Source organism: Sphingomonas sandaracina (assembly GCF_036663695.1).
Taxonomy (GTDB): Bacteria; Pseudomonadota; Alphaproteobacteria; order Sphingomonadales; family Sphingomonadaceae; genus Sphingomonas.
This window is the reverse complement of the sequence record NZ_JAXOJK010000003.1, coordinates 563,190-620,860: the sequence shown is the minus strand read 5'-3', so window position 1 is coordinate 620,860 and position 57,671 is coordinate 563,190. Positions and strand designations below refer to the sequence as shown.

At 65.5% G+C, this 57,671-nt stretch carries 48 protein-coding genes and 1 tRNA gene (2 of these 49 cut by a window edge); 18 read left to right on the top strand and 31 right to left on the bottom strand.

Annotated features, from left to right (window positions below; translation table 11 throughout):
- The 4 genes from U1707_RS12330 to xseA form a co-directional block, all read right to left on the bottom strand.
- On the bottom strand, positions 1-1,155 hold the beginning of the coding sequence (locus U1707_RS12330; protein ID WP_332800350.1) for a TonB-dependent receptor plug domain-containing protein. The gene continues 1,890 nt to the left of window position 1, outside the view; 1,155 of the gene's 3,045 nt are visible here — the first part of the coding sequence; the start codon lies at positions 1,153-1,155; the stop codon falls past the left edge of the window.
- Positions 1,156-1,413: 258 nt separating this feature from the next.
- Positions 1,414-2,337 carry a M23 family metallopeptidase gene (locus U1707_RS12325; protein ID WP_332800349.1) on the bottom strand — a complete coding sequence of 308 codons (924 nt, stop codon included), beginning with the start codon at positions 2,335-2,337 and terminating at the stop codon, positions 1,414-1,416.
- Complete coding sequence (locus tag U1707_RS12320; RefSeq protein WP_332800348.1) at positions 2,334-2,534, bottom strand: DUF2093 domain-containing protein; 201 nt, start codon at positions 2,532-2,534, stop codon at positions 2,334-2,336. The genes U1707_RS12325 and U1707_RS12320 overlap by 4 nt, the downstream gene beginning before the upstream one ends.
- Before the next feature lie 13 nt (positions 2,535-2,547).
- Complete coding sequence (xseA, locus tag U1707_RS12315) at positions 2,548-3,972, bottom strand: exodeoxyribonuclease VII large subunit (protein ID WP_332800347.1); 1,425 nt, start codon at positions 3,970-3,972, stop codon at positions 2,548-2,550.
- Here xseA and purD point away from each other — a divergent pair.
- Positions 3,971-5,236, top strand: coding sequence for a phosphoribosylamine--glycine ligase (purD, locus tag U1707_RS12310; RefSeq protein WP_332800346.1), 1,266 nt, complete (start codon positions 3,971-3,973; stop codon positions 5,234-5,236). The genes xseA and purD overlap by 2 nt on opposite strands.
- Positions 5,237-5,429: 193 nt before the next feature.
- Entirely contained in the window at positions 5,430-6,200 is a 771-nt protein-coding gene (locus U1707_RS12305) for a helix-hairpin-helix domain-containing protein (RefSeq protein ID WP_332800345.1), read from the top strand.
- Between the two features lie 25 nt (positions 6,201-6,225).
- Here the strand turns inward: U1707_RS12305 and U1707_RS12300 are convergent, their stop codons facing one another.
- Positions 6,226-7,743, bottom strand: a complete 1,518-nt coding sequence (locus tag U1707_RS12300; protein ID WP_332800344.1) for a hypothetical protein — start codon at positions 7,741-7,743, stop codon at positions 6,226-6,228.
- A 67-nt stretch (positions 7,744-7,810) separates the two neighbouring features.
- Complete coding sequence (locus U1707_RS12295; RefSeq protein WP_332800343.1) at positions 7,811-9,112, bottom strand: hemolysin family protein; 1,302 nt, start codon at positions 9,110-9,112, stop codon at positions 7,811-7,813.
- A gap of 216 nt (positions 9,113-9,328) precedes the next feature.
- On the opposite strand from U1707_RS12295, the gene U1707_RS12290 reads away from it, so the two are divergent.
- On the top strand, positions 9,329-10,003 hold the full coding sequence (locus U1707_RS12290; protein ID WP_332800342.1) for a YiaD family glycine zipper/OmpA-like lipoprotein: 675 nt from the start codon (positions 9,329-9,331) through the stop codon (positions 10,001-10,003).
- 142 nt (positions 10,004-10,145) lie between these two features.
- On the opposite strand, the gene U1707_RS12285 is transcribed toward U1707_RS12290, so the two are convergent.
- The 7 genes from U1707_RS12285 to U1707_RS12255 form a co-directional block, all read right to left on the bottom strand.
- Positions 10,146-10,505, bottom strand: coding sequence for a tRNA-binding protein (locus tag U1707_RS12285; protein WP_332800341.1), 360 nt, complete (start codon positions 10,503-10,505; stop codon positions 10,146-10,148).
- Positions 10,492-11,166, bottom strand: a complete 675-nt coding sequence (locus U1707_RS12280; RefSeq protein ID WP_332800340.1) for a glutathione S-transferase family protein — start codon at positions 11,164-11,166, stop codon at positions 10,492-10,494. The genes U1707_RS12285 and U1707_RS12280 overlap by 14 nt, the downstream gene beginning before the upstream one ends.
- Positions 11,167-11,512: 346 nt before the next feature.
- The gene (gene gltB / locus U1707_RS12275; protein ID WP_332800339.1) at positions 11,513-16,027 is read right to left on the bottom strand and encodes a glutamate synthase large subunit; all 4,515 of its coding nucleotides are present in this window, start codon (positions 16,025-16,027) and stop codon (positions 11,513-11,515) included.
- Between the two features lie 2 nt (positions 16,028-16,029).
- Positions 16,030-16,611 (bottom strand): DUF2059 domain-containing protein, encoded by a 582-nt coding sequence (locus U1707_RS12270; protein WP_332800338.1) that lies wholly within the window; start codon positions 16,609-16,611, stop codon positions 16,030-16,032.
- On the bottom strand, positions 16,608-18,050 hold the full coding sequence (locus tag U1707_RS12265) for an NAD(P)-dependent oxidoreductase (protein WP_332800337.1): 1,443 nt from the start codon (positions 18,048-18,050) through the stop codon (positions 16,608-16,610). Before U1707_RS12265 ends, U1707_RS12270 begins: the two co-directional genes overlap by 4 nt.
- 152 nt (positions 18,051-18,202) lie before the next feature.
- Positions 18,203-19,012: an undecaprenyl-diphosphate phosphatase gene (locus tag U1707_RS12260; protein WP_332800336.1), complete on the bottom strand. Its 810-nt coding sequence runs from the start codon at positions 19,010-19,012 to the stop codon at positions 18,203-18,205.
- Between the two features lie 48 nt (positions 19,013-19,060).
- Positions 19,061-20,014, bottom strand: coding sequence for a complex I NDUFA9 subunit family protein (locus U1707_RS12255; RefSeq protein WP_332800335.1), 954 nt, complete (start codon positions 20,012-20,014; stop codon positions 19,061-19,063).
- Between the two features lie 113 nt (positions 20,015-20,127).
- Here U1707_RS12255 and U1707_RS12250 point away from each other — a divergent pair.
- Positions 20,128-20,214: transfer RNA gene (locus U1707_RS12250), tRNA-Leu, on the top strand.
- 312 nt (positions 20,215-20,526) lie between these two features.
- Here the strand turns inward: U1707_RS12250 and U1707_RS12245 are convergent.
- Entirely contained in the window at positions 20,527-21,114 is a 588-nt protein-coding gene (locus tag U1707_RS12245; protein WP_332800334.1) for a DUF4142 domain-containing protein, read from the bottom strand.
- Positions 21,115-21,267: 153 nt separating this feature from the next.
- On the opposite strand from U1707_RS12245, the gene U1707_RS12240 reads away from it, so the two are divergent.
- On the top strand, positions 21,268-21,675 hold the full coding sequence (locus tag U1707_RS12240; RefSeq protein WP_332800333.1) for a DUF3597 family protein: 408 nt from the start codon (positions 21,268-21,270) through the stop codon (positions 21,673-21,675).
- A 105-nt stretch (positions 21,676-21,780) separates the two neighbouring features.
- On the opposite strand, the gene U1707_RS12235 is transcribed toward U1707_RS12240, so the two are convergent.
- The 4 genes from U1707_RS12235 to U1707_RS12220 form a co-directional block, all read right to left on the bottom strand.
- Positions 21,781-22,794 carry a sensor histidine kinase gene (locus U1707_RS12235; protein WP_332800332.1) on the bottom strand — a complete coding sequence of 338 codons (1,014 nt, stop codon included), beginning with the start codon at positions 22,792-22,794 and terminating at the stop codon, positions 21,781-21,783.
- A 79-nt stretch (positions 22,795-22,873) separates the two neighbouring features.
- Positions 22,874-23,929: a patatin-like phospholipase family protein gene (locus U1707_RS12230; RefSeq protein WP_332800331.1), complete on the bottom strand. Its 1,056-nt coding sequence runs from the start codon at positions 23,927-23,929 to the stop codon at positions 22,874-22,876.
- Positions 23,926-24,951 carry an SDR family oxidoreductase gene (locus tag U1707_RS12225; RefSeq protein ID WP_332800330.1) on the bottom strand — a complete coding sequence of 342 codons (1,026 nt, stop codon included), beginning with the start codon at positions 24,949-24,951 and terminating at the stop codon, positions 23,926-23,928. The genes U1707_RS12230 and U1707_RS12225 overlap by 4 nt, the downstream gene beginning before the upstream one ends.
- Position 24,952: 1 nt before the next feature.
- Positions 24,953-25,618, bottom strand: coding sequence for an HAD family hydrolase (locus tag U1707_RS12220; protein ID WP_332800329.1), 666 nt, complete (start codon positions 25,616-25,618; stop codon positions 24,953-24,955).
- A 416-nt stretch (positions 25,619-26,034) separates the two neighbouring features.
- On the opposite strand from U1707_RS12220, the gene U1707_RS12215 reads away from it, so the two are divergent.
- Entirely contained in the window at positions 26,035-26,982 is a 948-nt protein-coding gene (locus tag U1707_RS12215) for a manganese catalase family protein (protein ID WP_332800328.1), read from the top strand.
- Between the two features lie 80 nt (positions 26,983-27,062).
- Here U1707_RS12215 and U1707_RS12210 read toward each other — a convergent pair whose 3' ends face one another.
- The 6 genes from U1707_RS12210 to U1707_RS12185 all read right to left on the bottom strand — a co-directional run bounded on the left by U1707_RS12210 (position 27,063) and on the right by U1707_RS12185 (position 34,003).
- Positions 27,063-28,502, bottom strand: coding sequence for a TolC family protein (locus U1707_RS12210; protein ID WP_332800327.1), 1,440 nt, complete (start codon positions 28,500-28,502; stop codon positions 27,063-27,065).
- Positions 28,499-29,593, bottom strand: coding sequence for an efflux RND transporter periplasmic adaptor subunit (locus U1707_RS12205; protein ID WP_332800326.1), 1,095 nt, complete (start codon positions 29,591-29,593; stop codon positions 28,499-28,501). Before U1707_RS12205 ends, U1707_RS12210 begins: the two co-directional genes overlap by 4 nt.
- The gene (locus tag U1707_RS12200; RefSeq protein ID WP_332800503.1) at positions 29,577-31,268 is read right to left on the bottom strand and encodes an ABC transporter transmembrane domain-containing protein; all 1,692 of its coding nucleotides are present in this window, start codon (positions 31,266-31,268) and stop codon (positions 29,577-29,579) included. Before U1707_RS12200 ends, U1707_RS12205 begins: the two co-directional genes overlap by 17 nt.
- A gap of 94 nt (positions 31,269-31,362) precedes the next feature.
- On the bottom strand, positions 31,363-32,262 hold the full coding sequence (locus U1707_RS12195; RefSeq protein ID WP_332800325.1) for a hydrogen peroxide-inducible genes activator: 900 nt from the start codon (positions 32,260-32,262) through the stop codon (positions 31,363-31,365).
- 103 nt (positions 32,263-32,365) lie between these two features.
- Positions 32,366-33,166 carry a hypothetical protein gene (locus U1707_RS12190; RefSeq protein ID WP_332800324.1) on the bottom strand — a complete coding sequence of 267 codons (801 nt, stop codon included), beginning with the start codon at positions 33,164-33,166 and terminating at the stop codon, positions 32,366-32,368.
- Between the two features lie 57 nt (positions 33,167-33,223).
- Complete coding sequence (locus U1707_RS12185; RefSeq protein WP_332800323.1) at positions 33,224-34,003, bottom strand: class I SAM-dependent methyltransferase; 780 nt, start codon at positions 34,001-34,003, stop codon at positions 33,224-33,226.
- Positions 34,004-34,090: 87 nt separating this feature from the next.
- On the opposite strand from U1707_RS12185, the gene U1707_RS12180 reads away from it, so the two are divergent.
- A complete protein-coding gene (locus U1707_RS12180) occupies positions 34,091-34,522 on the top strand; it encodes an Rrf2 family transcriptional regulator (protein ID WP_332800322.1) in 432 nt (143 codons plus the stop codon).
- A gap of 208 nt (positions 34,523-34,730) precedes the next feature.
- Positions 34,731-37,046: an adenosylcobalamin-dependent ribonucleoside-diphosphate reductase gene (locus U1707_RS12175; RefSeq protein WP_332800321.1), complete on the top strand. Its 2,316-nt coding sequence runs from the start codon at positions 34,731-34,733 to the stop codon at positions 37,044-37,046.
- A gap of 163 nt (positions 37,047-37,209) precedes the next feature.
- On the opposite strand, the gene U1707_RS12170 is transcribed toward U1707_RS12175, so the two are convergent.
- The gene (locus tag U1707_RS12170) at positions 37,210-37,419 is read right to left on the bottom strand and encodes a hypothetical protein (protein ID WP_332800320.1); all 210 of its coding nucleotides are present in this window, start codon (positions 37,417-37,419) and stop codon (positions 37,210-37,212) included.
- 239 nt (positions 37,420-37,658) lie between these two features.
- Positions 37,659-38,414: a DeoR/GlpR family DNA-binding transcription regulator gene (locus tag U1707_RS12165; RefSeq protein WP_332800319.1), complete on the bottom strand. Its 756-nt coding sequence runs from the start codon at positions 38,412-38,414 to the stop codon at positions 37,659-37,661.
- Positions 38,415-38,527: 113 nt separating this feature from the next.
- On the opposite strand from U1707_RS12165, the gene U1707_RS12160 reads away from it, so the two are divergent.
- Both U1707_RS12160 and U1707_RS12155 read left to right on the top strand, forming a co-directional pair.
- Positions 38,528-39,148: an NUDIX domain-containing protein gene (locus U1707_RS12160; protein WP_332800318.1), complete on the top strand. Its 621-nt coding sequence runs from the start codon at positions 38,528-38,530 to the stop codon at positions 39,146-39,148.
- 76 nt (positions 39,149-39,224) lie between these two features.
- Entirely contained in the window at positions 39,225-39,878 is a 654-nt protein-coding gene (locus U1707_RS12155; RefSeq protein WP_332800317.1) for a pyridoxine/pyridoxamine 5'-phosphate oxidase, read from the top strand.
- On the opposite strand, the gene U1707_RS12150 is transcribed toward U1707_RS12155, so the two are convergent.
- Positions 39,867-40,238 carry a hypothetical protein gene (locus U1707_RS12150; RefSeq protein ID WP_332800316.1) on the bottom strand — a complete coding sequence of 124 codons (372 nt, stop codon included), beginning with the start codon at positions 40,236-40,238 and terminating at the stop codon, positions 39,867-39,869. The genes U1707_RS12155 and U1707_RS12150 overlap by 12 nt on opposite strands.
- A gap of 150 nt (positions 40,239-40,388) precedes the next feature.
- Positions 40,389-41,048: a UPF0149 family protein gene (locus U1707_RS12145; protein ID WP_332800315.1), complete on the bottom strand. Its 660-nt coding sequence runs from the start codon at positions 41,046-41,048 to the stop codon at positions 40,389-40,391.
- A 287-nt stretch (positions 41,049-41,335) separates the two neighbouring features.
- On the opposite strand from U1707_RS12145, the gene U1707_RS12140 reads away from it, so the two are divergent.
- The 4 genes from U1707_RS12140 to U1707_RS12125 all read left to right on the top strand — a co-directional run bounded on the left by U1707_RS12140 (position 41,336) and on the right by U1707_RS12125 (position 48,317).
- Entirely contained in the window at positions 41,336-42,364 is a 1,029-nt protein-coding gene (locus U1707_RS12140) for a LacI family DNA-binding transcriptional regulator (protein ID WP_332800314.1), read from the top strand.
- A 97-nt stretch (positions 42,365-42,461) separates the two neighbouring features.
- Complete coding sequence (locus tag U1707_RS12135; RefSeq protein WP_332800313.1) at positions 42,462-44,999, top strand: TonB-dependent receptor domain-containing protein; 2,538 nt, start codon at positions 42,462-42,464, stop codon at positions 44,997-44,999.
- Between the two features lie 14 nt (positions 45,000-45,013).
- A complete protein-coding gene (locus U1707_RS12130) occupies positions 45,014-46,813 on the top strand; it encodes an alpha-amylase family glycosyl hydrolase (protein WP_332800312.1) in 1,800 nt (599 codons plus the stop codon).
- Between the two features lie 160 nt (positions 46,814-46,973).
- Positions 46,974-48,317, top strand: a complete 1,344-nt coding sequence (locus tag U1707_RS12125) for an MFS transporter (RefSeq protein ID WP_332800311.1) — start codon at positions 46,974-46,976, stop codon at positions 48,315-48,317.
- Between the two features lie 46 nt (positions 48,318-48,363).
- Here the strand turns inward: U1707_RS12125 and U1707_RS12120 are convergent, their stop codons facing one another.
- Together U1707_RS12120 and U1707_RS12115 are read right to left on the bottom strand one after the other, a co-directional pair.
- Complete coding sequence (locus tag U1707_RS12120) at positions 48,364-49,008, bottom strand: TetR/AcrR family transcriptional regulator (protein ID WP_332800310.1); 645 nt, start codon at positions 49,006-49,008, stop codon at positions 48,364-48,366.
- A 68-nt stretch (positions 49,009-49,076) separates the two neighbouring features.
- Positions 49,077-49,508, bottom strand: coding sequence for a hypothetical protein (locus U1707_RS12115; protein ID WP_332800309.1), 432 nt, complete (start codon positions 49,506-49,508; stop codon positions 49,077-49,079).
- Positions 49,509-49,869: 361 nt separating this feature from the next.
- Here U1707_RS12115 and U1707_RS12110 point away from each other — a divergent pair, with 361 nt between their 5' ends.
- From U1707_RS12110 to U1707_RS12095, 4 genes are all read left to right on the top strand, one after another.
- Positions 49,870-50,388, top strand: coding sequence for an OmpA family protein (locus tag U1707_RS12110; protein WP_332800308.1), 519 nt, complete (start codon positions 49,870-49,872; stop codon positions 50,386-50,388).
- 253 nt (positions 50,389-50,641) lie between these two features.
- Positions 50,642-53,020, top strand: coding sequence for a TonB-dependent receptor plug domain-containing protein (locus U1707_RS12105; protein WP_332800307.1), 2,379 nt, complete (start codon positions 50,642-50,644; stop codon positions 53,018-53,020).
- Entirely contained in the window at positions 53,020-54,273 is a 1,254-nt protein-coding gene (locus tag U1707_RS12100; RefSeq protein WP_332800306.1) for an aminotransferase class V-fold PLP-dependent enzyme, read from the top strand. The genes U1707_RS12105 and U1707_RS12100 overlap by 1 nt, the downstream gene beginning before the upstream one ends.
- A 368-nt stretch (positions 54,274-54,641) precedes the next feature.
- A complete protein-coding gene (locus U1707_RS12095; protein ID WP_332800305.1) occupies positions 54,642-57,314 on the top strand; it encodes a TonB-dependent receptor plug domain-containing protein in 2,673 nt (890 codons plus the stop codon).
- 311 nt (positions 57,315-57,625) lie between these two features.
- Here the strand turns inward: U1707_RS12095 and U1707_RS12090 are convergent, their stop codons facing one another.
- Positions 57,626-57,671, bottom strand: the final stretch of a protein-coding gene (locus tag U1707_RS12090) for a penicillin acylase family protein (RefSeq protein ID WP_332800304.1). It continues 2,249 nt past the right edge of the window; 46 of the gene's 2,295 nt are visible here — the last part of the coding sequence; its start codon lies off the right edge, out of view; the stop codon is at positions 57,626-57,628.

The window sequence follows — 57,671 nt, the reverse complement described above, 5'->3', positions numbered from 1 at the left end:
CTCTGCCGCGTCGCCGACCTTGGCGGTAAATCGTGCGGAACCACCGAAGCGCTCGATATTCGGCGCTACGACACCGTACTGGTTGACCAAGTCCTGCTGGCAAACGACGTTTGCGATCGCCGCGTTGTTGGCCTGCCCGCGATCGGCCGCCGTCGTCGAATACGGCGTGCCGTTGAGGCAGCCCGGCGTCAGCAACTGGAAGCGCGAGCCACCGACGGCAGTCGCACCGTTGGCAGGGCGCACGAAGAAGTTAGAACCAGCGACCGAGCCATTGTTCGGAAGCAGCCCATCGGCGCCGATCCCGTTGACGATGTTGTTCGGCCCCCCGGTGCCGACTCCGCGCTGATCCGCCGAATTGAACGGATAGGGCAGGTCGCGATTGTAGACCGCCTCGCTGCGGAAATAGAAGCCGCTGATATACGCGTTATACCCCTTCGCATCGAGATCGCCGGTGCCGGCAGTCAGCGTCAGACGCTGGTTTGCAGCGGATCCGCGCTGGCTTATCCCGGCTTCGGCACGGCCGCTCACGCCGTTGAACGAACGCTTGGTAATGACGTTGACGACACCTGCGATCGCGTCTGCGCCATAGCTCGACGAAGCACCGTCACGGAGAACTTCGACGCGCTCGACGATGTCGTCGGGAATGGTGTTGAGATCGACGAAGTTACGCGTCGCATCGTCCGCCAGCGGGTAATATGCCGCGCGCAGGCCATCGAAAAGGACTAGGGTCGAGTTTGTCGAAAGGCCACGCAGCGACACGGCCGATGCGCCGCCGGCGAATGCGCCGTTGGCAGTGAAGGAATTGGTCAGCGCCGGGCCATTATTCGATGCGAGCGACTGGATAGCGCCCTGGACCGTATTGATGCCGCGTGCGTCAAGATTGGCGGTGGTCAGCGTCGTGACTGGCGACGGCGTTGCATTTTCGGTCTGGCGGAACAGCGAGCCGGTGACCACGATCTCCTGGCCATTCGCCTCGTCGTCCGCTGTAGGTGCAACCGTCTGTGCGGGCTGAGCAACCGGTGCGGGGGCTGGCGCGTCGCTGATCGCCGTCGTCGCATCCTGAGCGAAGCCCTGAGCGGTCGACAGGACCAGTGCCAAAGGCGTCGCTGCGGCAAGCAGAAGTGCCTTCGAAGTGAAACGTGACGTGGTAATCAAGTGAACATCCCCTTGTTATGTCTGCTGCGTTCGCCCTGACGATCCGCTGCAGAAAACACCTCGGCTGCCGTTTTCAGCTGCCGAGGACATGGGCAAGGAATGAAGCGCCGCCTTTGACGTGTAAAGACACGTCCTGACTACTCGCGCGATTTACAGTAGCCTAGTGTCCGAAATGACACAAAACATGTCCCTTTCTCCGCGATCTGCAACATTTCTAATCAGCACGAGGGTTGCAGGTAATAAAATCAGGCAGTGTCGTTATCGCATTGCGCCCGCAATCAATATCGGATCCAGCTTTGCACTGTCCCATCTCAGGCTCCAGTGCAGATGGGGCCCGGTGGCGCGGCCGGTCATGCCGGAGGCGCCGATGGGTTGGCCTTGGCGGACGTGGTCGCCGGGTTTTACGTCGATGCGCGACAGGTGCAGGAACGCGCTGTTGAGGCCCATGCCGTGGTCGAGCATCAGCAAATTCCCTTCCAGCGTGAAGGGGTGGTCGACGGCGAGGATCACGACGCCGTCGGCAGGCGCGGTGACGATCGTGCCGGTCGGGATGGCGACGTCGGTGCCCGAATGATAACTGCCGGGTTCACCCTTGTAGACGCGTTGCGATCCGAACAGGCCTGAAATCCGGCCGGTCGCGGGCCATGTGAACGCCTGTCGCCAGCCTTGTGCATCGGTAATGCGGGCGCGGGCAGCGACGATCTGAGCCTGTTCGGGCGGACGGAGTCTGGCGAAGACCGGGTCGGGCGCGGGGAACTTCGGGAGCGTGTTGAGGCGCTCGATCCGCCAGGCTCTGGGCGCGATCGTGAGACTTTGCGTAACAGTGCGACCGTCGACGAGTGTCGCCGTCAGTGAGGCTTGCGGCCCCGCATCGCGGTCGAAACCGGCAATGAAGCGGCCGTCGGGGGCGAGCGCGATCGGCCGGCCGTTCAGCGTCACGGTGCGCGTGTCGGCGGGGGCGGTGCCGAGGATCAGACCGCCCTGGCTGAGCGTGCCTTTCCAGCGGAACGCGGACGTGATCGAAGCGGTCGGCGTGCTCGAAGCGGTCGGCGTGCTCGAAGCGGTCGGCGTGCTCGAAGCGGTCGGCGTGCTCGGCGGCGGCGCGATCTGCGCGGTGGCGGCCGGTGCTACCAGCAGCACGAGCGCTGCTGCCCGGATCGCCGCAGCAGCGCCAAAATTCATTGCGGGGCCATCGCTTCGCTGGCGGCGGCAGCGGTGGCATAGGCTTCCTGGCGGGCGACGCTCCAGTAGCGCAGGTCTTCGAGCGCGATGCGGTGGCCGGTGGCGGCGCAGGCGACATGATCGCCGGGGCTGAGCACGCGGAAGCCGTTGGCCATGTAGTGCAGGCGCGCGGCGCGGTCGGAGTTGGACATCAGCATTGCGAGACTCTTTTCAAAACAGATTAGGCTGGCGCGGCGCCGGATCGGGCGCGGCCTTTGCCTTGGGCGCAGCATAGGTTTTGGCGACGGGACGCTCAAGGCCGGTGTCCGTCACCGCGTCGACCACGCCGTCGCGGAAGTGCAGCGTGAGCGTCTCGGCACCGCGCGCCGCCTTGGCCGACGCGAGCGTCTCGCCGCCGGGGCGGGCAGTGACACGAGCATAGCCTCGGTCGAGGATCGCGTCGGGATTGAGCGACTGGACGAGACGCCACGTCGCATCGAGCTGCGCGCGTTTCGCCTCGAGCTTGCGGTCGAGCGTGGCGGGACGAAGCGCGGCCCCCGAGCGATCGAGACTGCCCCGCGCCAGCGTCAGCCGACGCTCCAGCCCGCGATCGAGCCGCTGGCCGAAATCGTCCGCGCGCTGGCGCTGCGGCCCGAGCAACTGGTCCCGCTTGGGCAGCAGCCGCGACAGGGCGTCAAGCCGTTCGCGGCCGCGCTCGACGTAACGCCGCGCGCAGCGTTCGGTGCGGTTGCGGTGGCTGTCGATCGTCAGGCGGAGGTCGGCGAGCACCGGCACCGCGATCTCGGCCGCCGCGGTCGGCGTCGGCGCGCGCAGATCGGCGGCGAAATCGCATAAGGTCGTGTCGGTCTCGTGGCCCACGGCGGAGATGATCGGGATCGTGCAGTCGGCGACCGCGCGGACCACGACCTCTTCGTTGAACGACCACAGATCCTCGACCGAGCCGCCGCCGCGCGCGACGATGACGAGGTCCGGGCGCGGCACCGGGCCGCCGGGGGCGATCGCATCGAAGCCGCGGACGGCGGCCGCGATCTCCGCGGCAGATCCTTCACCTTGCACCTTGACCGGCCAGACGATGACGTGGGTCGGACAGCGATCCTCCAGCCGGTGGAGGATGTCGCGGATGACCGCGCCGGTGCCCGAGGTGACGACGCCGATCACCTTCGGCATGAACGGCAGCGGTTTCTTGCGCGCGCCCTCGAACAGCCCCTCGCCTGCCAGTGTGGCCTTGAGCTTTTCCAGCAGCGCCATCAGCGCGCCGGCACCGGCGAGTTCCATCCGCTCGATGACGATCTGGTATTTGGAGCGGCCGGGATAGGTGGTGAGCTTGCCGGTCGCGATCACCTCGATACCGTCCTGCGGCACGAAGGCCAGGCTGGAGGCGTTGCCCTTCCAGATAACGCCGTCGATCACCGCCTGGTCGTCCTTGAGCGACATGTAGCAATGCCCGGACGCGACGCGCTTCCAGCCCGATATCTCGCCGCGCAGGCGGACATGGCCGAATTCGCCCTCGACCATCCGCTTCAGCTTGAAGGCAAGTTCGCCGACCGACATCGCCAGCGCGTTGTCGCCGGCGACGGGCTCGGCTACCAGCCGCCCCATGTCACTGGACACGTCATCGGAAAAGGGATCGGGCATGAACGTCCTGCTGCTGGGCTCGGGAGGGCGCGAACATGCGCTCGCGTGGAAGCTGGTGCAATCTCGCGGCCTCGATACGCTGTATGCGGCGCCGGGCAACCCCGGGATCGCGCGGGTTGCGACGCTCGTGCCGCTGGATGCGACGGATCATGCGGCGGTTGTGGCGTTCGTGCGCGAGCATGACGTGGGGCTGGTCGTGATCGGGCCGGAAGCGCCGCTGGTCGACGGGTTGGCGGATACGTTGCGCGATGCGGACATCCCAGTGTTCGGGCCTTCGAAGGCGGCGGCGCAACTGGAGGGGTCGAAGGGCTTCACCAAGGATCTGTGCGCGCGGGCGGGGATTCCGACCGCCGGGTATGTCCGCGTGAAGAGCCGGGACGAGGCGGATATCGCGCTCGCCCGCACCTTCTCGCTGCCCGTGGTCATCAAGGCGGACGGTCTGGCGGCGGGCAAGGGCGTGGTCATCGCGTTCAGCACGGCCGAAGCCGAGGCCGCGCTCGACGCGCTGTTCGCGGACGGCGAAGCCGAGGCGGTGATCGAGGAATTCCTGGAGGGCGAGGAAGCGAGCCTCTTCGTGCTGACCGACGGCGTCTCTCTGATGCCGTTCGGCTCGGCGCAGGATCACAAGCGCGTCGGCGAAGGCGATACCGGTCCGAATACCGGCGGGATGGGCGCCTATAGCCCCGCCCTCGTCCTGACGCCCGCGCTGGAGAAGCGCGCGATAGACGAGATCGTCGCGCCGACCGTCGCAGCGATGGCGGCGGAGGGCATGCCGTTCTCGGGCGTGTTGTACGCCGGGCTGATGCTGACGCCGCAGGGGCCGAAGCTGATCGAATACAACGCCCGGTTCGGCGACCCCGAGACGCAGGTGCTGATGATGCGATTCCAGGGCGACCTGCTCGCGACGATGCTGGCGACCGCGGAAGGGCGGCTGGGCGAGATGCCCGCCGCTTCGTTCAGCGACGAGACCGCGTTGACGGTGGTCATGGCGGCGCAGGGGTATCCGGGCACGCCCAAGGCAGGTGGGTCGATCGTCGGCCTCGATTCCGCGCGCGCGGCGGGCGGCACGGTATTCCACGCGGGGACGCGGCTGGAGGATGGCGGCCTGGTCGCATCGGGCGGGCGCGTGTTGGCGGTCACCGCGACCGGCGACGATGTCGCGACGGCGCAGGCCAACGCCTATCGCGCGGTCGAGGCGATCGATTTCGCGGAAGGCTTCTACCGCCGCGACATCGGCTGGCGCGAGATCGCGCGGGGGGCTTGATCCACGCCTGATCCTTCCCCGCCAGGGATAGGTGGCTGGCCTTTGCCGGACGGGGCGGCAGGCGAAACCCCTGTTCCGTGTCCACCCCCTCCGTCACCTTCGGCGACACCTCCCCCTCGCGGGGGAGGATCAGGCATGACTGACCAGCCGATTATGTCTCGCCGCCCTTGGCTCGCATCGCTACACTATGAGCATGAACGAAACTTCCGCGACTTCCGCCTCGGGTCTGAGCCTGCTGCCCGATGGTATCGCCACGCTGACGGCGATCCACTTCACGATCATCGCCGTCGTGGCGATCCTCGTCATGATCGGCCTGATCTGGGGTATTCGCGCCCAGCGTAGCCGTACCAAGGCCACGCACGACGTGATCGCCAACGCCGAGGAGGCCGGCGTTTCGCCGGAGCCCGTCTCGGCAAAACCTCCGGTCGAGGCGCGAACGGCCGAACGAACGCAGAAGCAGGAGCAGACGCAGTCGATCGCGCCCGTTCGCGTTGCAGCGCCGCCCGAACCGGCGCCGCCAGAACGTCGCGCACCCGAGCCGACCCCGGCGGCGCGCGGCGACGATCTGGCGGAAACGCCTGGGCGTCCGGCCGACGAACCCATCCGCGCCACGTCGCCCCTGGAGGCGAGCGCGGTTACGGAATCCGTGCCCTCGGCGGTGCGGCCTGTAGAGGTGGCTCCGGTCGAAACGCGCACACCGGCGCAGGCGCCGGCGCAGTCCTATGGCGACGATCCGGTGACGCAGCTGAAGGGGCTCGGTCCCAAGGTTGCGACGCGGCTCGGTGAACTCGGCGTGACCACGATCGGCCAGATGGCTGCGTTGACCGAGAGCGAGGCGCAATCGATCGACGCCCAGCTCGGCAATTTCACCGGCCGGATGCACCGTGACCGCTGGATCGAACAGGCACGCCTGCTCGCCGCGGGCGACAAGGCCGGGTTCGAGGCCAAGTTCGGAAAGCTCTGACACGCGCAGCGACGACGCGCGCCCGTCAATCGAAGCGGATGCGGTATCCGGGCGTCGACGGCGTGCGACGCCGATAGATGGCCACTCGCTTGCGCCCGAGCGGCATCTGCGCGGCCAGTCGGTAGTCGCGGGCGAGACGCGCAACCGCGGCGGCGCGGATATCGGCGCGTTCGCCGTCGTATGGCGGGCCCATCACGACGACCTCGGGCGCGCGTGCGAAGATCCGGGCGAGCTCCGCCGCCTGGTCCACGCCGATCGCGCCGGTCTCGCGTGTGCGCGTCAGGTGGCTGGGGAAGACGTAGCGCGAGACCGCACATCGCCCGGTCGCGGGGTACAGCATGCTCGACGACGAATAGACATACAGACAGCCGGGCCCGCTACCGACTGCGCCAGCGAGCGCGGCGAACTCGGTGGGCGTTCCGCGGCGCTGGCGATCGATCACCAGTGAGGCCTGCCCCGCCACGGCGGCGATCATGATCAGCGCGATCCCGACGACGCGACCGCGCGGGCGGGCGAGCAACCCCGCCGCGATGACCGACGCAGGCAGCATCACGGGCAACGTGTAATGGTCGGTCCACGGCGGCAGCAGCGCGAACGCCAGCAGCGCAGCGAACAGCCATGCGGTCAGGAAGACGCGCGATCCTGCAATGCGCTCGGCAGTCGACGTACGCGATCTCGCCGCTACTATTGCGGCCGCCGACATCGTCAGCAACGGGAGGAGGATGGCCGCGGCCTTCGCGAGATTGGCCAACTCGGTCGCGATCGGATCGGCCTTGCGCGCGAAGATCGATTCGAAGTTCGCGAAGGTAAAGGCGGGCAATGCGCCCAGATGCGCATAGGCAGCGACGGCGACGATTGTCGGCAATACCGCCACCCCTGCGAGAACAGCACCGCCACCGAGGACGGCGCCGATCTTTCGGGCCCCGGTTTCCAGTGTGTGACGCCAATCGTCGAGCATCAGCCAAAGCCCGAAATACACCCCCTCGAGCGCCGCGGTGTATTTGATCTGGATCGCCAGTCCGACGAGTACCATCGCGACCGCCGCGCGCCAGAACGTCGCGCCACGCCGATCGACGATCAGCCAGGCGGCGAGCGCCATCGCCAGATTGTAGAAGACCGGCGCCTGCCCGCCCTGCCCGCCGGCGATCGTGATCCAGACGAGATAGGCCATCCCCGCGAGCGTGCCGCCCCGCGCCCAGCCCGCGACGTCGGCGAGCCGCGCGACGATCGCCGCCGTCGCAGCGGCGCTGACGAGCGCCATCGCCTGGTACAGCCAGATCCCCGCCGCAAACGGCAGCGCGCCGGGTGCGGCGTAGAGCAGGAACACACCGATCGGCTTGCGATCCCAGACGTCGACGAACGGCAGCGCGCCGTCGATCATCGCCCGGCCCGCGGCGAAGTAGAATTCCTCGTCGGTGTACAGGATCGGGTTGCCCAGCGTGATCAGCCGCGTCGCGATCGCCACCGCGACGAGGATCGCGAGACGGTACGCCGTTTCGGGCGCCGGCACGATCGCGCGTGCGGTGGTCGAGTGCGCTGCCATGGCGGTGCTCAGGGTTCGATCGCCCAGACGCCGCGGCCTACCGACGGTGTCCAGACGCGCCAGCGGATCAGATCTGGCTCACCAGAAGCTTGTCGATGCGGCGGCCGTCGAGATCGACGATCTCGAACTTCCAGCCCTGCTCGACGAAGCTTTCGCCCTCGCCCGGCAGATGGCGGAACACCGACAGCGCCAGCCCAGCCACCGTGGCGTAATCGCGGTCTTCGGGGAGGTCGATGCCGAGGCGGTCGGCAAGCGAATCCGCCGCCATCGTCCCCGCGACAAGCAACGAGCCGTCGTCGCGGACCACCACCGAGGGCGCGTCGTCGGGATCGGAGTCCGACTTGAACTCGCCGGCGATCGCCGCGAGCAAGTCGGCAGGCGTCACGATTCCTTCGAAATGGCCATATTCGTCGTGGATCAACGCCATCGGCACCTCGGCCTCGCGCAGCGCCAGCAACGCGTCCATCGCGTCGATCTGGTCGATCACGACGGGGGCTTTCCGCATCAGCGCGCGCAGGTCGATCGGTTCGCCGCGGAAGAGTGCCGCGGCGATGTCGCGCGCCTGAACGACACCCTTGACCGCATCGATCGAGCCTTCGCCGACCGGCAGCCGCGTGTGCTGCGACGCGAGGAGGGTCTGGCGGATCTCGTCGGGACCCCAGTCGCAGTCCAGCCAGTCGATCTCGGTACGCGGCGTCATCACTTCGCGGACCGGGCGATCCGCGAGGCGCACGACGCCCGAGATGATCGAGCGCTCATGCTCCTCGATGATCCCCGACTTCGATGCCTCCGCGACGATCATGTGGAGCTCTTCGGCGGTGACGTGCTCTTCCGATTCGCGGTTGAGCCTGAGCGCGCGGAAGATCAGCGCGCTGGTCGAATCGAGCACCAGCACGATCGGCGCGGTGCCGATCGCGAGCCAGCGCATCACCGGCGCCATGAACGAGGCGATCGCCTCGGGCGCACGCAGCGCGAACTGCTTGGGGACGAGTTCGCCGATGATCAGCGACGCGTACGTCGTCAGGCCTATGACGATCGCGAACCCGGCGGTCTCGGCGGTCGAGGCGGACAACCCCCAGGCCTGAAGCCGCGCCGCAGTCGGCATGCCGAGGCTGGAGCCCGAATAGGCGCCGGCGAGAATGCCGATCAGCGTGATGCCGATCTGGACGGTCGACAGGAACTTGCCGGGGTCGGCCGCGAGCACGAGCGCGGCGCGGGCGCCCTTCTTGCCCGCGCGCGCCATCGCTTCGAGCCGGGCTTTGCGCGCGGAGACGATCGCGAGTTCGCTCATCGCGAACACACCGTTCAACGCGACCAGCGCGAGGATGATCGCGACGTCGATCCAGGGGAAGGGGGGAAGCGGTGCCATTGGCTCGGGCTCTCTTTGCAGGACAACGCACCGTCGCACAACCGTCCTTGCATGCGTCGTTGCAGACGCCGTGCATCATGTGCGCGCCTACTCGACATCGGCACGCGGAGATGGTCATGGTCGGTTCAGTGCGCAGGCGGAACAATCGTGACGAACCAGGGTTATGGCCGTAACGGATACACTGTCGCCAATACCATTCTTCAGGGAGGATTATCTATGAAAACCAAGATGTTCGCAGGATCTGCGCTCGCCGCACTGATCGCCACGAGCGGTTGCACCACCGATCCCGAGACGGGTCGCCAGACGATCTCGAAGACCGCGCTGGGCGGCATCGGCGGTGCGCTTGGCGGTTATCTGCTCGGCGACGTGGTCGGTGGTCGGCGCGACCGGACCGAAAAACTGGTCGGCGCGGGTATCGGCGGTCTCGCTGGCGCCGGCATCGGCGCGTACATGGACAAGCAGGAGCGCGACCTTCGCGCGCGCACTGCAGGTACGGACGTGCAGGTGATCCGCCAGGGCGACGACTTGGTCCTGAACATCCCGTCGGGCATCACCTTCGCCTATGACAGCGCCAACGTGCAGCCGCAGTTCCAGCGCACGCTCGACCAGGTCGCCGACACACTGTCGCAGTATAACCAGACCTATGTCGACGTGTACGGGCATACCGATTCGACCGGCAGCGATGCGTACAACCAGTCGCTGTCGGAGCGTCGTGCACGCTCGGTCGCGGACTATCTGTCGGGCCACGGCGTGCAGGCTGCACGCATCGGTACGCGCGGGTACGGCAAGACCCAGCCGATCGCATCGAACGACACCGATGCCGGGCGGGCTGCGAACCGTCGCGTCGAAGTGAAGATCGTGCCGATCTCGCAGACCGACATGCGCCAGTAAGTGGCGTCTATCGAGTGGGCATATAGTCCGCTCGCTTGCTGTTCTCCGACGAAAGCGGGGGTCCAAGAGTTACGAGCGTTGCGCTTGTTACCCTGGGCTCCCGCCTGCGCGGGAGAACGGAATTAAGCCGGGATTTGACGCTTCAAAACAGGCGTCCGCCGTTCGGCACAGTCACGCTCGGCGACATCAAGACCACCTTCCCGTTCGCATCGGGGAAACCGAGCGTCAGGACTTCGGACATCATCGGGCCGATCTGGCGCGGCGGGAAGTTGACCACCGCTGCGACCTGACGGCCGACCAGCGTCTCCGGCGTATAATGCTCGGTGATCTGCGCGGATGAGCGCTTCACGCCTATCTCCGGGCCGAAATCGATGCGGAGCTTGAGCGCGGGTTTGCGCGCCTCCGGGAAGGGTTCGGATTCGACGATCGTGCCGACGCGGATGTCGACCTTCTCGAAATCCGGATACGCGATTTCAGGAGCGGGCGTCTCAGAAGTCGACATTGTCGTAGTGCGTAGGGGGTGAAATCAACTCCATCCGTTCGGACAGCAGCGGGCGGAAGCTCGGGCGGCTCTTAAAGCCGCGATACCAGCGTGCGGTCTGGTCGTGCCCCTTCCAGTCGATCCCGCCGAGATAGTCGGTGACCGAGATCTGTGCGGCCGCCGCCAGATCGGCGAGGCTCATCGTCGCGCCGCCGAGCCAGTTCCGGTGATCGAGCAGGTAATCCGTGTAGTCGAGATGCCCGACCGCGGCCTTCATCGCCTCGCGCAGGCCCTTGGCATCGGGCGCGGCCCGGTGAGCGAGGCGCTTGACCATGCGCTCGTGGAGCAGCGGTCCGGTCACGTCGCGGTAGAAGTGTGTGTCGAACCACGTCACCAGCCGGCGGATCTCGGCGCGGTTGGTCGCGGTGCCGTTGATCATCGCCGCCTTCTCGACGGTTTCTTCGAAGAATTCGCAGATCGCCATCGAATCGATCAGCGGCGCCACGCCGCGCGATGCGTCGACCATTACCGGGGTCTGGCCGGCAGGGTTCATGTCCATGAACTCGTCGCGGCGATCCCAGGGCGATTCGCGGACCAGTTCGTAGCCGACCCCCTTCTCACCCAGCAGCAGGCGCACTTTTCGCGAAAACGGACACAGGGGGAATTGATAAAGCTGCCACATGCCATCCGTTTAGGCGGTGGGGGGCGGCCGTGTCACTAGCGCGGGTTGGGTGGGGTGGCGTTTGTGGCGATAAGATTTGTTCGCGCAGAGGCGCAGAGCGCGCGCAGGTCCTGCGCTTGTCGCGAAGCGCGCATTTCGACAACGCGCGTTGGGATGCAAGCAGCCGTTCCGGGCGAAAGCCCCTTAGCGTCCTCAGCGCCTCTGCGCGAAACCAACTTACTACACCACCCCGGCGAAGGCCGGGGCCCAATTGGAAAGGTCGCAGTAACGGAGCCCTTTCCTGCGTTACAGACGTCCCCCAATTGGGCCCCGGCCTTCGCCGGGGTGGTGCTTGTGTAGCGTCGCTCTACTCCGCCGCGACCAGTTCCGCGCTGTCGTCCAGTGGGTGCGACAAGCGCGTCAGCATTTCCTTCGGCACGATCTGCCAGAAATGTGGCGCGACCCGATCCCAGTCCTCGAGCAGGCCCTTCGACCATTTGCTGTCCGTCGCATCTGCATGGTCGCGGACCAGATCGAGCAGCACGTCGGCCCAGTGCAGCGCCCTCACGCGGTCCCACGTGATGTTCTCGGGGTTCGCGCGCTTTGCGAACACGCCATCGGGATCGTAGACGAACGCCATCCCGCCGGTCATGCCCGCGCCGAAGTTCGCGCCGACCGTGCCGAGCACCACGGCGATGCCGTTGGTCATGTACTCGCAGCCGTTCGCGCCGCAGCCCTCGACGACCACGCTCGCGCCCGAGTTGCGGACCGCGAAGCGTTCGCCCGCCTGCCCCGCTGCGAACAGCCGGCCCGACGTTGCACCGTAGAGAACGGTGTTGCCGATGATCGTGTTGTCCTGGCTCGCGAGCGGCGAGCTTACCGCCGGGCGGACGATGATCGTGCCGCCCGAGAGCCCCTTGCCGACATAGTCGTTCGAATCGCCGAACACCTCAAGCGTGATGCCCTTGCACAGGAACGCGCCGAGCGACTGGCCTGCCGACCCGCGAAGGCGGATCGTGACGTGGTTGTCGGCGAGCTTCGACATGCCGAACTTGCGCGTGATCTCGCTCGACAGCCGCGTGCCGACCGCGCGGTGCGTGTTGCGCACCGAATAGGTGAGCTGCATCTTCTCGCCGCGCGAGAACACCGCGGCGGCATCCTTGATGATCTGCGCGTCGAGGCTGTCGGGCACTTCGTTGCGGAAGGTCGACAGCGAGAAGCGTCGCTCGGCATCGGTCGCATCGACCTTGGCCAGGATCGGGTTGAGGTCGAGATCGTCGAGATGCTCCGCGCCGCGGCTGACCTGCCGCAGGAACTCCGTCCGGCCGATCACGTCGTCGAGGCTCTTCACGCCGAGCCGGGCGAGAATGTCGCGGACTTCCTCGGCGATGAAGGTCATCAGGTTGATCACCTTCTCGGGCGTGCCGACGAACTTCTGGCGGAGCGCATCGTTCTGCGTGCAGATGCCGACCGGGCACGTGTTCGAATGGCATTGCCGCACCATGATGCAGCCCATCGCGACCAGCGACAGCGTGCCGATGCCGTACTCCTCCGCGCCGAGGATCGCGGCGATGACGATGTCGCGCCCGGTCTTGAGCCCGCCATCGGTGCGCAGCCGCACACGCCCGCGCAGGCCGTTGAGCGTCAGCACCTGGTTGACCTCCGACAGCCCCATTTCCCACGGCGTGCCCGCGTATTTGATCGACGTCTGGGGCGATGCGCCGGTGCCGCCGACATGGCCGGCGATCAGGATCACGTCGGCATGCGCCTTCGCCACGCCCGCCGCGACCGTGCCGATGCCCGCCGACGAGACGAGCTTCACGCACACACGAGCGCGCGGGTTGATCTGCTTCAGGTCGTAGATGAGCTGGGCGAGATCCTCGATCGAGTAGATGTCGTGATGCGGCGGCGGCGAGATCAACGTCACGCCGGGCGTCGCATGACGCAGCTTGGCGATGAACTCGGTGACCTTGAAGCCGGGCAGCTGGCCGCCCTCGCCGGGCTTGGCGCCCTGTGCGACCTTGACCTCGATCTCCTCGCACGCGTTCAGATATTCTGCGGTGACGCCAAAGCGCCCGCTCGCGACCTGCTTGATCGACGAGTTCGCGTTGTCGCCGTTCGCGTACGGCACGAAGCGCGACTTATCCTCGCCGCCTTCGCCCGAGACGGCCTTGGCGCCGATCCGGTTCATCGCGATCGCCAGCGTCTCGTGCGCCTCGGGGCTCAGCGCGCCGAGCGACATGCCGGGGGTAACGAAGCGCTTGCGGATCTCGGTGATCGCCTCGACCTGGTCGACCGGAACACCTTCCGCGGGGAAGTTGAACTGGAGCAGATCGCGCAGGTACACCGGCGGCAAGTCGGACACGCCGCGCGAGAATTGCAGATAGCTGGTATAGCTGTCGGTCGCGACCGCGGTCTGAAGCAGGTGCATCAGTTGCGCCGAATATGCGTGGACCTCGCCGGTGTGGCGCTGGCGATAGAAGCCGCCGATCGGCAGCGTCGCGACGGCCGGGTCGAACGCGGCTTCGTGGCGATCGGTCGCGTTGACGTGGAGCGAGGCATAGCCCTCGCCGCTGATCTTGGCGGGCATGCCGGGGAACAGGTCGTTCACCAGGCTGCGCGACAGGCCGACCGCCTCGAAATTATAGCCGCCGCGGTACGACGAGATGACCGCGATGCCCATCTTCGACATGATCTTGAGCAGCCCCTCCTCGACCGCGACGCGGTGACGGCGGAGGCATTCGGCGAGGTCGAGATCGCCGAACAGCCCGCGCGACTGGCGGTCGACGATCGCGGCTTCGGCGAGATAGGCGTTCACGGTGGTCGCGCCGACGCCGATCAGCACCGCGTAATAATGCGTGTCGAGGCACTCGGCCGAGCGGACGTTGATCGATGCGTAGGAGCGCAGGCCGCGGCGGACGAGGTGCGTGTGGACGGCGGCGACTGCGAGCACGCCGGCGATGCCGACGCGGTTTTCGCTGATCGCTTCGTCGGTGAGGAAGATCTCGCTCTTGCCCTGGCGGACGGCCTGTTCGGCCTCGTTGCGGATCCGCTGGATCGCCGCGCGGAGCTTTTCCGGGCCACCGCCGACGTCGAACGTGCAATCGATCTCGGCGACCGCGTTGCCGAAATGCGCCTTCAACCGCGACCAATGCTCGCCCGTCAGCACGGGCGAATCGAGCACCAGCACGCGCTCGCGCTGGTCGCGGACGTCGAGGATGTTGGCGAGGTTGCCGAACCGCGTCTTGAGCGACATCACGTGGCGTTCGCGCAACGGATCGATCGGCGGGTTCGTCACCTGCGAGAAATTCTGGCGGAAGAACTGGCTGATAAGGCGCGGCTTGTCCGAGATGACCGCGAGCGGCGTGTCGTCGCCCATCGACCCGATCGCTTCCTTGGCGGATTCGACCATCGGCGACAGGATCAGCTCCATGTCCTCCATCGTCTGCCCCGCCGCGATCTGGCGGCGCGCGAGGTCACCGCGATCGTAGCGCACGACCGCGTCCTCGACCGAGGGGAGGTCGGCGAGCGTGTGGAATTCGCCGATCATCGCGGCGTAATCCGCCTCGCCCGAGATGCGATCCTTGACCGCGCGGTCCTGGAGCAGGCGACCTTCGTCGAGGTCGACCGCGATCATTTCGCCTGGCCCGAGACGGCCCTTGGCGACGATCGTCGATTCGGGAACAACGACCATGCCGCTCTCGGACCCGACGATCAGCAGGCCGTCGGAGGTCAGCGTGTAGCGGAGCGGACGCAGCGCGTTGCGGTCCATCCCGGCAACCGCCCAGCGGCCATCGGTCATCGCCAGCGCGGCGGGGCCGTCCCACGGCTCCATGACGGAGGCGAGATACTGGTACATCGCGGTATGCTCAGGGGGCATGTCCGGGCTGGCGGCTTCGGGGACCAGCATCAGCTTGGCGGTCGGTGCGTCGCGGCCCGAACGGCAGATCGCCTCGAACACGGCGTCCAGCGCGGCGGTGTCGGACGCGCCAGCGGGGATCACCGGCTTGATGTCCTCCGAATTGTCGCCGAACGCGAGGCTCGCCATGCGAATCTCGTGGGAGAGCATCCAGTTCTTATTGCCGCGGATCGTGTTGATCTCGCCGTTATGTGCGAGGCAGCGGAACGGTTGCGCCAGCCACCATTGCGGGAAGGTGTTGGTCGAATAACGCTGATGGAAGATCGCGACGCGGCTCTCGAAGCGCTGGTCGCAGAGATCCGGGTAGAAGACGGAGAGCGATTCGGCGAGGAACAGCCCCTTGTAGATGATCGACCGGCACGACAGCGAACAGACGTAGAAGCCTTGAATCTGCGCTGCGATCACGCGCTTTTCGATACGGCGGCGGACGAGGTACAGCGTCTTCTCGAACTCGGCAGCGTCCTGCTCTTCGGGGAGCGGACCGGCGATCATGATCTGCTCGATCTCGGGCCGCGTGGCTTGTGCCTTCTGGCCGATCACCGACACGTCGACCGGCACCTGGCGCCAGCCATAGATGGTATAGCCCGCCTCGATGATCGCACTCTCGACGATCGTCCGGCACGCTTCCTGTGCTCCGAGATCGGTCCGCGGAAGGAAGATCATGCCGACCGCGAGCCGGTTCGGCCGGACCTTGTGGCCCGAAGCCGCGACCGCATCGTCGAAGAACCGGATCGGCAGATCGATGTGGAGCCCCGCACCGTCACCGGTCATGCCATCCGCATCGACCGCGCCGCGGTGCCACACCGCTTTCAGCGCATCGACCGCGGACTGCACGACGCGCCGCGACGCGCGCCCGTCGGTGGCGGCGACGAGACCGACGCCGCACGCATCGCCTTCGAATTCGGGGCGGTACATGCCGTGCTCGGCGAGACGGGCGCGTTGATCGGTGATGATATCGGTCATCGTCACTTCTTCTTCTCTTCGGGCGTGGCAGCCTGCTTGGCGAACTCGGCGACATCGGCCTGCATGTGCGCCATCGAGGATTGCATCATCGATCGCTGCCAGGCGGCGACGTCTGGGTCGGCCATGATCGTCAGCGATTGCTGCATGTACGCGCGACCGCTCGGCGTCGCGAAGAACGCCTTGATGTCGTGGCATTGGGCGACGTCGAAGCGGCGCGCATAGGCGCGCGCCATCGCCTCGACCATGCTTGGCAATCCGTCGCGCATCAGCGTCATCGTGCGCGCCTGCTGCCGTTCCAGAAAGGTGGCAAACCGCGTCTGCATCTCCGGATGGTCCGCCATCGCACTGCTGAACATCGGGCTCTGCGCCATGCCCTGCTGCAGATTGCCGAGCATCGGCGCGATCATGCTCTCGATCATCCGTTCACGCGATTCGGGCGGCATCAGCACGTTGATCAGTTCGCGCGCCGCCGCGAGGCGGGCCGGATCGGGGGCCGTGACGGCGACTGGCGATGCCTGCGCGTGCGCAGCCGACGGCAAAATCGCGCCCGTCAGCAACACCGCGCTGAGAAAGCCGTGCCTCATGCCGCGACCTTTGCAGTCTGAGCCTTGGTCTTCAGCCATTTGTGCATCGTCGCCGCGACGTCACGGCCGTCGCGGATCGCCCACACTACCAAGCTGGCGCCGCGGACGATGTCGCCCGCCGCGAACACGCCGTCGAGCGAGGTCATCAGCGTCTTGCCGTCGACCAGCACGGTGCCCCAGCGGCTCACGCCCAGTTCCGGCGTCGCGAACAAGGTCGGCAGGTCCTCGGCGTCGAAGCCCAGCGCCTTGATGACGAGATCGGCATCGACCGAATAGTCGCCGGCGGGATCGGGTTCGGGCGCACGGCGGCCGCTCGCGTCGGGGGCGCCGAGACGCATTTTCCCGACCTTCACGCTCGAAACGGTATCGCCGCCGTCGAAGCTTTGCGGGCCGGAGAGCCAGACGAACTCGACGCCCTCCTCCTCGGCGTTGGCGACTTCGCGCTGCGAGCCGGGCATGTTGGCGCGGTCGCGGCGGTAGAGGCACTTCACGGACTTCGCGCCTTGGCGGATCGCGGTGCGGACACAGTCCATCGCTGTGTCGCCGCCGCCGATCACGACGACGTCCTTGCCCTCCGCATTCAGGCTGCCGTCGTCGAACGCGGGGACCGCGTCGCCGAAGCCCTTGCGGTTCGAGGCGACGAGGAAGTCGAGCGCTGGGACCACGCCGTTCGAACCGCCGCCGGGCAGGTCCATCGCGCGCGCCTTGTACACGCCGGTCGCGATCAGGATCGCGTCGTGGCGCTGGCGCAGATCGTCGAGGCTCGCATCCTCGCCGACTGCGAACCCTCCGTGGAAGACGATGCCCGCCGCCTTCAGCCGCTCGACGCGACGCAAGACGATCGGCTTTTCGAGCTTGAAGCCGGGGATGCCGTAGGTCAGCAGCCCGCCCGCGCGATCATAGCGGTCGTAGACGTGCACGTCGTACCCGTGGCCGCGCAGATATTCCGCCGCGGTCAGCCCGGCGGGGCCGGCGCCGATCACGCCGACCGATTGCCCGCGTGCGCGGCCGGGGACCAGTGGTTCGACCCAGCCATTTTCCCACGCGGTGTCGGTGATGAACTTCTCGACCGAGCCGATCGTGACCGCGCCGTGCCCGGTGAATTCGATGACGCAATTACCCTCGCACAGCCGGTCCTGCGGGCAGATGCGGCCGCAGATCTCGGGCATGGTCGAAGTCGCGTTGCTCAGTTCATAGGCCTCGCGCAGCCGGCCTTCCGCGGTCAGCCGGAGCCAGTCCGGGATATGGTTGTGGAGCGGGCAGTGGACCGAGCAATACGGCACGCCGCACTGCGAGCAGCGCCCGGCCTGTTCCTCGGCGGGCTCGACCGCGTAGCGCTGCGCGATCTCACGGAAATCGTCGGCGCGCTCGTCGGCAGTGCGCTTGTCGGGATAGGATTGCTCCGTGCCGACAAATTTGAGCATTGAATCGTTCGCCATGAGAGCCTCCGACCGCGCCAATATTGCGCCGGGATAGGCTTGTCACGACCAAATCGACATTTTAGGCCGTAATGCTGACCTATAAAGTTTCGTTAGCACCAGCGTCCTTGGACGTAACGCAGCGCCACAAGTTTATCAGTTCCGTATCGGACCTATTTGGTCAGAAGCCAGACCAGCGCGGCGGAGCCGGCGACGATCCGGTACCAGGCAAAGGGCACGAAGCCATGCTTCGTCACGATGCCGACGAACCATTTGACCACGAGCAGCGCAACGACGAACGACACGACGGCGCCGATCGCAATCGCGCCCAACCCGACGCCGCCACCGCTGGTCAGCGCATCGCGGTTCTTCAGCAGTTCGAGCCCGCTGGCGCCCAGCATGGTCGGAATCGCGAGGAAGAAGCTGAACTCGGCCGCCGTCCGACGTTCGACGCCCAGCGCCAATGCACCGAGGATCGTCGCGCCCGACCGGCTGACGCCAGGTATCATCGCGAGGCACTGGAGCAAGCCGATGCCGATGACCGTCTTCAGTGGAATGTCCGCGACGCCGCTGATGTCGCTGCGCGGGGCGAACCGTTCGACCGCGAGGATCGCGAAACCGCCGATTACGAGTGCTATCGCGACCACTTCGGCATTGCCGAGCAACGCCTCAATATATTTGTGCAGCGCGAGGCCGATGATCGCCGCCGGGATGAACGCCACGATCAGGTTGCGCAGGAACAACCATGATTTGGGTTCGCCGCGGATCAACCCCATGCCGACCGCCCAGAACGTCCGCCAGTAGAGCACGACGATCGCGAGGATCGCCCCGAGCTGAATGACGACGTTGAACACCTCCCAACGCCCCGCGTCATAGCCGAGCAGCCGCGTGGCGAGGATCAGATGCCCGGTCGAGGAGACGGGCAGGAATTCGGTGATCCCCTCGACGATGCCGAGGAGGATGACGGTCAGAAGTTCGGTCAAGCGAAGGCTCCGGCGCGGTAGGTCAGGACAGGCTTTAGCGTATTTCGATCAGCCTGCATGGACTTCCGCACGCGTTTCGGCGCGACGACCGAACCGTCCGGCCTTGCGAAAGCGTACCAGCCACCCCGGCGCGACCGTCGACAGCGGCGTCGGATCGATCCCGAAGGCCGCAAGGCCATCGGTGCCGGTGACGACATTGTCGCTCTGCAACATCGTCCACTGATCCTTGGTGATCGGCGCACCCGGCAGGAAGCCGGCCCTGGCGATCAGCGCGCCCGCAAAATCCGGAAGCTCGACGATCGAAGGGTTGCGGCCGATAGTGCTGGCGATCCAGCGAATGAGATTGCCCATCGTGATGATGTCGGGGCCGCCTAGCTCGAGCGTCTGCCCGCCGAACGTACCCGGCGCCGATGCCGCCGCGACGATCGCGTCCGCCACGTTGCCGACGAAGACCGGCTGGAACCTCGCGCCCGCGCGCAGCACCGGCACCACCGGTGCCTTGGCGATCATACCGGCGAAGCGGTTCACGAACTGGTCTTCCTGACCGAACACGATGGAGGGCCGCAGGATCGTCGCATTCGGGAACGCGGCCAGCACAGCGGCCTCGCCCTGCCCCTTCGACTTGCCATAGGCCGACGCGGACTCCGGATCCGCGCCGATCGCCGAGACATGCACCAGCGCGCCGACGCCGGCCTTGGCCGCCGCCTCCGCGACGGTCTGCGCTCCAAGAGCCTGGACGCGCTGGAAATCGCCCGCGAGCACGCCGACCAAGTTCACGACCACGTCGGAGCCGTGGACTGCGTGCGCGATCGTCTCGGGCTTGGTGACGTCGGCGCCGACGAACTGCGTCTGGCCGAGCCCGCCGAGCGGTTTCAGGAAGAAGGCCTGTCGCGGATCGCGCTGCGCGATGCGGACGCGTGCGCCCGTCGCCAACAGTGCCTGTGCGACATAGCGGCCGACGAAACCGCCGCCCCCGATCAGCGTCACCAGTTTGTCGTTCATCGCGCGTCCGTCCACTTTGTTTTGCCTGCCCGTTTGCGAATAACCCCTTGCCCCAGCAACAGGCGTGTTGACAAGCATCGCGACCCTCCCCTAGAGGCGCCCTCCTACCCCGTGCCCGGATGGCGGAATTGGTAGACGCACCAGCTTCAGGTGCTGGCGATCGCAAGGTCGTGGAGGTTCGAGTCCTCTTCCGGGCACCAAGGTCTTTTCAAGGCCCGACGTCGATGTCGACAACCGTGCGAGGTTCGGTAGGTCGATCCCCGTTTTGTGGGTAATCAGACGCGTATCGTCTTGCTAAAGACCGCTTCCGTCAGCTGCTAGAACATCTGGCAGTACGACCCGGCGCAAATAAATTCGTACACCCGGCATACCGACGTTCGTCGCTGATAAAGCGGTTGGGCTATATGTAATGCCGTCAACACCATTACCTCATCGCGATGTGATAGTTTCGAGAGGCGCACGTTGGCGTGCACCTCTCGAAACGTGATCTTACCGGTCGGATGGTCGCGCCGTTACTTCAGCGACTTCGCCATGTTGAGATGCGCAGCAACGGTCGGGGTCAGACCAGACGCGAAGGCCTTTAGCTGCGGCACGTCGCCGGTCAATGCATAGCCCTTGAGCATATCGAGCGTCTGCTGATGGGCGGCGAGCTGGTCGGCGGCGTAGGCGGCATCGAAAGCGGTGCCCTGCTTCGTTTTCAGGTCGGCGAGTTTGCCCTGTTGTTCGGCACTTAGCGTCGGGTCGGGGGTGAGCGCCGGCGACAGGCCTGCGGTGATCCCCTTCAGTTTCGCAGTCGATCCCTCGTGTGCGGCGATCATCTGCGTCGCGAACTTCTTGACGGCTGCCGACGCGCCGTTCGTTGCGGCGAGCTTCGACGTCTCGATCTCGAAGGCATCGCCGGCCGCCGCCATGTTCGCAAAGGCCTGTCCGCCCGAGGCAGGCGCTGCCATCGTGTCGTTGGCACCAACGACGTTCGCGTCCGTCGCGGCGTTCGTCGCGTACGTGGTGTTGTCGACGGAGGTCGTATCGTCCGCCTTCTTGCCGCACGCCGTCAACGAAAGTGCGGCAACCGATACCAGTGCGAGGATCTTGAGCTTCATCATCTGTTCCATTCCCTGTTAGCTGCGTCTGCCGATGCCAACGCGTGCCTCATCCAGACCGTTCCGCGCCGGCAACGGGACCGGACCGATCACGACGCAAGTTCGTTCTAGCTGCCAGCCGGCGCCGTTGCCGGCGGTTATCGGGATACGGCAATGAGCATCTTCGGCACGATCATGAACAAGGTTTTCCACCACAAGGCTGCACCGGCGGCGACGCCAGCAGCAGCGCCCGCTGCACCACAGGCGGCACCGCAAGCCGCCCCCGCCCCTGCCGCCCAGCCTGCCCCCGCAGTGCCCGAGACGCAGGTCGATGTCGGCGCAGTCCTCGGCGAGATGGCGGCGATGAAGGACGGCGGCGGCAATTATCAGAGCTCGATCGTCGATCTGCTGAAGCTGCTCGATCTGGACTCCAGCCTGACGGCGCGCAAGGAACTGGCAGACGAACTGAACGTCCACGCGTCGGCGGACGGCTCGGCCGAGCAGAACATTGCGCTGCACAAGGCGGTAATGCAGAAGCTCGCCGACAATGGCGGCATCGTGCCGGACAGCCTGCGCAACTGATATCGGCGATCGGACGGAGCGGCATACCCCGCTCCGTCCGTGGGTAGCCCTTGGCGAGAACGGCCACCGTTCCAACAGGATCGAATGTCGACGTCGCGCGAAGGCCTATGTCGTCAGTCTGTTCCTGCTCAACTTGAGCGTGATGATTACCCCCTCGGATGGCCATTCGTAGGTAATCGTCCCTCCGAGTTGCCCCGCTACGCTGCGCCGAACGAGCTTGCTCCCGAACCCCTCGTCGGCGCCAGGCGCTTCGACCGTAGGGCCGCCGCGCTCGAGCCAGATGAGCACGACATTATCATCCTCCGTCGAACTCGACAGGTCGAGCGTGCCCGTCGGCGAGGACAACGCACCGTATTTTACCGAGTTCGTCGCCAGTTCGTGAATGACGAGGCCGAGCCCGGTCGCCGCCGCCTCGCCAACGCCCATCCGTTCGACGGCGACGCGGATACGACCTTTGAACGCGCCCATGTCGTCATAGGGTGCGAGCAGCACCGAAAGCAGATCGCCGAGGAGCGCCGCGTTGCCTTGTCCGCCCGGTAGCGGCCGGACGAGATCGTGCGCCCGGCCCAAGGCGCCCAGCCGTTCGGTCAATTCGCGGGCCATATCCTCGGTATTGGGCGCATTGCGCGATGTGATCGCGGTAAGACCGGCCGCGATCGCCAGCAGGTTCTTGACGCGGTGGCTCATTTCACCCGCGAGGAGTTCATTGCCTTCCTCGGCCTGCTTGCGGCCGGTCACATCCAGGAAGATGCCGAACATCGTCCGCCCGACGATACCGACATCCTCGCCCTGCCCACGCGCCGATATCCAGCGAACCTCGTCGCCGATCATGATCCGGAAGTCGGTTTCGTAGCTGCCGAGTATGGCGCGCGTGGCGGCAAAGGCGGATCGGACGCGGTCGCGATCGGACGGATGGATGTGCGCCGACAATTCCTCGAACGTGACCCCATCGCGCCACGGCAGGCCCCATAGCTCGAAGCCACGCTCGTCCATCGTGAACGCGTCGGTATCGACGTTCCATGCCCACAGGGCAACGCCGGCCGCGTTGACCGCAAGACGCAGATGTTCGGATTTCCAGGCGTGCGCCTCGGGTATCCCGGTAGTTCCGTCCCCACTCACGTCGGCAATCCCCCAGTCCGGACGCAGAGTCCGGTCGCGACGTCTATTACACACCCCGCGCAACTTACGTTAACTTGGCTCAATCGCTGCCGAGCGCTCGATCTTCGCCAAGTTCGACGATGTTGAGACCGGGGATGCCGATCGACAGCGTTCGTGCTTCGAATGCCTCAACGGCTCGCATGCCGGCACGGTGGCCGGCCGACCAGCGCTGTTCGATCGTGGAGGCCGAAAAGTCGAGCGCCTTGCCGGCGACCTCTTCGGCCTGACCGGTATAGGCAAGCCGGATAAGCGACAGCGCGATGTCCGTGCGCCCGGCATGCGCGGCTTGCCACCGTTCGATCGTCCGGCGGGACTGTGCGGCGAAGATCAAGTCCTGCATGCGGCTGGCAGCCTCGCCGAGCGTCGTCGGTCGCGGCCCTTGCAGCGGCAGCAGGTCGACGGCGATGCACAGCGTTGGTCGCGGCGGCGGTTCGCCCAGGACCGGATCGAGCGGCAGGTTCGCGGACAGGCCGCCATCGACCAGCCAGCGCCCGTCAACCTCGACCGGTGGAAAGGCGACCGGCAGCGCAGCGCTGGCGCGGACATGATCGGATCGGATTCGTACCGTGGCGCTGTCGAACACGACGTCGTCCCCGGTTTCGAGATCGACGGCGGTCGCGGTGTACCGACACGGACCGGCGTTGAGGCGGTCGAAGTCGACCAGCGCTTCCAGCGTCGTCGCAAGCTGATTGGTTTCGAAGATCGACGGCTGGTCGTCCGTCCAGGGCGTCAAAGCGGAAAGCAAGGGGCCGAAGATGCCGGGACGCCCCAAGGTCGCGGCCCACCCGACCGCACTCGTCCGGCGGCTGGTCTCGAACGCGCGCAGCCACGGAAACATCGACACGCCGGACGCGTGGGCGGGGGCGGGTCGCCAGAACGCCCGCAACGTCTCTATCCGGCGATCCGGAGCGGAGCCGGCGATCAATGCCCCGTTGATGGCACCGATCGATGCGCCGATGATCCAGTCGGGCCGAAGGGCGTGGTCGTGCAACGCTTCGTATACGCCAGCCTCGAACGCCCCGAGGGCATTGCCGCCGCTCAGGACCAGCACGAGGTCGAAGTCGCGCACCAGCCCGCCTTCGACGTCCGGCCTCACAAGCGGGTATCCTTTCGCCAGTTGAACGCCACGGCGATACCGGTTCCGAGGACGCCGAGCACGAGGACGGCCGGGTGCAGTTTCTGCGCCTGCAAGACGATGCTCGACTTGCGCGCGTGAACGTCCTGGCTTCCGCGCGAGGCATCGACACGCGGGACGTAGAGGTTGTCGCGTCGCGTCGGATCGCCGGGATCGTCCGGCTTCTGTTGCGCGACCGTGCCGACCAGTTCCATGATCCTGTCGCTCAACCGCGGGGCAGCGCGCGAGAGCAGCGAGGATACCAGGCCCCCGCCGCCGGCATACAGCGTCCGCCGCGGCGTCGCGCACGCGAACAGCACCGCGTCGGCGACGACCGACGGCGCGTAGAGCGGCGGCGGCAGGCGCGGTGGCTGGTCCATGAAGTTGCGCGCATGTTCGGGGAACGGCGTATCGATCGCGCCGGGCTTGATCAGCGTGACCGAGATGCCCGCCCCCTCCTGCTCCAGTTCCATCCGCAGCGTATCGGTCAGCGCCTGGACGGCATGCTTGGTCGCGCAATACGGGCCCTGCTCGACGATCGCACGGTCGCTGAGGATCGAGCCGACATTGACGATGGCGCCCCCGCCATTACCGCCGCGCCCGCGCAGATGCCGCGCGGCGACGAGCGATCCGTGCAGCACGCCGAAATAATTGACGTCGAACACGCGGCGGTGATCGGCGACCGGCACCTGATCGAGCGTGCCGTAGGTGCCGGTGCCGGCATTGTTGACCCAGCTGTCGAACCCGCCGAACGTCTCGACCGCCACCGCGGCGACGCGCTCGACGGCTGCCATGTCGCTGACGTCGGCGACGCAGATCGCGATGCGTGCCCCGTCGGCCGACAGACGATCCCGCAGCGCCGTCAAGGCCGCCTCGTTACGCGCCGTTGCGACGACGGCCGCACCGCGCCGCACGGCTTCCTCGACGGTCGCGAGGCCATTTCCGCTGGTCGCGCCGGTGACGACGATGACCTGATCATGCAGGGGCTTGAGCGTGATGGCCATGTCAGCGTCCCAATGGCGAGTTTGCGTAATCGGCAAGCAGAGCCGCTACGTCGTCGTAGATTGCGATCGCACCTGCGGATTGCAGTTGCTCGTCCTTGAACTTGCCCGATCGCACCGCGACCGAGGCGATGCCGCATTTGGCCGCTGCCTCGACATCATAGGGTGTGTCGCCGACGACGATCACCTCCGCGGGGTCGATCCCCGGCAGTTTCTTGAGCGCCGTCGCGAAGATGTCCGGTGCAGGCTTGGTCTTCTCGACATCGTCGCTGCTCGTCGTCGCGGCGATCACGTCGCGCGCCTCCAGCAGATCGATGTAATGATCGAGTTCGGATCCCGAGGCCGACGACGCGAGTACGACGCGCTGGCCGCACCCGTGCGCGTGGACCAACAGGTCGTGTGCCTGCGCGAACGGCTTTGCCGTCTCCAGATACTTCGCCTTGAAGATCGCGCCGTGAGCGTCGCCGAGCTTTTCCTGCTGGTCCTCGCCGGCGTCGGGCAACAGCGTCGGGACAAGCATGTCCGTCCCCTTGCCGATCTGATCGTGGATCACCTGTCGGTCGAACGACGCGCCGATGCCCGCGAACGCCTCTTCCCAGGCAAGCACGTGCATGTCGTTGGTATCGACCAGCGTACCATCGATATCGAAGAGAATGGCTTTGATCTGCATAGGGCTATCCCGAATTTGACTCTATTTGCCGGGGGAATTGGCGCCGTCGCGGCAAAACGCCCTCGCGCATTTTTGCGCTTGGCTATGATACAAACACGCGACCTCGAAGATCGGTCCCGCACATTAATCCGTCCCACCTGACCGGGTTGCGGTGACGCCAATCTATTTGGCCCGCGATGGATCCCCGGATATCCAGGACGTCGACAATCAGGTTCCGCATATTGATCTCGAGCAATACCGATCCGCAAACACTTTCAATTACTCGCTTTAATCCACGACATACTTTGCTATGCTGTATTTTAGAGTATTGATGCTCATCAGTATGAAATATAATGCTGTGAGAATGTGTCGCAACAGGAACGATCACGGCGATAAGATCGCTATTACCTTCGAAGCACGATCGAAGGATTACGATAATGTTCATGCACAACAAGCGCCTTCAATACACCGTGCGTGTCGCAGAACCCAACCCGGTACTCGCATCGTTGATGCTCGAGCAATTCGGTGGCGCCGATGGCGAGTTGGCGGCGGCGATGCGGTATTTCACGCAAGGTCTCGGTGAACTCGACGCAGGCCGCAAGGATCTGCTCCTCGACATCGCGACGGAAGAATTGAGCCATCTCGAAGTCATCGGCTCGATCGTCGCGATGCTCAACAAGGGTGCCAAGGCACAGCTCGCCGAAGCATCGATGAAAGAGGCCGATCTCTACATGTCGATGACGTCGGGCGGTAACAGCCATACGCAGTCGCTATTGTATGGCGGCGGTCCGTCGCTGACCAACTCGTCCGGTGTTCCCTGGACGGCGGCGTATGTCGACAGCCGCGGCGATCCGAGCTGCGATCTGCGCTCCAACATCGCCGCCGAGAGCCGCGCGAAGATCGTCTACGAGCGCTTGATCGCGATCACCGACGATCCCGGCATCAAGGACGCGCTCGGCTTCTTGATGACGCGCGAAGTGGCGCATCAGAAGTCGTTCGAGAAGGCGCTGTATGCGATGGAAGACAACTTCCCGTCGGGCAAGCTGCCAGGCATCGAGAAATATGCGAACCTGTACGTCAACACGTCGCAGGGTGACGGCGACACCTCGGGCCCGTGGAATTCGGGCGACCAGTGGGAGCGTATCGACGATCTCGAGCAGACCATGCCGATCGACGAGGGTGACGGCACGGCGTCGGTAAAGCTGACCAAGGACGAGCAGGCGGTTGCCAACAAGCTGGCAGCGCGAACGGCCTCCGATCCTTCGAGCGACCCGGAAACCGGCGTCGATCTCGGCGCAGGCCCCGGTGCCGGACTTATCACGGGCGAGGACCTTGGCGGCGCCAAGGACATTGCCGAAGCCACGGCGATGGCGAAGGCGATGTAAGGAACTGGGCCGGCATCTTTCGGTGCCGGCCCGACCGGTTCGCCTACCGATGTCTCTCCTGTGGGTCGGCGAGACTGCGTTTAGTTTTCCAATTGTAGGGCGGCGCGATCGGCAGTGGCCGCGGCCAGTTCGGCGCGGGCGGAGGCTATGCGGGCCTGCGCGTCGATCAGCCGTACGCGCGCATCGGTCGCGGTCTCCTCGCGTTGATTGACGAGGAAGAAGTCGCCCGATCCCAGCTCGAAGCGGCGTCGTTCGGCGACCGCCAGGCGGTCGGCGAGGCGACGTTCCTCATCCGCTATCGAGGCCAGCCGTTCGGTGGCACCGACCGCGATGACGATGCCGTCGACCTCGACCGCGATCTGATCGCGCAGGAAGCGGCTACGCTGGCCGAGCGCATCGATCTCGGCACGCGCCTCGGCGACCCGCCCCTTGGCGGCGCGGTTCTGCAGCGGCACGCTGAAGCGGAACCCCACCGACGCCTCGAGCGGCGTACGGTTCGGGCCACCCAGACCGGCCGAACCGATATCCTTGCCGACGTCGCCGCGCAGATCGAGTCGCGGCGAAAGGTCGTTCTCGGCCAGCATCAGCTTCGCAGTCGACTGGTCGATCTTGGTCAGGATGGCGCGATAGTCGGGCCGCGCGACGGGCGCCTTGATCGGTGCCGCCGCGACAAGGCCGGACAGCGGTGCGGCGTCGGACGGCAGGCGGTCGGCCGATACCAGCAACGGTGCGCCGTCGTCGTCGCGCAGATATAGCGACAGCGAATTGGCCGTGCTCGCCATCTCCTGTTCCGCACGGACGACCAGCGCGCGCCGCCGGACCAGATTCTGCTCGTTCTCGGTCAGCAATATCTCGGGCCGCGCGCCGAGCGTGACCAATCGACCGATCGCGCCGCGGCGACGTTCGGCGAGGTCCAGCAGTTCGCGGTACGCACGCAGGCGCAGTCCGGCGGCGACCCAGGCCTGGTACGCGTCGACCGCGCGTCGCTGCACGCCGATCGCCACCATCTCTCCCTCAAACCGCGCGACGTCGATATCGGCGCCGGCCACGGTGCGCCGCGTACGCCGTTCGTCGATGACCCGGTCGCGGAGCAACGCGAACAGCGCGCCGACCTTCGCCTCGCCGGCGCGGTTGGTATAGGCCTGGTCCTCGTAGACCGGGAACGTGCCGCGCGACGCGCGGTAATTGCCGTAGAGATAGCCGCCATTGCCGGTCAGCGGACGCGTCGTGCGCCCCTCGATCACGGTGCCGTCGTAATACCCGGCGACGCGCGATTTGGCATCCACGTCGAACACGGTGTCGAACGCGCCTTCGGCCGACAGCGAGCGGCCCTCCGCCTGGCGGACGCGGGCGAGCGCTTCGACGATCTGCGGCGCGGAGCGGGCGGACGACCGCAGGACCTCGTCGAGGGTGAGCGGCTTGACGTCACTCGATGGGGCAGCCTGCGGGCTCGACGGCCCCTGTGCGGCGGCGGCGACGGGGGACAGCGCAACGAGCGACGATAGCAGGAGCCGGATCATTTCTTCGCGCCCTCGTCTTCGCTGCCCTTCGCCGTCGCAGCCTTCGGATCGTCCTTGGCGGGCGCGTCGGCGGGGCGACGGCCGAATTCCAGCGGGAAGTCGTTGAGCTGGCGCCAGAGTTCGTAGCCGACCAGGACCGTCTCGCCCTGCACCCAGCCGCGAACCTTGCCGCCGGGACGCGCGAATTCGCGGGCGGGCCAGGCCGGTTTGCCCGGTTGCGGCTCGACCAGGATACGGAACAGCCCGTCGGCTGCGGCATTGGGATCGATTGTGCGAACGCGGCCGTCGAACATGCCCTGCGCGACCGACGGCCAGCCACTGAACTGGATCGCGGGCCAACCTTCGAACTCCAGGCGAACCGGTCGGCCGGTCCGGAGCAAGGGCACGTCGCGCCCGTCGACGAACAGCTCGACCGCGCGCACCACGCGTTCGGGGGCGATGACGGCCAGCACCGTGCCGGGCGAGACCATCGCGCCCCCGGTGGCGGCGTTGAGTTGCTGGACGCGACCGTCGCGTGGTGCCCGCACCATCTGCACCGACTGGCGATTGAGCTGGATATCGATCCGGTTGAGCTTGGCCCGCGCCTCGGCAAGCTTGGCGCCGGCGTCGGCGACCTTGATCTGCGTCTGCTCATAGTCGCGACGCGCGGCGAGACCCTCGGCAAACAGCTGCGCGGTGCGCGATACGTCGATACCGGCGACCGCGCGGCCCTGCTGGATCGCGGCGATCTCCGCCTGGACCTGTGCGCGTTCGGCCCGCAGGCGGGACAGCAGGTCGGGATCGAGATCGACCACGCGCGCGATCGGATCGCCCTTGGCGACGTGCTGGCCGTCATGGACATACCAGCGCTCGACCCGACCGGGCACGAACGCGGTCACCTGCTGCTGGCGATCGTCGGGATCGAGCGCGACGACCTGCCCGGTGCCGCTCGCGGTCTGCACCCAGGGGACCAGCGCCATGATCGCACCCGCGGTCGCAACGCCGATCAACAGCATCCAGGCCAGCGTCGTCGCAACGCGGGGCGGCCGCATCCCGCCCAAGGTGGAGAAATGCTTGGCGCCCCCGTTCGGGCGATCAGGCGTGTACGGCATCGCTTGCCTCCTTCCGCGTAGCCGCGATCAGCGCCTCGCGCGTGTCGAACCGTTGCTGCCGACGGGGGGCGAGTTCGAACCAGCCGTCGAGGCTGATGTCCTCGGGCCTGCCGGTACAAAGCAGCGTCGTCGTCCGCGCCGCCTTCAATTCGCACAGCACGTTCGCCAGTCGGTCGGTCGGCACGAGATCGAACAGCTGGGACAGCATCAGCACGCGCGGGCGCACTAGCAGCGCCTTGGCCAGCTTCAACGCGATGACCTCGGCCATCGACAGTGGAAAGCCCGATGCCGCGAGCGGCGTATCGAGCCCGAGCGGCAGCCGCGCGATGGTATTGCGCAGGCCGACCATGGTGAGCGCGTCGAGCAGCGCACCGCGCATCGAACCGTCATCGGCCAGCGTCAGATATTCGCGGATGGTGACTTCGACGATCGAGGGGCGATCGAGCACCATGATCTCGGAGCGCAACCGATACGTATCGAACGTCGCCATGTCGGCGCCGCCAACGGTGACGAGACCGCGGTCTGGAACGACGTGGCGCTTCAGCACCATCGCCAGCAACCGTTCGGCGCCGCCATCCGCCAGCGTCACGAGCTGCTCGCCCGCCGCCAGGGTGAAGTCGAAACAGCTGTGCTCGATCTCGACCCCGGCGAGGTGCACGGCACCATCGGCAGGCGCCGCGCCCGCTTTGGCAACCGGCGGCTCCTGGGGGATCGCGAACAGCAGCGACAGTTCCTCGGCGCTGGCGACCAGATCGTAGAGCGTGTCGAGATACCAGCCGAGCTGCGATATGCCGTAGAACACGCCGCTGAGGATCAGCTCGGCGGCGACCAATTGCCCGATCGACAGCTCGCCGCGCAAAATGAGGTTGCCGCCCAGCGCCAGCAGCGCCGCGCTGGCAAACGCGTAGAGCAGCAGGAACGCGACCGTCTGCGTGAAGCTGTAGCGGAAATAGCGCCGATGCCGCTCGACATAGGTGGCGGTGACCGCTTCGGAACGGTCCATCGCGAAATCGAGATGGCGGCTCGATTTATAGAAGCCGTTCGACGCGCCGACGCTCTCCAGCCACCGTGCGGCATCATGCTTGGCGTGGCTCAGCCCGACCGCCGACCGGATGGATCCCCGCGACCAGATCAGCCAGATCGCCAGGACGAGCACCACCAACAGCGCGTTGAACGCCAGGAAGAACGGGTGGTAGAAACTCGTGACGACCAGCCCGACCACGGATTGCAACAGGATCGTGAACCCGCCGATGATGAGGCTCGGCACCGCCTTCTGCACCACGACCACATCGAAATAGCGGTTGAAGAGATCGCCGCGATTCTGATCGGCAAAGAACGGATTCTGGGCATGGATGGCGCGGATAGTCACCTCTGACACGACGCGCGCAAAGACGTGCCGTTCGAACAGGGCCATGACCCAGAACCGCATCGCGCTCAGCCCGGCGACGAACAGCAACAGTAGCAGCAGCAATCCGGCGAGCGTCCAGAGCGGCGCCGGCAGGGCGGTGTTGGCGACGTTGTTGATCAGCAGCTGGACCGAGATCGGGGTCGCCAGCGACAACAGGCTGATCGCAACGCCGTACACCGCCGCCAGACGCAGATACGGCATGTCCGGCCCGATGATCTGGCCAAGCCATTCGGTCGCCTCACGCCATCCGATCCGTTCGCCTACCACTCGCATCATCCATCGTCGTTGGAACGATGCTTACGGTCGACGATCCACAGCCATGTTACAATATATCGCAGACTATATCAGTGATAGGATTTTCCTATGGTCCGACCGCGCGTAGCATGTCCGCGATCAGCTGGTACGCCGGCGCCCGGCCCGCACCGACGCGCCACAACAGCCCGATCTCGCGGTAGTAGCGGCCGCCCTTGATCGGTCGGACGATCACGTCGTCGCCGTCGCGCACCTCCTGCCGGACATAGAGTTCGGGCAACAGCGCGAGGCCCATGCCCATGCCGGCCATCTGGCGAATGGCGTCGAGGCTCGTCCCCTCGTAATCGTTCAGCATGATGCCCCCGACGTCGGCGGCGATCTCGGCGACCTGCTCCGCGAGCCGGTATTCGGGCACCAGGGTCAGCAGGCTTTGGCCGGAAAGATCGCCCGGTTCGATGGCGGACTTGGCCGCCAAGGGGTGATCCGTCGCCATCGCCAGCCACAGCGCCTCGCGAAACAGGCGTTCGGTATGCAGGGCCCGCCCGGCGACCGGCAGTTGCAGCAGGATCAGGTCGTGGTCGCCCGCGACAAGACCGCTTCGCAGCGTCGCCGGCAGCCCCTCGCGAATGTGCACGCGCAACGTCGGATGTTCGCGGTGCAGGCGTGCCACGAGGCTCGGCAACAGGTACGCGCCCAGCGTCGGCGACACGCCGAGCCGGATGGTGCCGATAAGCGCATCCGCGGATGCGGCACGAAGCTCCTCCAGATCGGTCACGTCGAGCAGAATGCGCTTGGCCCGGTGCAGCGCCTCGCGCCCGAGCGGGGTGAGAAGGGCCGGGCCGCTCCGCTCGAACAAGGGCGCGCCGATCACGAGCTCCAAACCGCGGATCTGCTGCGATAGCGAGGGCTGGGATATTCCCATCCGCTCGGCGGCGCGGGTGAAGCTGCCCGTTTCGGCGAGCGCGACGAAATAGCTGAGCTGGCGGGTCGTGGTGCGGGGCCGGTGCATGGCCCAGGCTACCTCGTCGCCCGTGAGCCGTCGCATCCTAATTCACGGTATGGCAAGCGCCGACCGCTCTGCCTGCATTCGATCGCGCCTCTGAAAATGCAGATCACAGTAAACGACTGTCGCCGCTGTATTTGAGTTCGAGATACCGGCCCTGCACCGCGATCTGGTCGAGCGTGCATTGGCCCAGTTGCTCGCTTGCCCGGGCAAGTTCCGCATCGATCAGCTGCAGGCCGTTGATCAGGTGATCGTCCGGCGTACGGCCATCGGCATGCATCAGGCGCCGCGCGGAAATGGGCACCATGCGCCAGCTTTCGACCAACGCCGGCAGTTCAACCGCGACCAGCGTCCGGATCGACGCCGCTGCGGGGCTGCGCGGATCGAGGCGACCAAGTCGTGGCGCCAGATCGTCGAACCGGTTGCCGATCGTATCGGCGAGCCGAAGCGCGGGTAGCGGCATTCCCCGGCGTTGCGCGGCAAACCATGTGACGACCTGCTCGGCCAACCCGGGAAGAGCCGCCTGCGCCAAGGCCTCCCGCCCCGGCGCACGGGGATCGGCGCGGACGAAGATCAGCGTGACCAACACCAGCATCAGCGCCGATGTGACGGCGAGCGCCACGCCGGCCGGGACGAACGCGGCCAGCATGGCCCAACCGAGCAACGCGGCGATCGCCGCCATGACCAACCGGACCATCAACCGCTTCTGCCGTCGTGCCTTCGCCTTGCGTTCGCGGCGCGCCTGCTCGCGGCCTTCGGGCGACATGCGGCGGAGCAGGTCTTCGGCATGGGTCAGCCCGACATCGGCGAAACCCGCCGCGACGGTGCGCGCCCGGTGGATCATCGGCGTGCGCTGACCTGCATCATCGTCCATGTCGAAAGGGTGACGGTATTTATCGATCAGGTCCATGCCTGATCGACACGCGAGGGTCCCCCGACCGCAGCATCGCGGTCCAGGGCAACCTTTTCAGCGCACAGCCACGGCGATCAAGGCGGTCGAAGGTACCGGGAGCGTAGCGCGGTCCCCGGCCATCGACCGGACCTCCGCGATGACGGCGACCTTCTCGCTATCGTTCAGGCTCGTCCAATCGGGTGACATGCCGAACAGCGTGTCGGGCTGGGCGAGAGCGGCAATATCGAGCGCATAATCGTATGTGACATCCTCGATCCGCGGATCGCGGTATCCGGCGGCGACCATTTCGCGGGCGAAATCGGCGGGCGTGCTGAGCGCCGCCACGGCGCCGGGCATCGTCATGCTCTCGCGATCCGGGAAAAGCTTTCGGCGGATCTCCCCGAGCAGCAGGAACGTCGCGGCCCCCCTATCCTGCCAGGTCGCGACGACACCGTGGCCGCCGGGACGCGTCACCCGCGCCATTTCGGCAAGCCCCTTGCGCCAGTCCGCAAACAGAATCACGCCGAAGATCGAGAAGACCGCATCGAAGCTGGCGTCGTCCAGGGCCAGCGCCTGTCCGTCCATCACGCGCGCGTCGACATTGGACAGCTTCGCGGCCGCGATCCGCGCGATCATGCCGGGCGAAAAGTCCGTCGCCAGCACATGCGCGCCGGTCCGGGCCGCCGACACTGTCAGCGCGCCGGTGCCCGCCGCCACGTCGAGCACGCGGCTCTCGGACGTCAGCGGCACCCGTCGCAGCGCGGCCTCGGCGTAGCGTATCGTGAACGGGTGGGCGGTTTTCTCGTAATGCTGGGCCGCCGCATCCCAGTGGTCGGGGTTCTCGAACTCAGGCATCAGCGGCACTCCAAATATCATGTAGCTTTCGGTGTATCGTGATACGGCGCACTTGCCAACCCCGGCGGGTGCGGGAAGAGTCGCGGCGTGCGTAACGACAGCCGCCTCTCCCGAATGCTTCATGTCCTGCTGCACATGGCGCAGCGTGACGGTCCGATGACCTCGGAAGAGATCGCGCGGATGCTGGGCACCAACCCCGTCGTCATTCGCCGGACGATGGCGGGCTTGCGCGATGCCGGGTATGTCAGATCGGAGAAGGGCCATGGCGGCGGCTGGGCGATAGCGGCGGATCTCGCCACGGTATCGCTGCTCGACGTTCACCGCGCGGTCGGCGGGCCGCGCCTCTTCGCGATCGGCAACGAACATGCGAACGCCGATTGCGCGGTGGAGAAGGTCGTCAACGCCGCGGTCGCGGATGCGCTGCACGAGGCCGAAGCGCTGCTGCTCGCGCGACTTGGCGCCATCAGCCTGGCCGAACTGGCACGGGGCTTCGACGTCCATTGTCGACCCGATCGGTAATCCTGCACGCGGTTCAGGTTGCCCTGCCGGAACGACGTCGGCTGTGGCAATGACACTTGACCTGACGTCAACTCATGGCGTGATAATAAACTCGCCAGCACTACATGTTGCGCTTTTCGTGACCGGGTCGCATATATTGCGAAGGCCATTTCCACCCCGGCGAGAGGGGATGTAGAACGCTGGCCGGTACATAATTCAAGGTTCGTCTATGACTTCCGATACCGCACAGGGCCCGCTCGACCAGCCTGTCACCGTCCATATCTGGCGCGAGAAATACCGCCACGGTAGCGAGGCGACGCCGTCCGATACGTTCGCGCGGGTCGTCGGCGGCGTCTATGCGAACGACGATCCAGCGCAGGCGGCCAAGGGGCTCGCCGCACTCGAGGCGCGCGACTGGGTTCCTGGCGGGCGCATCTTCGCCGGCGCGGGCACGTCGAAGCGCGTGACGTGGATCAACTGCTTCGTCAGCCCGACGATCCAGGATTCGATGGACAGCGAACCCGATTTGCCCGGCGTGGGGATCATGCCCGCGCTGAACGTCGCCGCCTTCACGCAGCAGCAGGGCGGCGGTATCGGCATGGATTTCGGCACGCTGCGCCCCGATGGCGCGGTGGTCGGCCGGACCGGCTCGATCTCTTCGGGGGTGATCCCGTTCATGGCGATGTGGGACGGCATGTGCGTGACGATCCGGTCGAGCGGGTCGCGGCGCGGCGCGATGATGGGCGTGCTGCCGGTCTGGCACCCCGACGTGCTGGCGTTCATCGCGGCCAAGACGCGCAAGGATTTCCTGAAGAACTTCAACGTGTCGGTAACCGTGACGGACGATTTCATGGCCGCGCTGGAGGCTGGCGCGGACTGGGACCTGGGCTTCCACGTGCCGCGCGCGGACGGCGAACATGTCGCGGTCGGCGAGAAGGACGGCCGCCCCTGGTACGTCTATCGCCGCTTGCCCGCCGCCGAGTTGTTCGACTTGATCACCCGCACGACCTATGACTATGCCGAGCCCGGCGTGATCTTCATCGACCGCGTCAACCGGCTGAACAACCTGAACTATTGCGAGACGATCGCCGCGACCAACCCGTGCGGCGAGCAGCCCTTGCCGCCCAATGGCGACTGCGACCTCGGCCATGTGAACCTCGCCAACATGGTCCTGCACCCCTTCACGCCCGACGCGGCCGTCGACTGGGATCGGTTGCGGCGCGCGGTGCAGGTCGGGGTGCGGTTCCTCGACAACGTCCTCGACACTTCGCCCTTCCCGACGCCCGAGCAGCGTGCCGAAGCGCTCGCCAAGCGCCGCATCGGTCTCGGCTATACCGGTCTCGGCAACCTGTTGCAGCAGATGCGCGTCCGCTATGGCCGCACGGCGGCGGCGCTGGTCGAGGAGATCGGCAAGGCGATCGCGATCGAGGCCTATCGGACGTCGGTGGCGCTGGCGCGCGAGCGCGGCACCTTCCCCGCTTACGACACCGAGGCGTTCGCGCGCGCGCCGTTCCTCACCAAGCTACCGGCCGACCTGGTCGCGGACATCCGCACCTACGGCATTCGCAACGGCGTGTTGCTGACGCTGGCACCGACCGGTACGACGTCGATCTTCTACGGCAATGTCAGTTCGGGCGTCGAACCGACCTTCAGCTGGCATTACGACCGCGCCGTCGTGATCGAGCAGACCGCGACCGACCAGACGCTCGAACGCTTCGAGGTGCAGGATTATGGCTGGTACCTCTACAGCCGGATGCCGGGCTTCGATCCCGCCGCCGCCCTGCCCGACTATATGGTCACCGCGCTCGAACTGTCGGTCGACGATCACATCGCTGTCGCCGCCGCCGCCCAGGCCTGGGTCGACGCGGCCATCTCCAAGACGATCAACTGCCCCGCCGACATGCCGTACGAGGCGTTCCGCGAGGTCTATCTGACTGCGTACCGCGAGGGGATGAAGGGCTGCACGACCTACCGCCCGAGTGGCGTCCGCGGATCGGTGCTGTCGGTCAAGAGCGACACGCCCGAGGTCGAACCGGTCGTCGCCCCGCCGTCGGTTTCCGCGTCCGACGTGCTGACCCGCCCGCAGGTGCTGAGCGGCAAGACGGTGAAGATCAAATGGCCGATCGACGGGGAGAATTACTACCTCACCATCAACGACTATGTGCATCCCGATGGTCGTCGCGTGCCGTTCGAGATCTTCATCTCGACCAGTTCGGTCGAGAATTTCGAGACGATGGCGGCGCTCACCCGGACGCTGTCGGCGGCGTGCCGGCGCGGCGACGCGACCTTCCTGTTCGAGGAACTGGAACGCGTCCATTCACCCAAGGGCGGCGCGCTCGTCCGTCTCGATCACGAGACCAAGGGCAGCTACGCCCCCAGCCTGATCGCGCTGATCGGCCGGATCCTGCGGCAACATTCGGAGCCGGAACCCGCGCTAGCGTTCGAGGCCTCCGGCGAGCAATGCCCGAGCTGCAAGCGCCATACCGCGCACATGCTCGAAGGGTGCCTGACCTGCTACCAGTGCGGGTACAGCAAGTGCGGATGACGGCGGCGCTGCAGTCCGGCCTTTAGGGGCCAGATACTATCGGCGCATGGCGCCCGCCTGACTTGATCCGCAGGTTATGCCGAAAGCTGTCATCTCGGCTACGCCGATAAACCCAACGGCAGCGAAGGGCACGGATAGCCGAGATACTAAATCCCGCAGCCACTCAGTCGCGTGGCGCCCGCGCGATGACGGCCTGAGCCGAGCGGAGCCGGGCCTTCCAGATTTTCACCGAGGGGTGCCCGGACGCCAGGCCGGCAAGCCGCCCTTCGATCTGCACGGCCTCTCGCTTTGCCGCCTCAAGCTCGGCGGCTGTCGGCGGCGGCTGGATATTGGCGCGCGCATGTGCGCCGGTGCGTCCCTTGCTCTTCGTCATGAACACCCGATGGTCGCGGATACCGGTTCCGGTCAATGCGCGACGGCATCAAATACGCAGCCGATCGTTGGCGCCGACGGCCCATAGTCAGGGCGGTAATCAACGCGCCCGATGCCTTCTCGACCTGAATCGAGGCGTTGTAAGCTGACGGATGTCAGGCGATGCGATCGAGCTGCCTAATCACGCAGTGCTTCAGGGCCGACGCCCCTCGCGCGCGAGTATGTCCGACTAGAACCGGATCACTCGACGACGATCTGGATCGCGTGCGATCGGAAGGGCTCGAGTAACGGGTCAGGCAGCCCCGGTTCCGTCACGAGTGCCGCTATCTCGGTCAACGGCAGGATAGTGTACGGCGATGCTGCGCCGAGCTTCTCACGCGTTGCCAGCACGATCGTCTCGGCGGATTGACGCGCGATCAGCCGTTTGATCGACGCCTCTTCCCCGTCACCGGTCGTCGCACCAGTTTCGGGATGGAGGCCCGTCACGCCCATGAAAAAGGTGTCGATGCGGATCCGGGCGATCGCCTCCGCGGTCGCCGACCCCACCGCGACGACCGAATGCTTGAAGAGGCGTCCGCCGATCAGGTCGACCTCGACAAGGGGGTGTCGCGCCAGTTCGACAGCAATGCTCGGGCTGTGGGTGACGACGGTGGCCTTGAGATCGTACGATAGATGACGCGCGAGCTGAACGTTCGTCGTGCCGCCATCGAGAAAGACGATCTGGCCCGGGCGTATCAGGCCCGCCGCAATCCGCGCGAGCGTACGCTTCGCCGATGAGGCAGCCCCCTCGCGTTCGCCGAAATCCGCCGTCGCCGGCGAGGATGGCAGAGCGCCGCCATGAACCCTTTGCAAGACGCCTTCGGCCGCAAGTTCGCGCAGATCGCGACGAATCGTGTCCTCCGAGACGCCGACCTCCTGGCTGAACGCCTTGGCTACCAGTCGGCCGTCACGGCGGAGTACGCGCCGAATCAGTGCCTTACGTTCTGTCGTCAACACGGATGGCTCTCCCTATGCATGATGTTGCTTGACTTTGCGCGTTAATGCACGAAATACCGCGTGAAATCGAGGGCAGCGCACCTGCCTCGCTTGCCGCCGTACGAGGTTCGAGAATGAGTATCGCCCACCGCATCCGTGTCGAGGACGTAACGGTCCTGTCTAACGACTGGTACGTCCTGAAAAAGACGACCTTCGCATATCTGCGCAACGATGGACGCTGGCAGCAGCAATCGCGGGAGACCTATGACCGCGGCAACGGGGCGGCCATCCTGCTGTACGATCCCCATCGGCGGACGGTCATCCTCACCCGGCAATTCCGCTATCCGGCCTTCGTCAACGGGCACGACGATCTGTTGATCGAAGCGCCCGCAGGACTGCTCGACCAAGCGGAGCCGGAAACGCGCATCCGTGCGGAAGCGGAGGAGGAAACGGGCTTCCAACTGCGCGAGGTCCGACAGATATTCGATGCCTTCATGAGTCCTGGCTCGGTCACCGAACGGCTGCATTTCTTCGTTGCGGAGTATCGCCCCGACGACCGCATCTCGGCGGACGGTGGAATCGAGGGCGAGGGTGAGGATATCGCCGTGCTCGAACTGAATATCGAGGATGCCATGGCGATGATCGCGTCGGGTAAGATCAGGGACGGCAAGACCATCATGCTGCTGCAATACGCGGCACTGAACCTGTTCCCGACAGAACGCCGTGATGCGGTTTCGATCGACGCCGACCGTTGATCCGCACGCCGCCCTCGATCCTGAGTGATCGAGGTCTATAGCGGGAGCCGGCGCCATTGATCCGGAGGAGGCGACCTTGATCAAACACCAGCTTCGTCGTTTGAAGTCTCTAGCGGGACCGTTCGAAGAATTCGACGTCGACGGCGCGCCCGACGATCCGACGATCCTGTTCGAGGAATGGCTGATGCATGCCATCGGGGCTGGCGTGCCTGAGGCGCATGCCATGACCCTGTCTACGGTCGATGCCCATGGCCGCCCGGACGCTCGCGTCCTGATCCTGAAAAATCTCGACGCCGATGGCTGGCATTTTGCGAGCTCGAAATTCAGTGCCAAAGGACAGCAGATCGCCGCACACCCTCATGCCGTGCTGACCTTTTACTGGCAACCGCTCGGCCGGCAGGTTCGCCTACGTGGTCGGGTCATCGAGTTGAGCCGAGCGGCCAGCGACGCGGACTTCCTCTCCCGTCCGATCGGATCGCGGGCAGGCGCATTGCTCGCGCGTCAGAGCGAGGTGCTGGATGACGACGGGACGCTGGATGTCGGCTTGGCCGAGCAGCGTCGTCGTATCGAGACCAATCCATCGATCGTTGCAGAGTCATGGGCCGTTTACGCGGTCAGACCAGACGAGATCGAGTTCTGGCAAGCGAACGAAGAGCGCAGGCATATTCGCCTACGCTACCGCCGGATAAACGACAGCGAGGATTGGGAAAAGGAGCGGCTATGGCCCTGATCCCGGCGGCCAGTGCATCGATAAGCCCGCGGTCCGTCCGACCATTAGCAATGCGGGTTCCGCAGTATTCGTCGCTTTCGACGTCTCCGACGGCAGCATGATCTCAAGAGACCGGTGCCGCCAGCGCGCGCTGACCTCGATTTCATCGAAGAGGTGATGACCGAGCATCGCCATCGCGCCGCCGGCACTCGCCCCGAGGAATCCGGTTACGGCGAGGGCGTAGGCAAGCGCGCCAGCGGTCTGCGATGAGATGTGCATCGCGCACAGGCGCGCGACAGCCGCATACGCTATCCCGCACATTAGAAGTCCCGAGGCGCGCAAACCGAAATCCGCACGCCGTGACCGATGCCACGCCGTCATGCCACAATCCTCGTTGCGGCACTCCAGCTATCGAGCTCGGCATAGCAATTCGAGACCGATTTCGTCGCTTTGCGTAGCGCCCGCATAGTACGGGGACTTCTTGTCGCGTGCTAAGGGTGATCGTCACGATCTGGAAATGGTCGACCCCGGTCAGCCACAGCAACGCTTGTGCTTTTTCCCCGACCCGCAAGGGCACGGATCGTTGCGGCCGACTTTCGAAGCCGTTGTTGGCTCAGCGACAACCGACGTCGTGCCGGCGACGCGCGCATGCGCAGCGTACAGGCGTTGGACGGCGTCTGTCAGTTCAGCCACCGCAATGTCCTGGAACGCGTTGACCTCCACGCTGTCGAGGTCGCTCTCGTTCCGCGCGACCGCGATCAGCGTCGCCAACCGCGACTGCGCGGCCGCCCTCTCCGAGTCGTCGGCCAAGGCCTTCCAGGCTTCCGGGCGTAACGCCGTCGCCTCGGCGAAACCGTCGATCCAATACTCCCAAAGAACCTCGCCATCGCGCTCATCGACGTCGAAGATCGGCTGAAGCTTGCCACGGCCCAGATCGCGGGCGATCTCATCGCGTCGCGCCGCTACCGCGTCGACGAACCATTGCACGTCCAGCGGATCCTCGAACGGCGCGACGCCGTTGGCCTCGGCTCCCCACACGACGGTCATCCACTCGCTCGGTGGGATCGTCTCCGGGCAAACCAATAGCCCGGTGAGAAAGCCGTCGAGCTCGGTGAGAAGCATCGGCTCCTCGACGGCCAGGTCGGCGAGTGCGCCATCAAGGCGCCGGAAGCGCGAAGGGAATCGCTTCACAGGCGGATGTCGCGTCGGCGCATCTCGGCCGCTGCCACCGCAGCAGCGAGACGCTCGAACGCGCCTCCGGTCATGGTCGTCCGGTGCCTGTTTCGTATCATGAGCATGGACGTCCGCTAGCAGGATCGATCGAGATTTACAGCGGCCGACTTTTTGCGCAGCGCGACCAGCGGAGGATGTGGTTTTTGGCGCCGCACCCACAACCGCGCGGGTGACTTGCAGGTTTGCGGGGAAAGAGACCCGGTCGCTTCGATCTCGCGCACGCGACGAACCTGGACTACGGCCTTGTGGCAGACGCGCCTACCAACTGTATCGACGAGGATTCTAAGCCAGTGAAACTCGCCGATCTAGCCGCTCTGGCCGGTGTCTCGACCGCGACGGTTTCGCGCGCGCTGGCGGGACATTCCTCCGTCAATGCACAGACCAGCGAGCGCATCCGTGCACTGGCGCGCGAGCATGACGTTCGGCCAAACCAGCTTGCGCGCAACCTGCGCCTGAAAAGCACCGGGGCGATCGGCCTCGTGCTGCCCTTGGGACACGCGAGGACCCAGCATCTTACGGACCCGTTCTTCGTGTCGCTGCTCGGCTTCCTTGCCGACCTGCTGGTCGAACACGGTTACGATATCCTGTTGTCGCGGGTCATCCCCGATGCCGACGACTGGCTGGAGCGCGTCGTCGACAGCGGACGGATCGACGGGCTGCTGCTGGTCGGCCAGTCGAACCAGTTCGCGGTGATCGACCGCGTCGCACAACGCTATCGTCCGCTGGTCGTGTGGGGCGCGCATCGCCCGGACCAGCATCATTTGACGATCGGATCGGACAATGTCGCAGGCGGTCGGATGGCGGCGGAGCATCTGATCGCGTCAGGCCGGAAACGGCTGCTGTTCGTCGGCGACCCGGCCCCACCGGAGTTTGCGGACCGACTGGTGGGGTTCGCGGCCGCTGCGCGTGATGCGGGCGTGGCGCACGACGTGCTGGCGACACCGATGATGCCCGAAGCGGTGCATGCCGCCGTCGCGCGGCACGTGACCGGCGGCACGGTTCCCGACGCGATCTTCGCTGCATCGGACGTCGCGGCGATGAGCGTGCTGCGGGCGCTAGCGGAGGCCGGGATCGACGTTCCGGGCACTACCGCGGTGATCGGCTATGACGACGTCACGCTGGCAGCGCACACGTCGCCCTCGCTGACGACGATCCGTCAGGACCTTGCGCTGGGTGCCGGCATGATGGTCGATCGCCTGCTGAAACGTATCGCGGGCGAGTCCGCAGAGTCCGCAATCGTTCCCCCCGTGCTGATAAAGAGACAGTCCGCCTGATTCCTGCAATCGATTGCGAAAAAATATTGCAATTGATTGCGGCGGCGGTAGGAGGCGGCCTTGGGCTTCTGAGAAAGCCATCGCGTAGGAGGGTCGCATGAAAGTACGTCACGCATTGCTGGCAGGCATCGCCGCCGCATCGTTCGCCACCGCAGGGGCCGCGCAGACCGCACCGCAGGCCGATCCACAGGTCGACGCCGCCGCGCCCGCGCCTGATACCGCTGCAACGCCCGCTGCCGCAACGCCCGCCGCCGACGCACCGCAGGACGACATCGTCGTGACCGCGGTCGCGCGCGGCACCAACCGGCTGAACACGTCGATCACGACCAGCTCGATCAATTCGGATGCGCTGGTCCAGCTTGCGCCGCGCACCTCGGGCGAACTGCTCCGCAACCTGCCCGGCATCCGAGTCGAGGCGTCGGGCGGCGACGGCAACGCGAACATCTCGGTCCGCGGCCTGCCGGTCGCATCGGGCGGGTCGAAGTTCCTGCAGTTGCAGGAAGACGGCCTGCCGATCCTCGAATTCGGCGACATCACCTTCGGCAACGCGGACAATTTCCTGCGCGCCGATTTCAACGTCCGGACGATCGAGTCGGTCCGCGGCGGCTCGGCCTCGACCTTCGCGTCGAACTCGCCAGGCGGCGTCATCAACTTCATCTCGAAGACCGGCGAGCAGGAAGGCGGCGCGTTCCAGCTGACCAGCGGGCTCGACTACCGCGAATTCCGCGTCGATTTCGACCAGGGCGGCAAGCTGTCCGACACGCTAACCTATCATTTCGGCGGCTTCTACCGGATCGGCGACGGCCAGCGGCAGGTCGGCTATGACGGCGTGAAGGGCGGCCAGTTCAAGGCGAACATCACCAAGTCGTTCGGCAATGGCGGCTATGTCCGGCTGTACGGCAAGTATCTCGACGACCGCGCGATCGGCTACCTCCCGAACCCGGTGCAGGTGAGCGGCACGAACAGCGACCCGACCTACAGCAACATCACCAACTTCTCGATCAACAACGGCACGCTGCACAGCGGCAACATCCGCACCGTGCAGACGCTCGACGGCAACAATCAGCCCGTCACGCGCTCGATCGCCGACGGCCAGCACCCGGTCGTCTATTCGGCCGGCCTCGAGACGCAGATCCCGGTCGCGGACGGCTGGAACATCGTCGAGCGGTTCCGCTATTCGGATATCTCGGGCGGCTTCACCTCGCCCTTCCCGTCCGCCGTGGATTCCGCGCAGACCATCGCCAACGGCCTCGGTGGCGCCGGCGCACAGCTCTTCTACGCCAGCGGATCGCAGAACGGCCAGCGGATCGCCAACCCGGCGTCGCTCAACGGCAACGGCCTGCTCGCGAACGTCGTGCTGTTCGACGTCGACCTGAAGAGCCTCAACAACATCACCAACGACATCCGCCTTAACGGTTCGGTGCCGCTCGGCTCGGGAACGCTGGCGATCACCGGCGGCTTCTACGCCTCGCGTCAGGACATCAAGACCGACTGGCTGTGGAACTCGTTCGTCCAGACGGTCGCCGATGACGGCCGCTCGCAGCTCGTCGACATCCGCACCGCGGCGGGCGCGCCGGTGACGCAGAACGGCGTGCCGGGCTATTCGGCGAGCGGCTTCGGCAATTGCTGCCGCCGGTCGTACGATCTCGACTACACGACCTATGCCCCGTTCGCGCAGCTCGGTCTGGAGATCGGCCGCTTCAACATCGATGGCTCGCTGCGCTACGATTTCGGTCGGGCCCGCGGCAGCGTCGCCGGCGCCGACCTGGGTGCGGGCTTCGGCAGTGGCATCACGACGTTCGACATCAACGGCGATGGCGTGATCTCCGCCCCCGAGCGTCAGGTCGCGGTGATCCCCAACGTCCGGTCGCCGCTCAACTACAATTACGACTATTTGTCGTACTCAGGCGGCGTGAACTATCGCCTGACCAACAGCACCGCGGTGTTCGCCCGCTACAGCCGCGGCGGTCGCGCCAACGCCGATCGCCTGTTGTTCGGCCCGTCGATCAACACCACCACCGGAGGCCTGACCGACGAAGGCGCCGCGGTCGATTTCGTCCGCCAGCTCGAAGGCGGGTTCAAGTTCCGCCAGAACGGCCTGTCGCTCTACGCCACCGGCTTCTGGGCGCGCACCGAGGAGCAGAATTTCGAGGCGACGACGCAGCGTTTCTTCAACCGCGAATATGAAGCCAAGGGCGTCGAGCTCGAAGGCCGCATCGCACGCGGGCCGTTCTCGCTATCGGCGGGCGGCACCTACACCGATGCCGAGATCACCAAGGACGTGCTGAACCCCGCGGTCGAGGGCAATCGCCCGCGTCGCCAGGCCAAGTTCATCTTCCAGGCGACCCCGCAGGTCGATGTCGGCCGGCTGACCGTCGGCGCGAACGTGATCGGCACCACGGACAGCTTCTCGCAGGACAACAACGTCCTGAAGATGCCCGGCTATACGCAGGTCAACGCCTATGTGTCGGTACGCCCGGCCGAGAACGTCACGCTGTCGGTCAACGGCAACAACCTGTTCGACGTGAAGGGCATCACCGAAGCCGAGGAGGGCGCGATCCCGACCAACGGCATCGTCCGTGCGCGCTCGATCACCGGCCGGACGATCTCCGCCGCGGTCCGCGTCGGCTTCTGATCGGGCGGGTGAGCGTGACAGTGTCTTCGGAACGGCGGCTCGACGCGCTCGCCCCCCTGCTCAAACGCCAGCTCGAACGGCTATACGGTTCCGATCGACTGGCGGCGCTCTGGCCGCGGATGGAGACGATCCTCGGCGACCGGGCGAGCGAACGGCCGGCGGCGATGGTCGCGCTCGACGAGGCGCGACTGGCTGATCCCGACTGGTTCGTCGCGCCCGACATGCTCGGATACTCGACCTATGTCGACCGGTTCGCTGGCACGGTCGAGGGGCTGATCGGCAAGGTCGATCACCTCGAATCGCTAGGCGTCCGATACCTGCACCTGCTCGCATTGCTGAAGGCGCGCGAGGGCGACAGTGACGGCGGCTTTGCGGTCGCGGACTATCTGGCGATCGAACCCCGTTTGGGAACGATGGCGGACGTCGAGCGGCTCACCGCGCGGTTGCGCGAGGGACGGATCAGCCTGTGCGTCGACCTCGCCCTGAACCATACCGCCGACGATCATGCGTGGGCGAAGGCCGCGCTGGCCGGCGATCCGCACTACCGCGCCTTCTATCATGTGCTGAGCGAACCCGAAGCGCAGGCGTATGAAGCCGCGCTGCCGGAAGTATTCCCTACCACCGCGCCGGGCAACTTCACGGCGGTACCGGCATTGGGCGGGCAGGTCTGGACGACCTTCTACCCATTCCAATGGGACCTGAACTGGTCCAATCCCGAGGTCATGCTGGCGATCGTCGATACGATGCTGCGGCTGGCGAACCATGGCTTCGAGGCGTTCCGGCTGGATTCGATCGCCTTCCTGTGGAAGCAGATCGGCACCGATTGCCGCAACCGGCCAGAGGCACATTTCATCGTCCGGGCTTTGCGCGCCGCGCTCGACATCGTCGCGCCCGCGACGTTGCTGAAGGCCGAGGCGATCGTCCCGACCGCGCTGGTCCCGCCGTATTTCGGCGCGGACGAAGGCGCGGATTGGGATGGCGGGTTCGAGCCCGAATGCCATCTGGTCTATAACAATTCGCTGATGGTCGCGGGCTGGATCGCGCTCGCCGAGCAGTCCGCCGCCCTGCCCCACGCGATCATCGAAGCAAGCGGCGGGTTGCCGCGTGGTGCGAACTGGCTGAGCTATGCACGGTGCCATGACGATATCGGCTGGGGTGCTGTGATCGGCGACCTCGCTGGGATCGATCCGGATCCGGTCGCGCGGTTGAAGATCGCGGCGCGGTTCCTCGAAGGCGGCGATGGCAGCTGGGCGCGCGGTGCGCCGTTCCAGTCGGACGGGTCGGTGCTGCATGGCTCGAACGGGACGATGGCGTCGTTGGCGGGACTTGAAGCGGCCGAGGACGAAAAGGCTCGGGAGATGGCGTTTCGGCGCATCGCTCTGCTCAACGCGCTGTCGATCGCAAGTGGCGGTCTGGCGACAACGTACATGGGCGACGAGGCGGGGCTGCTGAACGACACGAGCTATCTGGGCGACCCGGAGCGGGCGCATGAAGGTCGCTGGCTACACCGACCGGACATGGATTGGGCGGCGCTCGACGGTTCCGCGGCGCAACGGATCAGCGGTGATCTAGCCGCATTGCGAGCCGCTCGGATCGCGAGTGGCGGGGCTGGCTCGCCTGTGGCGATCGCCACTGGCTCCCCTGCCCTGCTCGGGATCGGCTGCGGGAGTGACCGGGTGTTCCTGAACTTCTCCGACGCTGCTGTGCAAGTCGATGACCTGGCGGGCTGGCAGGATCGCTTGTTGGAACAGCTTTGCGGAGGCACGCTTGTCGTCGAACCCTGGGGCGTCCTCTGGGCAGGTTCCGCAGCGTGAACCGCCCAACCACTTCCGTTCTCCCGCGAAGGCGGGAGCCCAGGGTACCAAGCGGTAGCGTTCTTGGCTCCTGGACCCCCGCTTTCGCGGGGGAACAGCAAGTATCTGAGTCCCGATCGTGGCAAGGGTATGATCCTGAATGGGCTTTGGAGGCATGACAATGAACCTCGGCCTCATGACCAAGCCTCGCCTGTCGCTCATGCGACTGATCGAGATGAACCTCGGCTTCCTGGGGCTGCAATTCTCGTTCGGTCTGCAACAGGCCAACATGGCGCCCATCTACGGCTATCTCGGCGCCGACGAGGCGAGCCTGCCGTTGCTGTGGCTCGCCGGGCCGATGACCGGGCTGCTGATCCAGCCGCTGATCGGCGCGATGAGCGACCGGACCTCGACGCGGATCGGCCGCCGCACGCCCTATTTCCTGATCGGCGCGGTGCTGTGCAGCCTGTGCCTGCTGGCGATGCCGTACAGCCCGACCCTGTGGGTCGCGGCCAGCCTGTTGTGGGTGCTCGATGCGGCCAACAACGTGACGATGGAGCCGTACCGCGCCTATGTCGGCGATCGCCTCCCCGACGACCAGCGTGCGGCGGGGTTCCTGACGCAGTCGGCGTTTACCGGTCTCGCGCAGACGCTCTCGTATCTGGCGCCGTCGCTGCTGGTGTGGATCGGCTTCAACAAGGATGCCGTCGACGGCAACGGCATCCCCGACATCACGCGCATTGCCTTCCTGATCGGCGCGGTGCTGTCGCTGGCGACGATACTCTGGTCGGTTTTGCGCGTCCCCGAACTGCCGCTGCCCGCCGAAGAGCAGGCGCGGCTGGCGAAGGAACCACTGACGCTCGGCGGCACGCTGCGTGACCTCAAGACCGCGCTGGTCGAGATGCCGAAGCCGATGCGGCAGCTGGCGCTCGCGATGCTGTGCCAATGGTATGCGATGTTTGCTTATTGGCAGTTCATCACGTTTGCGGTCGCGCGGTCGCTGCACGGCACGGCAGATGCCAAGAGCGCGGCGTTCCGCGATACCGTGCTGACCGTCGGGCAATTGGGCGCGTTCTACAATGCGGTGGCGTTCGTCGCGGCGATCGCACTGGTCCCGCTCGCCCGCCGCTGGGGCGCGAAGAGCGCGCATGCCGCGTGCCTGCTCGCATCGGGCGTGGCGATGCTGGCGATCCCGGGCTTGCGTACCGAGCCCGCGCTGTTCGTGGCGATGCTGGGCATCGGCATCGGCTGGGCGAGCATGATGGGCAATCCGTACATCATGCTGATCGACATGATCCCGCCCGAGCGCAACGGCGTCTACATGGGCATCTTCAATATGTTCATCGTCATCCCGATGATCATCGAGAGCCTGACCGTGCCGCTGTTCTACCATTCGCTGCTGGGCGGCGAACCGCGCAACATCCTGTATCTCGGCGGCGCGCTGATGATCCTGGGCGCGATCGCGACGACCCGTGTCGCGATGGGCCGGAACGACACCCTTGTCGAAAACCGCCCCCATCGATGACGAACGCTGAGGGATGGATAAACCGAATGACCCGGACCCGCGCGTATCAGACTGACGGTTCGATCGTTGTTCCGGTTCCGAACAGGCGAAGGAAATAGCGCGTGAATAGGGCGGCATCGGCGTCGAGATCATCTCCATCCGCCGAGGCCACGCCCCAGAGCATCTTGTTCTGGCGATCCGAGCAGAAGCCCATCAGGATCTGCGCCATCCTGTTCGGATTCTCGTCGCGCAGCCGGCCGGCGGCGACCTGATCCCTCAGATACGCAGCGAGCGACGTTTCGACGCGCCTGGCCGCCTGTTCGTAGAAAATCCGTCCGAGTTCGGGAAATCGCCCGCTTTCGCCGACGATCAGCCGCCACGCCGCAACCGTATCGGGCAGCGCGGTCTTTTCCATTAACCGCGCCAGGAACGTGGCGAGGGTCCCCTCCAGGTCCGCGGTCCCGAGCAACCCGCTTTCGAGTTCGTCGCTGATGCCCGAGGCGAGATTCTCGATCACCGCCGCGAACAGCTCCTCCTTCGATCGGAAATAGCTCCAGAGCGTCGCCTTGGATCCCCCCAGAATCTTCAGCAAACCCGACATAGAGGTCGCTGCATAACCCTCCCCCAGGAACGATCGGCGGGCGGCGTCGATGATGGCCTGTCGCCGGTCCTGCTTGTTCGTCTCTCGCTTGCCCGCCGGGCGCTCGGTCATCGGTAATTCCATAGCTGTACCATAGGGTACATTTTCCTGTTAACAGGCGCAGTCAGCAAGCGCGCAGCCTAGGACCTGCTCTCGCGACTGCGACGGCGTGACGCAATCTTCTCAATCACCGACAGCTGATATTCGGTGAAACCCTGTTCGATGAACATCCTGCGATCGACATCGGTCAGCAGGCCGGGTTCACGCGACAACATCGCGGTCCTGCGTAGCGTTTCAAGTCTCGGATCGGCCAGAGCATTACGGCGCGCGCTTCCGAATATCCTGCGCCAGATCGTGGCGATCACGCCCTGCTTTCGCCACGTCGCGGGATCGTCGCCGGCACCCAAATGGATCGCCGCGAGCTCATAGATGCCAAAGCGAAGAACCTCGCGCCTTTGTGCTTCGCGGTCGGGTGTCGTGTCGATCGCGGGCTGGCTCGCTCGGCCGACGTCGGCATCTCCATTGTCATGTTCGCCGCCATCAACCCCCTCTTGCCGCAACACGTGCATCATCGTGGACCTCATGCTCGGGGACTCTCTCGGGCGCGCCGGCGGCGACGAACGGTTCGAATGCCGAACCAGGCTTCCCCGCATCTGATCGCAGATGCCAACAAACATTCCCGAAGACCGTACTTGTCGGTACAGATATTTATTGACGCGGCGCAGGCGCGGTGTCAAACAAAACCGTACTTATTAGTACGCATTTATCGCGAGCAGCGTTGCCGAGCGTAAGACGGTCGTGGCCCGCGACCCGCGGATCCGCGACGATCGTCACGTCGCCCTTTGAGGAGGCTTGAACATGGCTCATGGTCGATCAGCGTTACCAAGCCGTCGCGTCGTCGCGATATCGTTCGGAGTCCTCGTCGCAGCGTGCGTGTCATTCTACCTGCTGGCGGGTTACATCCTGCACGAACGGGCCGCAAAAACAGTGGATCAAGCCCCGCCCGGTGCGGCTCAGCTGGCGATCCTCAACAACGGCAGCGTCGTGTTTGCGCCGAATGGTTCGATAGATGCCACGCTCGTGGACTGGATCGATGACCCTACACCCGGGACACGCCGGTTCGACGCTGGCGGCGATCAATTCTACGCGTCGTCCGCTGTGCCAAAGAACGTGGATGCATCCGAGCTTTCCAGCTTCGTCAAAATACTGAACGCCTATCCCAAGGCGAATGTAGAGATCGTCGGATATACCGAGAAAACGGTGCCAGCCCATTCAGCCGGCGAAATAGCAGTAGCGCGCGCCAAATGGCTCTATGATTATTTGCAGCGATCGGGAATCGACGCGCGTCGACTGTCATTCCGTGGGGCAACGGACAGCGAGATCATCGCCTCCAGGCAGGTCCACGACGGGCAATACGAAGCCAGATTGGAAGTAGTGATCGAAAAGCGTTGATCTTCGTGGAGGCATCCGTGCACTCGTCCGCGGTGAATGGCTCAAATGGCCGCAAGCTGCCCGGTAGCGCGCATCGCAACCGGACGTTTGCGGGTCGGAATCGATCCCCAGTTCCAGACGCTCAAGCCGTCCATCCGGGTCCTTGCAAACCAACAGTCATTTAAGTGCCGCCGTTTCGTCATCACAACGAAAAGCGCACGGGATAGACGCCCCCCGAACCGGCGGACGCAAGCTGGCAACTTTCAGGGGCATCATGAAATTCATCACCAGCAGCGCGCTCGTCGTGCTGCTCGCCGCTACGCCTGCGCTGGCGCAGACCGCACAGGACCAGTCATCGACCGCAGCCCAGCCGAGCGATGAGAACCAGATCGTCGTCACCGGCACGCGCGACCGGTCGCGCACGCAGTTCGAAACCCTCGCGCCGGTCGACGTGCTGTCGGGCGATGCCGTGCGGTCGAGTGTGTCGGGCGATCTGTCCGATACGCTGGCGCAGCTGCTGCCGTCGTTCAACGTCCAGCGGCTGCCCGCCGCCGACGGCCAGGCGTTCGTGCGGCCTGCCACCCTGCGCGGCCTGTCCGCGGATCAGACGCTCGTGCTGGTCAACGGCAAGCGCTATCACCGCTCCGCCCTGCTCGGAACGCGCGGTGCGCAGGCGCCCGATCTGGCCAGCATCCCGTCGCTCGCGATCAAGCGGATCGAGGTGCTGCGCGACGGCGCGTCGGCACAATATGGCTCGGACGCGATCGCCGGCGTCGTCAACATCATCCTCGACGACAGCGTAGGAATGGAGGCGTTCAGCCAGTTCTCGCAATATTACAAAGGCGACGGCAAGGAATATCAGACCGGCGCACGCGGCGGCATCGCGCTCGGCGATCGCGGTACGATCGTCGTCACCGGCGAATACGACCACAGCGAAGCGACCTCGCGGACGCGTCAGCGCCCCGATGCCATCGCGTTTCAGGCGGCCAACCCGACGCTCGCGGTGCCCAACCCGGTACAGCGCTGGGGCCAGCCCGACGAAGAACGCATCCGCGGTGCGCTCGACGCGAGCTATGCGTTCAGCGATGCCGCCAAGCTCTACGTCTTCGGCACCGCGCAAAGCGGCGAAGGCGTCACCGACTTCAACTGGCGCAATCCGGCGGGCACCAGCAGCGTCTATGGCGCCAGCGCGGCGTTCCCCGGCTTCTCGTTCAACAGCGTCTATCCGGTCGGCTTCTCGCCGCGCTTCGGCACGACCTATAGCGACTATCAGGGCGACGCCGGCCTGCGCGGGGATCTGAGCGACCGGTTCAGCTACGACCTGAGCGCGGCCGTCGGGCGCAGCCGGATCGACTATACGCTGAACGAGAGCCTGAACGCCTCGCTCGGGCCGGCAAGTCCCACCAGCTTCTATCTCGGCCGCCTCGAACAGCGCGAATTCAACCTGAACGCCGACTTCGTCTATCGCCTGCCGGTCGGCACGGCGGCGCCGGTCAACGTCGCGTTCGGCGCCGAACGTCGCCGCGAAACCTATCAGGTGTCGGCGGGCGATCCGGCATCCTATGCGATCGGCGCGGGCGCGGCGAGCGGTCTTGCCCCCAACTCCAACGGCTTTCCCGGTTTCAGCCCCAGCCTGGCGGGAACGTTCGACCAGACCAGCTATGCCGGTTATCTCGATCTGGAATGGCAGCCGGTCGAGATCGTGACGCTCGGCGCGGCCGGCCGGTACGAAGACTTCTCGGCATTCGGCGATACCTTCAACTACAAGCTGTCGGCGCGCATCGAGCCGGTAAAGGGAATCGCCGCACGCGGCACCTATTCCACCGGCTTCCGCGCGCCGACGCCGGCGCAGCTCAACACGTCGCAGACCACGCAGGGGCTCGACACCACGACGCTCCAGGTGTTCAACCAGGGGCGGCTGTCGCCCAGCGATCCGCTCGCCGTCGCATTAGGCGCCACGCCGCTGACGCCCGAGACGTCGAAGACCGCGACCGCCGGCCTTACCTTCCAGAGCCGTTTCGGCCTGACCGCCAGCGTCGATCTCTACCAGATCGATGTCGACAACCGGTTCAGCCAGTCGCGGACCTTTGCAGTTCCGGCCAGTTTCGCCAATCCGCAACGCTTTACCGCGGTCAGTTATTTCACCAACGACTTCGACACCCGGACGCGCGGCATCGATGCGGTGATCGGCTATGGCCACCGCGTCGGACCAGGCCGCGCCAATCTGAGCCTCGCCTATAACTATAACCAGACCAAGGTGCGCAGCGGCACCAGCGCGGCGATCCCCAACGAAACGCAGCGGCGGATCTTCGAAGAGCGGCTGCCCAAGCACAACGGCACCGCGACGCTCGGCTATGACATCGGCCCGGTCGCGCTGCTCGCGCGGGCGCGCTATTACGGGGCCTGGACCGACGTCACCGGCAACGCGACCGGCGAACTGTTCCAGCGCTTCGGTGGCATCGCGCTGTTCGACGTGTCGGCCGCCTATAACTTCAACGAACATTTCACGCTGCGGGTAGGGGCGGAGAACGTCGCCAATACCTATCCCGACGAAGCCACCAACCAGGCGGTGCGCGGTCTGATCTATTCGCGCAACGCCCCATACGATACCGATGGCGGGCAATATTATGTGCGGTTGGGAATGCGTTTCTGATGACCGGGCTCGTCGATCGCCGCCTGTTCCTGACCGGTGCCGCCGCGCTGGCCGGCGCTCCGGCGGGGGCGGCCCTGTCGGCGGCGACCGACGACGCCGCGTTCTGGAAGACCATCGCCGCGCAGTATGACTCCACCCGCGCGGTCATCCATCTCGAAAACGGCAATTGGGGGATGATGGCGCGGCCCGTCCTGCAGGCCTATGAACGCAATCTCGAACGGGTGAACCGCGACACGAGCTATTATACCCGACGCGGCATGATGAAGGACTGGGTGGCGGCGCGCGATGCGCTGGCCGCCGCGGTACGGGTGCCGACGGACGAGATCGCCTTCACCCGCAACGCGACGGAAGCGCTGAAGGCGCTGATCCTCGGGTATAACGCGCTGACGCCCGGCGACGCGGTGCTCTATGCCGATCTCGATTACGACAGCATGCAGGCTTGCATGGAAAGCCTGCGCGCACGGCGCGGCGTCTCCGTCGTGAAGCTCGCGCTCCCGCAACCGGCGACGCGCCAGTCGCTGATCGACGCCTATGCCGCGGCGATGGAGGCGAACCCGCGGCTGAAGCTGATCCTGCTGACGCATCTGAGCCACCGCACCGGCCTTGTCCTGCCGGTCCGCGAAATCGCGGCGATGGCCCGTGCGCGCGGGATCGCCACCATCGTCGATGCAGCGCATAGCTGGTGTCAGCTCGACATGACGCTGGCCGATCTCAACTGCGACTATGTCGGCATCAACTGCCACAAATGGCTCGGCGCGCCGCTGGGCGTCGGCGCGATCCATATCCGCCGGGCGGCACTGTCGGCGATCGACCGCGATCCCGCCAACCCGGCCTCCGATCGCGATACCATCAACGCGCGCATCCATACCGGCACGCTCGATGTCGCCGCCCCCCTCACGGTGCCGGCCGCGCTGGCGTTTCAGGACATGATCGGCAGCAAGCGCCGCGCCGACCGGCTCGCCGCACTCCGCGATCGCTGGGTCGCGCGGGCTCGCACGATACCCGGTATCGAGGTCCTGACGCCCGACGATCCCGCGCTGCACGGCGGCATCACGGCGTTCCGCGTGGCCGGCAAGACCAGCACGGCGGACAATGTCGCGGTCGCGAAGACGCTGCTCGATCGGTTCGGGATCTTCACCGTCCACCGCGATGGGCCAGCTACGGGCTCCTGCGTGCGGGTCACGCCCGCGTTGTTCAACACGATGGCGGACATGGATGCGCTGGCGGCCGCGCTTCCCCACGTAACGACATGACATCCGCCCGCAGATAGCTGAAGTTCGGACGGTCTTTCGTTGCCCCCTTCAGCCTGACCATAGCCATGCTGCGGCAATGTTCTCGATATGGGGAACGGCGGCCTCGCTAGGCCGAAACATACCCCGATCCGGGTGAGGCAAAAATGCAACATTTTTACGGTTAAATGACAAAAGTTGGCGTTTGCGGTTGTCAACGCAGGCCTAGTGTGGCCGTTTATCACGCAACGACGGTGCGTCGAACGACACCGTCACGACATTCGCAGGGCTGATCAAAAAGCGTTTTCGATACGTCGAGCATAATCGACGATCGTTGGCGGGAACATCTGGAAAAAGGCTCTTGGAGAGCCGGGTTTCTCAAGGGGTTTCAGATGATCAGATACACGACGTCGACCGTTGCATTGGCGGTTGCTCTACTTTCGGGTTCTGCTGCTTTCGCCGCCGGGCCCGATACTGCACAGGACACCGCTACGGCCTCCGCCCAAGATCCGACGCCGCAAGCGGCAGCATCTGCCGAGGCCGAACCGGCGAACAGCATTCTCGTACTCGGTACGCGTCGTACCGACCGTACGCTCACCAATTCAGCCTCCCCTGTGGACGTCATCAGTTCGGCCGATCTGACCACGCAGCCTGCCGCCAACATGATCGATGCACTCAAGAACATCGTACCGTCCTTCTATGCAGGGCAGAACTCGATTTCGGATGCCTCGACCTTCGTTCGGTCCCCGTCGCTTCGCGGCTTGTCGGGCGATCAGGTCCTCGTGATGCTGAACGGCAAGCGCTACAACCGGTCGGCGCTGGTACAGGTCTATGGCGGTAGTGACACCGGCCTTGGTCGCGGGGCGCAGGGACCCGACATTTCGGCGATCCCGTCGCTCGCGATCGGCAACCTGCAGGTGCTGCGCGAAGGCGCCACCGCGCAATATGGTTCCGACGCGATCGCGGGCGTGCTGAACTACGGTCTGCGTGAAGACCAGGGCATCGAACTGGTCGGGCGTGCCGGCCAATATTATGCCGGCGACGGCGAAAGCTACCAGATCGCCGGCAACGCCGGCGTCAAGGGCGATTGGGGCTTCATCAACGCAACCGGCGAATATGTCGATGAGGGGCAGACGAGCCGTGGTAGCCAGCGCCCATCGGCGGCGAACTTCGCGCAGAATTTTCCGGCGCTTGCCTCGCAATTGCCGAACTATCCCCTTCCCGTGCAGATCTGGGGCAACTCGCCCTCGCACGGCTTCAAGTCGGTGGTAAACGCTGCACTGAACGTGACCGCGGACAGCAAGCTCTACTTCTTCGGTAACTACGCCGCGAGCAAAGGCAACCAGAGCTTCAACTACCGGCCGTCCGTGTCCAGCACCGCGGTGGATACAAACGGCGTAGTGCGTAATCAGGGGGCCAATGCCGCATTCAACAATACCTTCTTCCTGACCCCCTGCCCGACCGGTAACGCGACCTGTCCCACCGGAGGCTTCGTACGGGACGGCAATACCTTCCGGTACAGCCAGCTTTACCCTGCGGGCTTCACCCCTCGCTTCGTCGGCAAGACGCAGCAACTCTACGGCGTGCTCGGCTACAAGGGCACCGCCGGCGACTTCACCTACGATCTTTCCGGTACGCTGGCCCGCAACAAACTCTCCCTTTCGATGTACAATTCGGCCAACTTCTCGTTCGGGCCAGCCACCCAGACGAGCTTCGACTTTGGCGATCTGATCCAGAAGGAGGTCAACTTTAACGCCGACTTCACCTATGCAGCCGACCTTGGTCTCGCCGCGCCGCTGACGATCTCGGCTGGCGGCGAATTCCGCAAGGAAACCTACGAGCAGACCGCCGGCGACCTGCAATCCTACGCCGCAGGCCCCTATGCCGTCGCGCAACAGCTCTACACGCAAACCGCACCGGGGGTGTACACGCCGTCAGGCACGACCGCCGCGCAGGGCGTCGGCGCGAGCGGCTATGCCGGCACGAGCCCGGCAACCGCGGGCAAGTTCAGCCAGAAGGCCTACGCCGCCTATGTCGGTCTGGAGACCGATCTCACGGAGGCGCTAAGCGTCGGCGCAGCAGGCCGGTACGAGCATTACAACACGTTCGGCGACGCCTGGGTCGGTAAGGTCAACGCGCTCTACAAATTCGTCGAAGGGTTCTCGGTTCGCGGCAGCTTCGGCACGGGCTTCCACGCACCATCGCCGGGTCAGTCGAACGTGTCGATCGTCACGACCTCGTTCAACAACGGTGTCGCTTTTCAGGCGGGGACGTATCCGACGAACACTGCGGTCGCACAATATTACGGGGCAACCAACCTGTCGCCGGAGAAGTCGACCAACTACGGTCTGGGTGTCATTCTCGAACCGGTTCGCGGCATGACCATCACGGTCGACGGGTATCGCATCAACCTGCGCAACCGCATCGGCCTGACCTCGCCGTTCATCGTCACGGCAGCGGATCTTGCGGCGCAACCTGCGCTGCTGCCGGTCGGCGTCGGTGGCCAGGTCCAGTATTTCACCAACGGCTTCAAGACCCGCACCCAGGGCATCGACGTCGTCGGGACGTACCGGACCAAACTGAGCGATGCCTTGCTCAACTTCTCGTTGGCGTACAATTACAACGACACCAAGGTCACGGATTACGATACCAGGGTGGTCAGCGTCGCGCAGCTGATCGATGCGGAAAACCTCGCGCCCAAGCACCGCGTCGTGTTCAATGCGAACTGGTCGCTAGATAACCTCAGCTTCAACGTTCGCGAGAACTATTACAGCTCGTTCACCAGCGCGCAGGATTACGGCCAGACCAACGGCGTGGCGAACCAGACGTTCGGCGGCAAGTTCACGACCGATCTCGAACTGAGCTATACCTTCAAATACTTCACCTTGTCGGTCGGCGCGCAGAATTTCACCGACGAGCATCCTGATCGGCTGGCCCCCAGCGCCACCGTTCAGGTCTATCCGCTGACCGGTGGCACGTCAGACGGCCAGGTCTATGCGCGTAACGGCGGTCCGTTCGGCTTTAACGGAGGCTTCTACTACACGCGCCTGCGCGTAAAATATTGAACCGAGGTGGGGACGCCACCGCGTCCCCACCGTTTTGTGTTCCGGTAGCAGGCAAGGCAGATCGCTAGGTTAAGCATTGAGCTTCATCGTACTTCAGCCACTCAACACTTAACCACGCGATAGCATTGTGTGAGCCCACGTAATTACTGATTCTATTTTACAGCGGCCAACGCCTCCGTGGTCCTTTACAGGCAACCGCGACAGTGTCGGCGCCCCCTTCTTCAGCCGGTTAGGTGATCAGCCTCCGTGCGGGAACACCGTCCGCAGCCACGGTGGCAGCGCAAGGCCTCAAACTCTTTGCTGATCCGGCATTACCTTTCAGGCGATAGCGCAATTATCTCTTCCGTCTCCGCCTCG

Coding starts and splice junctions, on each gene's coding strand:
- U1707_RS12285 (WP_332800341.1), bottom strand. CDS start 10,505: ATGTCGACTTCTGAGACGCCCGCTCCTGAAATCGCGTATCCGGATTTC.
- U1707_RS12220 (WP_332800329.1), bottom strand. CDS start 25,618: ATGCAGATCAAAGCCATTCTCTTCGATATCGATGGTACGCTGGTCGAT.
- U1707_RS12120 (WP_332800310.1), bottom strand. CDS start 49,008: ATGACCGAGCGCCCGGCGGGCAAGCGAGAGACGAACAAGCAGGACCGG.
- U1707_RS12190 (WP_332800324.1), bottom strand. CDS start 33,166: ATGGACCTGATCGATAAATACCGTCACCCTTTCGACATGGACGATGAT.
- U1707_RS12255 (WP_332800335.1), bottom strand. CDS start 20,014: ATGAACGACAAACTGGTGACGCTGATCGGGGGCGGCGGTTTCGTCGGC.
- U1707_RS12125 (WP_332800311.1), top strand. CDS start 46,974: ATGAACCTCGGCCTCATGACCAAGCCTCGCCTGTCGCTCATGCGACTG.
- U1707_RS12160 (WP_332800318.1), top strand. CDS start 38,528: ATGAGTATCGCCCACCGCATCCGTGTCGAGGACGTAACGGTCCTGTCT.
- gltB (WP_332800339.1), bottom strand. CDS start 16,027: ATGACCGATATCATCACCGATCAACGCGCCCGTCTCGCCGAGCACGGC.
- U1707_RS12280 (WP_332800340.1), bottom strand. CDS start 11,166: ATGTGGCAGCTTTATCAATTCCCCCTGTGTCCGTTTTCGCGAAAAGTG.
- U1707_RS12195 (WP_332800325.1), bottom strand. CDS start 32,262: ATGCACCGGCCCCGCACCACGACCCGCCAGCTCAGCTATTTCGTCGCG.
- U1707_RS12270 (WP_332800338.1), bottom strand. CDS start 16,611: ATGAGGCACGGCTTTCTCAGCGCGGTGTTGCTGACGGGCGCGATTTTG.
- U1707_RS12095 (WP_332800305.1), top strand. CDS start 54,642: ATGATCAGATACACGACGTCGACCGTTGCATTGGCGGTTGCTCTACTT.
- U1707_RS12245 (WP_332800334.1), bottom strand. CDS start 21,114: ATGAAGCTCAAGATCCTCGCACTGGTATCGGTTGCCGCACTTTCGTTG.
- xseA (WP_332800347.1), bottom strand. CDS start 3,972: ATGCCCGATCCCTTTTCCGATGACGTGTCCAGTGACATGGGGCGGCTG.
- U1707_RS12205 (WP_332800326.1), bottom strand. CDS start 29,593: ATGCCGTACACGCCTGATCGCCCGAACGGGGGCGCCAAGCATTTCTCC.
- U1707_RS12150 (WP_332800316.1), bottom strand. CDS start 40,238: ATGACGGCGTGGCATCGGTCACGGCGTGCGGATTTCGGTTTGCGCGCC.
- U1707_RS12115 (WP_332800309.1), bottom strand. CDS start 49,508: ATGATGCACGTGTTGCGGCAAGAGGGGGTTGATGGCGGCGAACATGAC.
- U1707_RS12225 (WP_332800330.1), bottom strand. CDS start 24,951: ATGGCCATCACGCTCAAGCCCCTGCATGATCAGGTCATCGTCGTCACC.
- U1707_RS12100 (WP_332800306.1), top strand. CDS start 53,020: ATGACCGGGCTCGTCGATCGCCGCCTGTTCCTGACCGGTGCCGCCGCG.
- U1707_RS12305 (WP_332800345.1), top strand. CDS start 5,430: ATGAACGAAACTTCCGCGACTTCCGCCTCGGGTCTGAGCCTGCTGCCC.
- U1707_RS12135 (WP_332800313.1), top strand. CDS start 42,462: ATGAAAGTACGTCACGCATTGCTGGCAGGCATCGCCGCCGCATCGTTC.
- U1707_RS12300 (WP_332800344.1), bottom strand. CDS start 7,743: ATGGCAGCGCACTCGACCACCGCACGCGCGATCGTGCCGGCGCCCGAA.
- U1707_RS12105 (WP_332800307.1), top strand. CDS start 50,642: ATGAAATTCATCACCAGCAGCGCGCTCGTCGTGCTGCTCGCCGCTACG.
- U1707_RS12290 (WP_332800342.1), top strand. CDS start 9,329: ATGAAAACCAAGATGTTCGCAGGATCTGCGCTCGCCGCACTGATCGCC.
- U1707_RS12170 (WP_332800320.1), bottom strand. CDS start 37,419: ATGACGAAGAGCAAGGGACGCACCGGCGCACATGCGCGCGCCAATATC.
- U1707_RS12215 (WP_332800328.1), top strand. CDS start 26,035: ATGTTCATGCACAACAAGCGCCTTCAATACACCGTGCGTGTCGCAGAA.
- purD (WP_332800346.1), top strand. CDS start 3,971: ATGAACGTCCTGCTGCTGGGCTCGGGAGGGCGCGAACATGCGCTCGCG.
- U1707_RS12320 (WP_332800348.1), bottom strand. CDS start 2,534: ATGCTGATGTCCAACTCCGACCGCGCCGCGCGCCTGCACTACATGGCC.
- U1707_RS12175 (WP_332800321.1), top strand. CDS start 34,731: ATGACTTCCGATACCGCACAGGGCCCGCTCGACCAGCCTGTCACCGTC.
- U1707_RS12325 (WP_332800349.1), bottom strand. CDS start 2,337: ATGAATTTTGGCGCTGCTGCGGCGATCCGGGCAGCAGCGCTCGTGCTG.
- U1707_RS12210 (WP_332800327.1), bottom strand. CDS start 28,502: ATGATCCGGCTCCTGCTATCGTCGCTCGTTGCGCTGTCCCCCGTCGCC.
- U1707_RS12240 (WP_332800333.1), top strand. CDS start 21,268: ATGAGCATCTTCGGCACGATCATGAACAAGGTTTTCCACCACAAGGCT.
- U1707_RS12265 (WP_332800337.1), bottom strand. CDS start 18,050: ATGGCGAACGATTCAATGCTCAAATTTGTCGGCACGGAGCAATCCTAT.
- U1707_RS12295 (WP_332800343.1), bottom strand. CDS start 9,112: ATGGCACCGCTTCCCCCCTTCCCCTGGATCGACGTCGCGATCATCCTC.
- U1707_RS12185 (WP_332800323.1), bottom strand. CDS start 34,003: ATGCCTGAGTTCGAGAACCCCGACCACTGGGATGCGGCGGCCCAGCAT.